General features: G+C 73.2%; 44 protein-coding genes (1 of these 44 running past the window's edge). 27 read left to right on the top strand and 17 right to left on the bottom strand.

The window, feature by feature from the left end:
* Positions 1-80 precede the first annotated feature (80 nt).
* On the bottom strand, positions 81-671 hold the full coding sequence (locus WA788_RS29655; RefSeq protein ID WP_335982480.1) for a lytic polysaccharide monooxygenase auxiliary activity family 9 protein: 591 nt from the start codon (positions 669-671) through the stop codon (positions 81-83).
* A gap of 194 nt (positions 672-865) precedes the next feature.
* Positions 866-1,468, bottom strand: a complete 603-nt coding sequence (gene wrbA / locus WA788_RS29660) for an NAD(P)H:quinone oxidoreductase (RefSeq protein ID WP_335982482.1) — start codon at positions 1,466-1,468, stop codon at positions 866-868.
* Positions 1,469-1,939: 471 nt separating this feature from the next.
* Here wrbA and WA788_RS29665 point away from each other — a divergent pair, with 471 nt between their 5' ends.
* From WA788_RS29665 to WA788_RS29680, 4 genes are read left to right on the top strand one after another with little or no spacing between them, the layout of a single operon-like run.
* Positions 1,940-3,799 (top strand): peptide ABC transporter substrate-binding protein, encoded by a 1,860-nt coding sequence (locus WA788_RS29665; protein ID WP_335982484.1) that lies wholly within the window; start codon positions 1,940-1,942, stop codon positions 3,797-3,799.
* A gap of 10 nt (positions 3,800-3,809) precedes the next feature.
* Positions 3,810-4,763 (top strand): ABC transporter permease, encoded by a 954-nt coding sequence (locus WA788_RS29670; RefSeq protein ID WP_335982486.1) that lies wholly within the window; start codon positions 3,810-3,812, stop codon positions 4,761-4,763.
* Complete coding sequence (locus WA788_RS29675; protein ID WP_335982488.1) at positions 4,750-5,676, top strand: ABC transporter permease; 927 nt, start codon at positions 4,750-4,752, stop codon at positions 5,674-5,676. The genes WA788_RS29670 and WA788_RS29675 overlap by 14 nt, the downstream gene beginning before the upstream one ends.
* Positions 5,677-5,726: 50 nt before the next feature.
* The gene (locus tag WA788_RS29680; protein WP_335982490.1) at positions 5,727-7,841 is read left to right on the top strand and encodes a dipeptide ABC transporter ATP-binding protein; all 2,115 of its coding nucleotides are present in this window, start codon (positions 5,727-5,729) and stop codon (positions 7,839-7,841) included.
* 25 nt (positions 7,842-7,866) lie between these two features.
* Here the strand turns inward: WA788_RS29680 and WA788_RS29685 are convergent, their stop codons facing one another.
* Positions 7,867-8,412: an NUDIX hydrolase gene (locus tag WA788_RS29685; protein ID WP_335982492.1), complete on the bottom strand. Its 546-nt coding sequence runs from the start codon at positions 8,410-8,412 to the stop codon at positions 7,867-7,869.
* Between the two features lie 86 nt (positions 8,413-8,498).
* On the bottom strand, positions 8,499-9,695 hold the full coding sequence (locus tag WA788_RS29690; protein ID WP_335982494.1) for a PP2C family protein-serine/threonine phosphatase: 1,197 nt from the start codon (positions 9,693-9,695) through the stop codon (positions 8,499-8,501).
* 146 nt (positions 9,696-9,841) lie between these two features.
* Here WA788_RS29690 and WA788_RS29695 point away from each other — a divergent pair, with 146 nt between their 5' ends.
* Together WA788_RS29695 and WA788_RS29700 are read left to right on the top strand one after the other, a co-directional pair.
* Positions 9,842-10,882, top strand: a complete 1,041-nt coding sequence (locus WA788_RS29695; protein WP_335982496.1) for a zinc-dependent alcohol dehydrogenase family protein — start codon at positions 9,842-9,844, stop codon at positions 10,880-10,882.
* A gap of 73 nt (positions 10,883-10,955) precedes the next feature.
* Entirely contained in the window at positions 10,956-11,774 is an 819-nt protein-coding gene (locus WA788_RS29700; RefSeq protein ID WP_335982497.1) for an EI24 domain-containing protein, read from the top strand.
* A gap of 18 nt (positions 11,775-11,792) precedes the next feature.
* Here the strand turns inward: WA788_RS29700 and WA788_RS29705 are convergent, their stop codons facing one another.
* Positions 11,793-12,248 (bottom strand): rhodanese-like domain-containing protein, encoded by a 456-nt coding sequence (locus WA788_RS29705; protein WP_335982498.1) that lies wholly within the window; start codon positions 12,246-12,248, stop codon positions 11,793-11,795.
* Between the two features lie 93 nt (positions 12,249-12,341).
* Between WA788_RS29705 and WA788_RS29710 the strand changes: the two genes are divergently transcribed.
* Entirely contained in the window at positions 12,342-12,803 is a 462-nt protein-coding gene (locus WA788_RS29710) for an Lrp/AsnC family transcriptional regulator (protein ID WP_335982500.1), read from the top strand.
* Positions 12,804-12,822: 19 nt separating this feature from the next.
* Here WA788_RS29710 and WA788_RS29715 read toward each other — a convergent pair whose 3' ends face one another.
* Together WA788_RS29715 and WA788_RS29720 are read right to left on the bottom strand one after the other, a co-directional pair.
* On the bottom strand, positions 12,823-13,023 hold the full coding sequence (locus WA788_RS29715) for a hypothetical protein (RefSeq protein WP_335982502.1): 201 nt from the start codon (positions 13,021-13,023) through the stop codon (positions 12,823-12,825).
* A gap of 82 nt (positions 13,024-13,105) precedes the next feature.
* Positions 13,106-14,650: an alpha/beta fold hydrolase gene (locus WA788_RS29720; protein WP_335982504.1), complete on the bottom strand. Its 1,545-nt coding sequence runs from the start codon at positions 14,648-14,650 to the stop codon at positions 13,106-13,108.
* A 110-nt stretch (positions 14,651-14,760) separates the two neighbouring features.
* Between WA788_RS29720 and WA788_RS29725 the strand changes: the two genes are divergently transcribed.
* Positions 14,761-15,693: a MerR family transcriptional regulator gene (locus tag WA788_RS29725; RefSeq protein ID WP_335982506.1), complete on the top strand. Its 933-nt coding sequence runs from the start codon at positions 14,761-14,763 to the stop codon at positions 15,691-15,693.
* A gap of 16 nt (positions 15,694-15,709) precedes the next feature.
* On the opposite strand, the gene WA788_RS29730 is transcribed toward WA788_RS29725, so the two are convergent.
* Complete coding sequence (locus WA788_RS29730; RefSeq protein ID WP_335982508.1) at positions 15,710-16,858, bottom strand: PP2C family protein-serine/threonine phosphatase; 1,149 nt, start codon at positions 16,856-16,858, stop codon at positions 15,710-15,712.
* Between the two features lie 55 nt (positions 16,859-16,913).
* On the bottom strand, positions 16,914-19,070 hold the full coding sequence (locus tag WA788_RS29735; RefSeq protein WP_335982510.1) for a GAF domain-containing SpoIIE family protein phosphatase: 2,157 nt from the start codon (positions 19,068-19,070) through the stop codon (positions 16,914-16,916).
* 404 nt (positions 19,071-19,474) lie between these two features.
* Between WA788_RS29735 and WA788_RS29740 the strand changes: the two genes are divergently transcribed.
* Positions 19,475-20,653 (top strand): alanine--tRNA ligase-related protein, encoded by a 1,179-nt coding sequence (locus tag WA788_RS29740; RefSeq protein WP_335982512.1) that lies wholly within the window; start codon positions 19,475-19,477, stop codon positions 20,651-20,653.
* Positions 20,654-20,789: 136 nt separating this feature from the next.
* Here WA788_RS29740 and WA788_RS29745 read toward each other — a convergent pair whose 3' ends face one another.
* Together WA788_RS29745 and WA788_RS29750 are read right to left on the bottom strand one after the other, a co-directional pair.
* The gene (locus WA788_RS29745; protein ID WP_335982514.1) at positions 20,790-21,299 is read right to left on the bottom strand and encodes a peptidylprolyl isomerase; all 510 of its coding nucleotides are present in this window, start codon (positions 21,297-21,299) and stop codon (positions 20,790-20,792) included.
* A 113-nt stretch (positions 21,300-21,412) separates the two neighbouring features.
* Positions 21,413-22,441, bottom strand: coding sequence for a LacI family DNA-binding transcriptional regulator (locus WA788_RS29750; RefSeq protein WP_335982516.1), 1,029 nt, complete (start codon positions 22,439-22,441; stop codon positions 21,413-21,415).
* A 418-nt stretch (positions 22,442-22,859) separates the two neighbouring features.
* On the opposite strand from WA788_RS29750, the gene WA788_RS29755 reads away from it, so the two are divergent.
* The 6 genes from WA788_RS29755 to WA788_RS29780 all read left to right on the top strand — a co-directional run bounded on the left by WA788_RS29755 (position 22,860) and on the right by WA788_RS29780 (position 33,738).
* The gene (locus WA788_RS29755; protein ID WP_335982519.1) at positions 22,860-24,140 is read left to right on the top strand and encodes an ABC transporter substrate-binding protein; all 1,281 of its coding nucleotides are present in this window, start codon (positions 22,860-22,862) and stop codon (positions 24,138-24,140) included.
* A gap of 15 nt (positions 24,141-24,155) precedes the next feature.
* Positions 24,156-25,100, top strand: a complete 945-nt coding sequence (locus WA788_RS29760) for a carbohydrate ABC transporter permease (RefSeq protein ID WP_335982520.1) — start codon at positions 24,156-24,158, stop codon at positions 25,098-25,100.
* 5 nt (positions 25,101-25,105) lie between these two features.
* Positions 25,106-25,984 carry a carbohydrate ABC transporter permease gene (locus WA788_RS29765; RefSeq protein WP_335982522.1) on the top strand — a complete coding sequence of 293 codons (879 nt, stop codon included), beginning with the start codon at positions 25,106-25,108 and terminating at the stop codon, positions 25,982-25,984.
* 131 nt (positions 25,985-26,115) lie between these two features.
* Positions 26,116-27,159 (top strand): hypothetical protein, encoded by a 1,044-nt coding sequence (locus tag WA788_RS29770; RefSeq protein ID WP_335982524.1) that lies wholly within the window; start codon positions 26,116-26,118, stop codon positions 27,157-27,159.
* Positions 27,156-30,176, top strand: coding sequence for a discoidin domain-containing protein (locus tag WA788_RS29775; RefSeq protein ID WP_335982525.1), 3,021 nt, complete (start codon positions 27,156-27,158; stop codon positions 30,174-30,176). The genes WA788_RS29770 and WA788_RS29775 overlap by 4 nt, the downstream gene beginning before the upstream one ends.
* Positions 30,177-30,351: 175 nt before the next feature.
* Positions 30,352-33,738 (top strand): family 78 glycoside hydrolase catalytic domain, encoded by a 3,387-nt coding sequence (locus WA788_RS29780; protein WP_335982527.1) that lies wholly within the window; start codon positions 30,352-30,354, stop codon positions 33,736-33,738.
* 198 nt (positions 33,739-33,936) lie between these two features.
* Here the strand turns inward: WA788_RS29780 and WA788_RS29785 are convergent, their stop codons facing one another.
* From WA788_RS29785 to WA788_RS29795, 3 genes are all read right to left on the bottom strand, one after another.
* On the bottom strand, positions 33,937-34,713 hold the full coding sequence (locus WA788_RS29785) for a copper homeostasis protein CutC (protein WP_335982529.1): 777 nt from the start codon (positions 34,711-34,713) through the stop codon (positions 33,937-33,939).
* Positions 34,710-36,233, bottom strand: a complete 1,524-nt coding sequence (locus tag WA788_RS29790) for a M81 family metallopeptidase (protein ID WP_335982530.1) — start codon at positions 36,231-36,233, stop codon at positions 34,710-34,712. The genes WA788_RS29785 and WA788_RS29790 overlap by 4 nt, the downstream gene beginning before the upstream one ends.
* Positions 36,234-36,313: 80 nt before the next feature.
* Positions 36,314-37,564: an ROK family transcriptional regulator gene (locus WA788_RS29795; protein WP_335982532.1), complete on the bottom strand. Its 1,251-nt coding sequence runs from the start codon at positions 37,562-37,564 to the stop codon at positions 36,314-36,316.
* Positions 37,565-37,864: 300 nt separating this feature from the next.
* Between WA788_RS29795 and WA788_RS29800 the strand changes: the two genes are divergently transcribed.
* Genes WA788_RS29800 through WA788_RS29820 form a run of 5 tightly spaced genes read left to right on the top strand, consistent with a single transcriptional unit; the run spans position 37,865 to position 44,422 of the window.
* On the top strand, positions 37,865-39,679 hold the full coding sequence (locus WA788_RS29800) for a peptide ABC transporter substrate-binding protein (RefSeq protein WP_335982533.1): 1,815 nt from the start codon (positions 37,865-37,867) through the stop codon (positions 39,677-39,679).
* 48 nt (positions 39,680-39,727) lie between these two features.
* Positions 39,728-40,687 (top strand): ABC transporter permease, encoded by a 960-nt coding sequence (locus WA788_RS29805; RefSeq protein ID WP_335982535.1) that lies wholly within the window; start codon positions 39,728-39,730, stop codon positions 40,685-40,687.
* On the top strand, positions 40,684-41,598 hold the full coding sequence (locus WA788_RS29810) for an ABC transporter permease (protein ID WP_335982537.1): 915 nt from the start codon (positions 40,684-40,686) through the stop codon (positions 41,596-41,598). The genes WA788_RS29805 and WA788_RS29810 overlap by 4 nt, the downstream gene beginning before the upstream one ends.
* Positions 41,595-43,403 carry an ABC transporter ATP-binding protein gene (locus WA788_RS29815; protein ID WP_335982539.1) on the top strand — a complete coding sequence of 603 codons (1,809 nt, stop codon included), beginning with the start codon at positions 41,595-41,597 and terminating at the stop codon, positions 43,401-43,403. Before WA788_RS29810 ends, WA788_RS29815 begins: the two co-directional genes overlap by 4 nt.
* Positions 43,400-44,422, top strand: coding sequence for an ROK family protein (locus WA788_RS29820; protein WP_335982541.1), 1,023 nt, complete (start codon positions 43,400-43,402; stop codon positions 44,420-44,422). The genes WA788_RS29815 and WA788_RS29820 overlap by 4 nt, the downstream gene beginning before the upstream one ends.
* Here WA788_RS29820 and WA788_RS29825 read toward each other — a convergent pair.
* Positions 44,382-44,774: a DUF5997 family protein gene (locus WA788_RS29825; RefSeq protein ID WP_335982543.1), complete on the bottom strand. Its 393-nt coding sequence runs from the start codon at positions 44,772-44,774 to the stop codon at positions 44,382-44,384. The two genes, WA788_RS29820 and WA788_RS29825, sit on opposite strands and share 41 nt — an antisense overlap.
* Before the next feature lie 59 nt (positions 44,775-44,833).
* Between WA788_RS29825 and WA788_RS29830 the strand changes: the two genes are divergently transcribed.
* Both WA788_RS29830 and WA788_RS29835 read left to right on the top strand, forming a co-directional pair.
* The gene (locus WA788_RS29830; protein ID WP_335982545.1) at positions 44,834-45,640 is read left to right on the top strand and encodes a LysR family substrate-binding domain-containing protein; all 807 of its coding nucleotides are present in this window, start codon (positions 44,834-44,836) and stop codon (positions 45,638-45,640) included.
* Positions 45,641-45,701: 61 nt separating this feature from the next.
* Positions 45,702-47,063 carry a DEAD/DEAH box helicase gene (locus tag WA788_RS29835; protein WP_335982547.1) on the top strand — a complete coding sequence of 454 codons (1,362 nt, stop codon included), beginning with the start codon at positions 45,702-45,704 and terminating at the stop codon, positions 47,061-47,063.
* A gap of 49 nt (positions 47,064-47,112) precedes the next feature.
* On the opposite strand, the gene WA788_RS29840 is transcribed toward WA788_RS29835, so the two are convergent.
* Positions 47,113-50,073 carry a CBM35 domain-containing protein gene (locus WA788_RS29840; protein WP_335982549.1) on the bottom strand — a complete coding sequence of 987 codons (2,961 nt, stop codon included), beginning with the start codon at positions 50,071-50,073 and terminating at the stop codon, positions 47,113-47,115.
* A gap of 547 nt (positions 50,074-50,620) precedes the next feature.
* Here WA788_RS29840 and WA788_RS29845 point away from each other — a divergent pair.
* From WA788_RS29845 to WA788_RS29865, 5 genes are all read left to right on the top strand, one after another.
* Positions 50,621-51,991, top strand: coding sequence for an ABC transporter substrate-binding protein (locus WA788_RS29845; RefSeq protein ID WP_335982550.1), 1,371 nt, complete (start codon positions 50,621-50,623; stop codon positions 51,989-51,991).
* 178 nt (positions 51,992-52,169) lie between these two features.
* On the top strand, positions 52,170-53,117 hold the full coding sequence (locus WA788_RS29850; protein ID WP_435137127.1) for a carbohydrate ABC transporter permease: 948 nt from the start codon (positions 52,170-52,172) through the stop codon (positions 53,115-53,117).
* A gap of 23 nt (positions 53,118-53,140) precedes the next feature.
* Positions 53,141-54,049: a carbohydrate ABC transporter permease gene (locus WA788_RS29855; protein ID WP_335982552.1), complete on the top strand. Its 909-nt coding sequence runs from the start codon at positions 53,141-53,143 to the stop codon at positions 54,047-54,049.
* Positions 54,050-54,209: 160 nt separating this feature from the next.
* The gene (locus tag WA788_RS29860; RefSeq protein ID WP_335982554.1) at positions 54,210-55,871 is read left to right on the top strand and encodes a glycoside hydrolase family 13 protein; all 1,662 of its coding nucleotides are present in this window, start codon (positions 54,210-54,212) and stop codon (positions 55,869-55,871) included.
* 125 nt (positions 55,872-55,996) lie between these two features.
* Positions 55,997-57,022: a LacI family DNA-binding transcriptional regulator gene (locus tag WA788_RS29865; RefSeq protein WP_335982557.1), complete on the top strand. Its 1,026-nt coding sequence runs from the start codon at positions 55,997-55,999 to the stop codon at positions 57,020-57,022.
* Positions 57,023-57,068: 46 nt separating this feature from the next.
* Here the strand turns inward: WA788_RS29865 and WA788_RS29870 are convergent, their stop codons facing one another.
* Positions 57,069-57,671, bottom strand: the 3' portion of a protein-coding gene (locus WA788_RS29870; RefSeq protein WP_335982558.1) for an MBL fold metallo-hydrolase. The gene runs 120 nt beyond the window's last position; 603 of the gene's 723 nt are visible here — the last part of the coding sequence; its start codon lies off the right edge, out of view; the stop codon is at positions 57,069-57,071.

A 57,671-nucleotide genomic window follows, 5' to 3' on the forward strand; every position in this document is an offset into this window, starting at 1 on the left:
CGGGGGGTGACGGTGCGGCGGGCGCGCTCTCGAGTTCGGGAGCGCGCCCGCCGCAGGGCCGGGTGGCAGCCCGCGGAGGGTCAGAACTGCACGTCGGCGCAGGAGTAGAAGGCGTTGCCGGTGTCGGCGATGGTCCACACGCCGACGATGAGCTGCTTGCCGGTGTGCCCGGTCGGGATCGTGCCCTGGTGCACCACGGTGGCGGGCGGCTGGGCGCCGTTGTAGGGCACGGTCAGGAACGGGGTGGTGTCGATCTCGGAGCGGGTCAGCGGCTTCGTGGGGTCGTAGCTGCTGTTGGTCAGGTAGTACGAGAAGTCGGTCGTGGAGTGCTGGGCGGTGAGCTTCCAGGTGAAGGTGTAGCTCTGGCCGCCGGTGACCTGGGTGGCGGGCCAGCCGCCGCCGCGCGGGTCGTCGAGCTGGGCGAAGCGGGAGTTGCCGCCGCTGCAGATGCTGCCGTCGGCGGGGCCGGCGGCGGGGAATCCCTTGGGGCCCTCGACGCTCTGCGGTTCGTACTGGATGTCGCCGCAGTTGGTGACGGTGCCGGCGGCGCACAGGGCGGCGCGGCTGGGCGGGGTGCTGATGTAGCCGTGGCTGCTGGCGCTGCCGGTGCTCAGCGCGAAGGCGGACGCGACGCCGACGCCGACGACCGCGGTGGCGATCTTCTTGCGCATGGAGGACTCCTGAGGTGGGGGGGCGGTCCAGGTCAGGTCTAGACCAAGCCGCACGCTAATCATGTCAACTGAGCATGTCCACATCAAAAACCGGCCAACTCGCCGATCGATTCCCGCCCAAGACCCGACAAACCGCGGCCGCCCGCCCCGCGGGGCGGCCACGCCGCAGCCGAACACCGCGACCTGACGAATCGTCAGCCCGCGAGCCGGGTCGCGATGTCCGCGAGGTGGCGCCCCTGGTACTCGGCCGCGTCCAGGGTCGCCTTGTCCGGCCCCTGCCCGCCGCCGCTGGCCCAGCTGGTGCCGTACGGGTTGCCGCCGGCCGGGAAGAGCACCGGGTCGGTGTAGCCGGGCGGCACGATCACGCAGCCCCAGTGGTAGAAGACGTTGTTCAGGGACAGCAGCGTGGACTCCAGGCCGCCGTGCGGGTTCATCGCCGAAGTGAAGCTGGTGGCGGGCTTGTTGTGGAAGACGCCCGCCTGCCACTGTGCGCCGGTCAGGTCGATGAACTGCTTGAGCTGGGAGGTGACGTTGCCGAAGCGGGTCGGGGTGCCGAAGGCGTAGGCGGTGGCCCACTCCAGGTCTTCGAGGGTCGCCTCGGGCACCGTGTCCTTGGTGGCGTCCACGTGGGCGCGCCAGGCCGGGTTGGCGTCGATGGCCGCGTCGGGGGCGAGTTCGGGGACCCGGCGCAGGCGCACCTCCGCGTCCCGGCGCTCGGCGCCCTTGGCCACGGCCTGGGCGAGTTGGTGGACGTTCCCGGTGGCGCTGTAGTAGATGACGGCAACTCGGACGGACACGCGCACATCTCCCGCTCGCTCGACAGTCTCTTCGGTGGTGCGTCAAACGGCCGGCAGGCGGCGCGCATCGCCGCACCCGCGCGGCCCCACGCCCCAACTCTCCGCGCCCACCCCGCCCCCGGCCGCGACCGTCGGCCCGCGCCGCCCGTGGTTCACCCGGACGGACGCGGCGCGGACGCGGCACCCGGCACCCGGCACACATCCCGCTCCCGCACCCGCCCAGCGCACGAACACCCCGCACCCCAGGAGGCAGTGACACACCGCCGCATCACTCCCGCAACATTCGGCCCCCATGCTGGTCGTGATCAACAAGCGCCCTCCCGCGTACGCGGAGGTTCCGGACACCGGTCGGATCGGCGCTTCAGTCGGCGTGGGGCGGGGTAGACCCCTGACGCATCGACTGTCGTGCACCTGACATACGGGACATGGGTTCACCGGTCCTGGGGCGCTGCCGCACAAGTGGGGAGGGCGATGACACGCATGCGCGTGATCCGACGTACCAGAGGTGCCGCGGTCGCGGTGGCGCTGGCGATGGCCGCGGTGGCGTGCACCGGTGGGGGCGGGGGCGGGGGCGGCGGAGGCACGATCTCCGACGGGCAGCACGCGACCGCGAGCAAGCGCCCGGTGAAGAAGGGCGGCACCATCACCGTCGCCGCCGTGGCGGCCACGCCCGACTTCATCTTCCCGCTGGCCCCGGCGACCAACTCCAACGGGTACAACGCCAACCTCACCGAGGCCCTGTGGCCGTACCTGGTGTACGCCGGCGACGGGGCAGCGTCGCAGGTGAACAAGGACAAGAGCCTGTTCTCCGCGCTGGAGTACTCGAACGGCGACAAGCGGGTGACGATCCGCCTCAAGGACTGGAAGTGGTCGGACGGCAAGCCGATCACCAGCCGGGACTTCACGTTCGTGTACAACCTGCTCAAGGCCGACGCGAAGAACTGGCAGGCCCACCAGCCCGGGCTCTTCCCCGACGACGTCTCCAAGGTGACCACCCCCGACGCCCACACCGTGGTACTCGACCTCACCCGGTCCTACAACCCGGACTTCTACACCGACGACGTGCTCAGCACCATCCCGCTGCTGCCCCAGCACGCGTGGGACAAGACCTCCGCCACCGGGGCGGTCGGCGACCACGACACGACCACCGCGGGCGCCCAGGCCGTCTACTCCTACCTGCAGAAGGAAGGGGCGAAGATCGGCACCTTCGCCACCAACCCGCTGTGGCAGGTGGTCGACGGTCCCTGGAAGCTCAAGGAGTTCCGCAGCAACGGTTACTACAGCTACGTCCCCAACCCGGCCTACTCCGGCACCTCCAAGCCCTCGGTCGACAAGCTCGTCATGCAGCCCTTCACCACCGACACCCCGGAGCTGAACGCGCTGCGCTCCGGCGGCTCCCTCGACGTGGCCGGGCTGCCGCTCAATGACGTCAAGCAGGCCCAGGCGCTGCGCTCCAGCGGCTACTCGATCGCCAGCGTGCCCATCCCCGGTGTCGCGGGCATCCTGCCCAACCTCTACAACGCCAAAGTCGGCACGGTGCTGCGGCAGTTGTACGTCCGCCAGGCGCTCCAGTACCTGATCAACGGCCCGCAGATCGTCTCGAAGGTCTACAACGGCTACGCCGACCCGGGCAGCGGGCCGGTCCCGGTGAAGGCCACCAGCACCTGGGCGACGCCGCTGGAGAAGTCCGGCGGACCGTACCCGTACTCCCCCGCCAAGGCCAAGGCCCTGCTCAAGGCGCACGGTTGGAAGGTGGTGCCCGGCGGCACCAGCACCTGCCAGAACCCCGGCACCGGCGCCGGCCAGTGCGGCGCGGGCATCAAGGCCGGCCAGCCGCTCACCTTCCAGCTGCTCTACTCCTCCGGCCGCGCCACCACCGACGAGCAGAACGCCGCCGTCAAGTCCTCCGAGGCGCAGGCGGGCATCACCCTGAACCTCAAGGCCGAGCCGTTCAACACGCTGATCGGCACCATCGGCACCTGCACCGCTGCCTCCCACCCGTCCTCGACGTGCGGCTGGCAGCTGGCCGACTTCGGCTACGAGCCCTACTCGCTCTACCCCAACGGCACCGGCTTCTTCGACACCGGCGGCTCCGGCAACTACGGCGGCTACTCCGACCCCACCATGGACAAGCTGATCAAGGCCACGGAGTACGGCTCGTCGAAGGCGGCGTTCTCCACCTACGAGGACTACACCGCCCGCCAACTCCCCTGGCTGTGGGTGCCGTTGCGCAGCAGCCTGCTGGTGTACCGGAGCAAGCTCCAGGGTGTCGTGCCGCTCAACCCGTTCTCCGGGACGATCGACTACGAGGACTGGGCCTACACCTCATGACGGGCACACGGTGACGGCCTACCTGGTGCGCCGGACCGGGCAGGCGGTCGTGGTGGTGATCGGCGTGATGGTGGTGACCTTCGCGCTGATCCACCTCGAGCCGGGCAGCGCGGCCCGCGCCAGCCTCGGCATGCGGGCCAACTCCGAGCGGATCGCGGTCTTCAACGCCGCCAACGGCCTCGACAAGCCGCTGGCCGTGCAGTTCCTGACCTTCGTCAAGCAGGCGGCGCAGGGCAACTTCGGCACGTCCTACTCGATGCACCAGCCGGTGTCCACGCTGATCGCGCAGCGGCTGCCGCGCGACGCGGTGCTGCTCGGGCTGTCCACGGTGCTGGCGCTGGCGGTCGCGCTGCCGATGGGCATCTACCAGGCCCTGCGGCGCGACCGGGCGGTGGACCACGCGCTGACGGTGGTGTCGTTCGTGCTGTACTCGATGCCGGACTTCTTCTTCGCGCTGCTGCTGGTCGCGCTCTTCTCGGTGCAGCTGCACCTGCTGCCCTCCCAGGCGCCGCAGGCGGAGTCGGTCGGCGGCATCCTGTCCGACCCGCGCGGGCTGGTGCTGCCGGTGGTGACGCTCTGCCTGGTCACGGTGGCGGGTTTCAGCCGCTACATGCGCTCCTCGGCGATCAGCACCCTCGCGCAGGACTACGTCCTGGTGGCCCGCGCGAAGGGGCTGCCCGAGGGGCTGGTGCTGCGCCGGCACGTGCTGCGCAACTCGCTGCTGCCGATCATCACCCTGCTCGGGCTGGCGGCCCCGGCCATCGTCACCGGTGCGGTGATCGCCGAGTCGGTCTTCAACTACCCGGGGATGGGGCTGATGTTCTACCAGGCGGCCACCGGCAAGGACTATCCGGTGCTGCTCGCCTCGACGCTCGTGGTCGGCGTCGCCACCGTCGTCGCCAGCCTGCTCGCCGACATCGCCTACAGCCTCCTCGACCCGCGGATACGCTATGACCACCCATGACACCGGGCCCGCCGGCATCGGGCCCGCCCCGGCGCCCGCGCCGGAAGCCGGCGCCCTCGCCGTCCGGCGCGGCTCCGGCCGCCTGTCGGCCGCCGCCTTCCTGCGCGACCCGCGCGCCCTGATCGGGCTCGGCGTGGTGGCGGTGGTCGCCGCCTTCTGCTTCCTCGGGCCGCTGCTCTACCGGACCGACCAGGTCACCGTCCACCTCGACCTCGCCGAACTGCCGCCCGGCGGCGGGCACCCGCTCGGCACCGACGCCTCCGGCTACGACGTCCTGGGACGCCTCATGGCCGGCGGCCGCTCCTCGCTCGAACTCGGCTTCGCGGTCGCGCTGGCCACCACCTTCATCGGCACCCTGTACGGCGCGTTCGCCGGGTACTTCGGGGGGTTCGTGGACGCGGTGATGATGCGGGCGGTCGACACCTTCCTCGCCCTGCCCGGGCTGGTGCTGCTGCTCATCGTGGTCAGCATGTTCACCCCGTCGCTGGGGCTGATCATCGTGGTGCTGTCGCTGCTGTCCTGGCTGGGCTCGGCGCGGCTGGTGCGCGGCGAGGTACTGACGCTGCGCACCCGGGAGTTCGTGCAGGCGGCGCGGATGATGGGCGGCACCGGGCGGCGGATCGTCGTGCGCCACCTGGTGCCGAACGCGGCCGGGGTGATCATCGTCAGCGCCACCTTCACCGTCGCCGACTCGATCCTCACCCTGTCCACGCTGAGCTTCCTCGGCCTCGGCCTGCCGCCGCCGCACGCCGACTGGGGCACCATGCTCACCGGCGGCCTCGACTACCTCTACGACGGCTACTGGTGGCTGGTGTACCCGCCCGCGGTGGTCCTGATCATCACCGTGGTCGCCTTCAACCTGATCGGCGACGCGGTCCACGACGCGCTGGACGTCCGGCAGCACCGCTCCTGACCGCACCGCACCGCTCCCCCGCCGCCGCCGGCGACGAATCGAGGAACACCATGGCCGCCCTGCTCCAGGTCCGGAACCTGACCACCCGCATCCGCACCAGCCGCGGTGTCGTACGGGCGGTGGAGGACGTCTCCTTCGACCTCGCGGAAGGCGAGACGCTGGGCCTGGTCGGCGAGTCCGGCAGCGGCAAGTCCATGACCGGGCTGTCGCTGATGGGGCTGCTGCCGCCCGGCGGCCGCATCGAGGACGGCTCCTCGGTGCGGCTTTCGGGCCGCGAACTGGTCGGGCTGCCGGCCCGGGAGCTGCGCGCGGTGCGCGGCAACGAGATCGCGATGGTCTTCCAGGACCCGATGACCTCGCTCGACCCCACCAAGACCATCGGCCACCAGGTCGCCGAGCCGGTCCTGCTGCACCGCGGCGGCACCCGCGCCGAGGCCGCCGACCGCGCCGCGGAGGTCCTCGGCCTGGTCGGGCTACCGCACCCGCGCGAACGGCTCGGCGACTACCCGCACCAGCTGTCGGGCGGGCTGCGCCAGCGCGTGCTGATCGCGATGGCCCTGGCCAACGAGCCGCGCGTGCTCATCGCCGACGAGCCCACCACCGCGCTCGACGTCACCATCCAGGCGCAGATCCTCACCCTGCTCGCCGACCTGCGGGCCCGGCTGGGCATGGCGATGATCCTCATCACCCATGACATGGGGGTCACCGCCGGGCACGCCGACCGGGTCAACGTGATGTACGCCGGGCGGATCGCCGAGAGCACCGGCACGGACCGGCTCTTCCACGGCATGCGCCACCCCTACACCCAGAGCCTGCTGGCCTCGGTGCCGCGGCTGGACCAGGACCCGGCCCGGCAGCTGCCGACCATCCCGGGCCTGCCGCCGGACCTGACCGGCCCGTCGACCGGCTGCGCGTTCGCCGACCGCTGCGCGCATGCCACCGACCGCTGCCGCACCGAGCAGCCCGCGCTCACCGGGCCGCCCGAGCACCGCTTCGCCTGCTGGCACCCGGTGGACGGGCCGCGGCCGCAAGGCGACCTGCCCGCCGTACCGCGCCCGGCGGCCCGTCCGAAGAGCGCGGCCGCCGAACCGAAGAGCGCTGCGGCCGGACCGAAAAGCCTGCCCGAGGCCGTGGACGCCCCGGACTCCCCCGCCCGGCCGCTGCTCGAAGCACGCGGCCTGGTACGTCAGTTCGCGGTGCGCGGGGCGCACCTGCCCGGGCGCGGCCGGCGGGTCGTGCACGCGGTCTCCGATGTCTCCTTCACCCTCGGCCACGGCGAGACCTTCGGCCTGGTCGGCGAGTCCGGCTGCGGCAAGACCACGCTCGGCCGCCTGCTGGTCGGCCTGGACCGGCCCGACGCCGGCACCGTCACCCTGGAGGGCATCGACCTCGGGGCGTTGCGCGGCCGGGAGCTGCGGCGCCGCCGGCAGGACCTCCAGATGGTCTTCCAGGACCCCTTCTCCTCGCTCGACCCGAGGATGCGGGTCGGCAGCATCCTGCGTGAGCCGCTGCGCATCCAGGGCATCGGCACCGCACGCGAGCAGCGTGCGCGGGTCGCGGAACTCCTCGCCGAGGTCGGGCTGCCCGCCCGCGGGCTCGACCTGTTCCCGCACGAGTTCTCCGGCGGCCAGCGCCAACGCGTCGGCCTGGCCCGGGCGCTGGCGCTCAGCCCCCGGCTGGTCGTCGCCGACGAGCCGGTCTCCGCGCTCGACGTGTCCGTCCGCGCGCAGGTGCTCAACCTGATGAAGCGGCTCCAGGCGTCGCACGGTCTGTCGTACGTGGTGATCTCGCACGACCTCGCGGTGGTGCGCTACCTCGCCGACCGGATCGGGGTGATGTACCTCGGCCGGCTGGTCGAGGTCGGCAGCGCCGACGACATCCACCTGCGCGCCGCCCACCCCTACACCGCGGGCCTGCTGAGCGCCGTGCCGGTGCCGGACCCGGCCACGGAGCGGGCCAAGCACGGCACCGGCGTCAGCGGCGAGCTGCCGAGCCCCGCCGCGCCGCCGTCCGGCTGCCGCTTCCGCACCCGCTGCCCGCTGGCCACCGACCGCTGCGCCGAGCAGGAGCCCGCCCCGCGCTCCTTCGGCCCCGGCCACACCGCGGCCTGCCACCATCCGCTGCGCGAGCCCGTGCCCGCCGAGCCGCTGCCCGCCTCGGCCTGAGCTCCGGCCGGACTCCCCCGGCTCGTCACGGCTCCAGGCCGGCCGCCCGCCCGGACGGGGGCTGCTCGCGGTCCAGCCGCAGTGCCGCCTCGACCAGCTCGACCGTGTCCAGGGCGGGCAGCCGCGCCATCGGCACCCACGCGGCGCGGTCGGTGGAGCCGTCGGCCTCGTCGCGCAGCTCACCGCCGACCACATGGACCCGGTAGACGATCCGCAGCCCCTGGAAGGCGTCCACCACACCGGAGTCCAGGACCCGGCTGCCGCGGAAGGAGTCGATGCCCAGCAGCCGGTCGACGGCGACCTGGTAGCCCGTCTCCTCCTCGACCTCGCGCACGACCGCGTCGTAGGGGTCCTCGCCGGGTTCGAGCCCGCCGCCCGGCATCGTCCACGCCGCCGGCTTGTCCTCGTACGGCCGCAGGTGCGACAGCAGGAGCAGGCCGTCGCGCACGCACACCCCGTACGCCGCCACCCGCAGCCGGTGCCGTACCTCCACCGGCGGCGCGCCGCCCGCCGGTTCCCGGCCGCCGCCGTCCGCCGCCGTTCCGGCCTCCGCTGGTCCTGTCGCCGTCATCGCCCGTCCTCCGCCCGCGAGTTGTGCCGCCACCGCGTCAAAGGGGTGATCGTCGCACAGTGCCGGGCGGCGGCGCCCGCGGGTTTTCACGGGTCGGGCACCGGGGACGCGCCCGAGGGCGCCGCGGCCGGCTCCTCGCAGGCGCCGGCCTCGCAGTGCACGACCAGCGCGGCGATGTCGTCGTCGAGGGCGCCGCCGCTGAACCGCACGAGCTGCCGGTGCAGCAGTTCCAGCAGGCGGGGCGCGGGTACCGCGGTCTGCCGCGCGACCCACTCCTGCAACGGGAAGAAGCCGCCGGCCACGTCGCGGGTCTCGGTGACGCCGTCGGTGTAGAACAGCAGCCGGTCGCCGGGGCCGAGCCGCAGGGTGTCCACGGTGTACTCGCCGCCGATCAGCGCGGCCATGTTCAGCGGCGGGGACGGCGCCGACGGGTCCAGCACCCGGCTGCCGGGCCGCGTCGCCGCGCCGGCTCCCGTGCCGGTTGCGCCGTCGGGGCCGCCGCTGAGCAGGATCGGCGGCGGGTGCCCGCAGTTGACCAGCGAGACCTCCCGCCGGCAGGGCCGCACCTCGGCGAGCACCGCCGTGGCGAAGCCCTCGCCGGCGTCCGGCGCGGTGACGGTGTCGCTGTAGCGCCGGATGCTCGTGTCCAGGCGGCGGGCGAGCCGGCCGAGGTCCGGCACGTCGTACGCGGCCTCGCGGAAGCCGTTGGTGATGGCGCTGGCCACCCCGACCGCCGACAGGCCCTTGCCGCGCACGTCGCCGAGCAGCACCCGCACGCCGTACGGGGTGTCGACCGCCTCGAAGAAGTCGCCGCCGATCCGCGCCTCCTCCGCGGCTGCCAGGTACAGCGTCTCGATCCCGACCCCGCCGAGCCGGTGCGGCACCGGCCGCAGCACCACCGCCTGCGCCGCGTCGGCCACCGACCGCACCTGCGACAGGGTGCGCTCGCGCTGCAACCGCACATGCGCGGCGTACGCGGCGGCGGCGGTGACGGCGGCCAGCGCGAACGCGGTGAAGGCCGTCGCGGGTTCGGCGAAGGCGATCTGGATGGCGAACATCGCGGCCAGCGTCAGGACGCCGAGCAGCAGCGTGGCGGACACCGACCACATGGACGCCGCCAGCGCGGGCGCCGCGGGCAGCAGCCGGCTGACCGCGAAGTCCTGGGGCGTGAGCACCGCGAGCACGCCGATGAGGAGCGTCAGCAGCGCCGGAGACCACCACGCCAGCCGGCTCTGCCGGGTGCCGGACGCCCGGGGGCGCCCCCGTCGGTGAGGGATCGTCACATACAGGAGCGTATCGTCACGTTCGTCCCTTCTTACGGTAATACGGCCCCGGTCGGCGGGGCTGGGTGCGGGCCGGCGGGGCCGCGGCTGGGATGCTGTCGGACGGACCGCCGCCCGGCGGGCGCGAGCGGAAGGCGGTGGGGCCCGTGCGGGCCGTGGTGTTCGAGGAGTTCGGGCGGCCCGGCGCCGTCCGCGAGGTCGCCGACCCCGAACCGCCGCCCGGCGGCGCGCTGGTGCGGGTCGCCGCGACGGGGCTGTGCCGCAGCGACTGGCACGCCTGGCAGGGCCACGACGACTCGGTGACGCTGCCGCACGTGCCGGGCCACGAGTTCGCGGGCGAGGTCGTCGCGGTCGGCGCCGGGGTGCACGGGCTGCGGCCGGGCGCGCGCGTGACGGCGCCGTTCGTCCACGCCTGCGGCCGCTGCCCGGCGTGCGCGCGCGGCGACCAGCAGGTGTGCGCGCGGCAGGAGCAGCCCGGCTTCACCTACTGGGGTTCGTACGCGGAGCTGGTGGTGGTGCGCCGCGCCGACGTCAACCTGGTGGAGTTGCCCGCGCGGTTGCCGTACACCACGGCCGCGGCGCTGGGGTGCCGGTTCGCGACGGCGTACCGGGCGGTGGTCGCGCAGGGGCGCCTGCGGCCGGGCGAGTGGCTGGCCGTGCACGGCTGCGGCGGGCTCGGCCTGTCGGCGGTGATGGTCGCGGTGGCCGGCGGGGCGCGGGTGGTGGCGGTCGACCCGTCGCCGCAGGCGCTGCGGCTGGCCGGGGAGTTCGGCGCGGCGGTGTGCCTGGCGCCGGAGCCGTCGGCGGCGGCCACCGCGGAGGCGGTGCGCGAGGCGACCGGCGGCGGCGCGCACCTGTCGCTGGACGCGCTGGGCTCCGCGGCCACCTGCGCGGCGTCCGTCGCCGGGCTGCGGGCGCGCGGGCGCCATGTGCAGGTGGGGCTGCTGGCCGGCGGCAGCGTCGAGGTGCCGATGGGCCGGGTGCTCGCCCTGGAACTGGAGTTGCTCGGCAGCCACGGGATGGCCGCGCACGCCTACCCGGAGATGCTGCGCCAGGTGTCGGCGGGCACCTTGCGCCCTGACCTGCTGGTCCGCTCGGTGATCGGGCTCGACCAGGCGCCTGCCGCGCTGGCCGCGATGAGCGAGGGGTCGCCGTCGGGCATCACCGTCATCACCCCCGGACCGTGATCGCCCCAGGACCGTGATCGCCCCCGGCCGCACCGGCTGACCCGGCCGCTCCCGGTACCGTACGATCCCCCGCATGGGTGACGTGATCAGGGGCGTGCGGCTGCTCGCCGACGGTCAGCGGTGGGTGCTGCGGCACCGGCGCGACTGGCGGTTCGGCATGCTCCCGGCGCTGATCGCGCTGGTCGGCTACGTCGTCGCGCTGGTGGTGCTCGCCCTGTGGGCCGGGGACCTGGTCGACTGGGCGACGCCCTTCGCCGACCATTGGGCCTCGCCCTGGCCCGGCCTGTTCCGGGGCCTGCTCACCGCGCTGCTGTTCGGCGCCGGGCTGCTGCTGTCGGTGATCTCCTTCACCGCGGTGACGCTACTGGTCGGCGACCCCTTCTACGAGGCGCTCTCGGCCCGGGTGGAGCGCGGCGAGGGCGACTGCCCGCAGGCTCCGGAGCGGCCGCTGTGGCGGGAGGTGTGGACCGCCGTCCGCGACAGCGCCCGGGTGCTGCTGTGGGCGGCCGTCTTCGGGGTCCTGCTGTTCGCGGCCGGTTTCGTCCCGGTCGCCGGGCAGACCGTCGTGCCCGTGGCCGGCTTCTGCGTCTCGGGCTTCTTCCTCGCCCTGGAGCTGACCACGGTCGCCTTCGAGCGGCGCGCGGTGGACCTGACCACCCGCACCCGCCTGCTGCGCCACCGCCTGCCGCTGGTGCTGGGCTTCGGCGTCCCCCTGGCGGCGGCCTTCCTGGTGCCCTTCGTGGCGGTGGTCCTCATGCCGGGCGCGGTGGCGGGCGCCACGCTGCTGGTCCGCGAACTCCTTCCGCCGCCACCGCCCCCCGCCCAGCCCGACGCCCCCACCGCCGCCGCGTCGCCGCAGGAACCCGGCACCCCGGGCGCCGCCCCCTCCTAAGGCTCGCGCCCGGCGCTGTCAGCAGCCGCAGGCCGCCGTTCCGGCCGGGGCGGTGAGCGGGTCGGCCGGGCGCAGTTCGGTGCCGTCGGCGGTGCGCACCGGGAACCCCTCGCGGGTCCAGTACTCGATACCGCCGATCATCTCCCTGACCTCGTAGCCGAGCCGCGCCAGCGCCAGCGCCGCGCGGGTGGCGCCGTTGCAGCCCGGGCCCCAGCAGTAGGTGACGACCGGGACGGCCGGGTCGAGGAGGTCCGCGGCGCGCGCGGGGATCTCGGCGGTGGGCAGGTGCACCGCACCGGGCACGTGGCCCTGCGCCCAACCCGCGGCGGCGCGCGAGTCGACCAGGACGAACCCGGGCGCTCCCCCGGACAGCGAGGCCCGCCCGGACAGCGACGCCCGTACGTCGGACACGTCGGTCTGGAACGCGAGGCGGTCGGCGAAGAAGGCGGCGGCCTTCTCAGGTGTGTATGTCATGCCCGAAAGGCTACGAAGCGCGCGCCGGCGCCGGAACCGACGATCCACGGTCCTCGGTGCCATGTGCCGGGGAAAGCGTGGTACTACTCGGCCATGACCGCTGATCCCCCGCTCCTGGACCGGACCGACCTGCGCATCCTGGAGGCCCTGCAGCACGACGGCCGCGCCAGCTACGCGGAGTTGGCGCGCACGGTCGCCATGTCCGCCAGTGCCGTCACCGAGCGGGTGCGGCGCCTGGAGGAGAGCGGGGTGATCCGCGGGTACTCCGCCGTGGTCGACCCGGAGCGCCTCGGGCTCGGCATCCTGGCCTTCGTCCGCCTGCGCTACCCGACCGGCAACTACAAGCCCTTCCACGACGTCCTGGCGACCACCCCCGAGATCACCGAGGCCCACCACGTCACGGGCGAGGACTGCTTCGTCCTCAAGGTCCTCGCCCGCTCGATGCGCCATCTGGAGACGACCACCGGCCGCATAGCCGCCCTCGGCCCGGTCACCACCACCGTCGTCTATTCCAGCCCCCTCCCCGACCGCCCCGTCACCTCGGCCCTCGCCTGAGCTGCCGGAGCCCCGCGGATCAGCCCTCGCCGTCCAGCACCTGCCGCTGCGCCGCCGTCAACTCCCCGGCGTCGGCCCGCCGCAGCACCGACACGTGCCGCCCCGCCTTGCACCACCCGATCCGCCGCGGGCCCAGCCGGACCGTCGTCAAGGACACCCCTGCGATCCAAGTGCCGCGGAACACATGGCCCTTGGCGCACATCACCACGGTGTCGCCCATCTCTCCCCCTTCGGAAACGCGTCACACACCTGTCCCCTACCCCTTTGCGGCCGCCTTCGCCCCTCCGGTCCGGCGCCGGCTGTCAGCCGCGACCCGGCGCGGCCAGGTGGGCCAGGACCGCCCGGGCGGCCGTGGTGACGGCGTGCCGGGCCTCGTCGGTCGCCTCGCCGGTGTCGAACCCGTGCTCCGCCGAGGGCGCGTCGACCACCTGGACGCCCACCCCCGCCTCGCGCGCCGCCAGGAGGAACTCCTCGACGGTCGCGGCGAACTCGGGCCGTTCGCGGCCCACCCGGGTCAGCACCACCGGCAGGCCGCCCGCGCCGCGCACCGCCCGCGCGGGCCGGAAGCGCGGCTCCACCCCCCACCCCGGCAGCGGCGCCAGCACCGGATACGTCAGTGCGACGCACCGCAGCCAGTCCGCCGGCTCGGCCAGCCAGTCCGCCGCGAGCAGCCCGCCGACCGACAGGAACCACAGCGCGACCCGCCCGCCGTCCACCCGCGGATGCGAGCGCGCGCGGGCGACCGCGTCACGTACGTCCTGCGCCGCCGTCCGGAAACCGGCCAGGTCGTGCAGCCGGTGGTCCACCACGACGCCGACCGCGCCGAGTCGCGCCACCAGCCGGGCGTGGCCGGCCAGCCCCGGCCAGTCGCGCGGGGTGGGACGCGCGCCCGCCGGCACGGGCCCGCCGTGCACGAACACCACGGCGGGGCAGGGCCCGTCGCCGTCGGGCAGATGGAAGTCCACCCGGCCGGTCCGCTCGCGCGGCCGCGCCGGCACATCGACCACGAACGGCCGCAGGTACCCCGGCCGCCGCTCAGCCGACGGCCCGCGGGCGGCGGTCCCCTCGCCCGCCGCGGCGCGCAGCAGCACCTCGGCCGTCGCGCCCGGGGTGGACAGCATCGGCCAGTGCCCGGTCGCCATCTCCAGGTATGTCAGGTGCGGGGCGCCGAGATAGCCCAGGCTCGGGTCGCCCAGCGCGAGCGCCTGCTCGACCATCGCCAGACTCGCCCCGTTCGCCGTGCACAGCACCCCCGTGGTGGGCACGGTGCCGGCCGCGCCCGCCGCACCGGTCAGCCGCAGCGGCTGCGCCAGCGCCGCCCACGGCTGCGGCACCGCCCGCCCCGCCAGCCGCTCGGCCCCGGCCTCGCCGAGCCCGTGGAGGCTGCCGTACTCCCGCCACCCCTCCCGCGACGGCGGCGCCACGTCCCCGTGCGTGCGCACGCCCTCCGCTTCGTCGGCGCACCTGCGCAGCAGTTCCGTACGCAGGGCGTGCGGCGGTACGAGCGCGGCCGGCGGGTCCCCGTCCCGCGGCATCGGCGTGTCGACCAGCACCACGCGCGCCACCCGGTCCGGCCGCCGGTCCGCCGCGCCGACCACCGGGTGAACGCCGTAGCAGTGGCCGACCAGCACCACCCGGCGGGCGTCCGCGCGCTCCACCGCGCGCAGCACGTCCGCGATGTGCGCCTCCAGGCCGGCACCCTCCGGCCCGGCCTCCCCGCCCATGCCGCTCAGCGTCAGCGCGACGGCTTCGGCTCCCGCGGCCCGCAGCCGCTCCGCCACGTCCTGCCAGATCCATCCGCCGGTGTGCAGCCCCGGCACCAGGACGAACGCCGTGTTCCCGGCCATCGCCCGCCTCCTCACCTGTCCTGTGCGCGCGGCCGCGCGCCGGCCGGGGCGGCGGCCTGCCGCCCGGTCCGCCGGTACCCTAGGAACTCCCCCTGAGGGAGGTTCAAGCCATGCCACCGGGCGAGTTGTGGACCATCGGCGAGTTGGCCGGTCGCGCCGGCGTCACCGTCAAGACCGTGCGGTTCTACTCCGACCGGGGCCTACTGCCCGCCGCGCACCGCAGCGCCGGCGGCCACCGCCGCTACGGACCCGGCGCGCTGGACCGGCTGCACACGATCCGCTCGCTGCGGGCGTTCGGGCTGGGCGTCGCGGAGATCGCGCGCGTGCTGCGCGAGGACGGCGGCGGGCCGGACGCGCTGCCGGTCGGCGGTGCGCTGGAGGCGGCGGTCGCGGGCCGTCTGCGCGAGGTCGGCTCGCGGCTGGCCGCGCTGCGCTGGCAGCAGACGGCGCTGCGGCTGCTGCACGACTGCGACCCCGCCGAGCGGGCCGAGCGGCTGCGGCTGCTGGGCGCGGTGTGCGCGACGCAGGCGCCGCCCGGCACGGCCGCGATGGCCCGCTTCTGGCGGCGCTGGCTGCCGCCGCGGATGCCGGCGCCGGTGGCCGCGCGCGTCGTCGACATCGCCGTCCCGCAGCCCCCGGACGACCCGACGCCCGAGCAGGCGCTCGCCTTCGCCCGGCTGCACGCCTTCGTCTCGGCCGAGTGCACCGGCGGCGGCAGCGGTCAGCCGGCCGCGCACCGGGCCGGGTCCGGGCACCGGCCCGCGGTGCTCTACCAGGGCCTGGAGGAGGCGTACGACCTGGCGGCGCCGCACCTGCGGGCCGGGCGCGCACCGCACGCGGGCGAGGCGCTGGACTGCTTCGTCGCCGCCTACGCCGCCTCCCTGCGGGTCGCGGACACCGGGGCCTTCCGCCGCGGGCTGCACGGCGTCCTCGCCGCCGACCCCCGCATCGACCGCTACTGGGACCTGGTGGCCCTCGTCACCGGTCCGGACCGGCCCACGCCGGGGGCGGCCCACGCCTGGCTCACCGCCGCACTCGCCTGACCCGCCGCCGCCGGCCCTACACGACGCGTTGGAGGGCGACCATGGCGATGTCGTCGGCCAGGCCGGCGGCGGAGTGGCGCAGGAGGTCGGCGCGGATGTCGGTGAGGAGGGCGCCGGGGGCGTCGCGGGTCCAGCGGGTGAGGCGGTCGGCCAGCGGGTAGAAGGCGCCAGCCGCGTCGCGGGTCTCGATGACGCCGTCGGTGTAGAGCAGCAGGATGTCGCCGACGGTCAGGTCGTGGCGGTCGACGTGCTGGTCGGAGCGGGTGAGGTCGCCCAGGCCGAGCGGCAGGTCGGGGACGGCGGGGAAGAGCTGGTGGACGGTGTCGCCGCGGATGAGCAGCGGCGGCGGGTGGCCGCGGTTCGCGATCCGCACGGCGGTGCCGTCGGCGTCGATGTCCACGACGACGGCGGTGACGAACCGCTCCAGGAAGTCGTCGCCGACCGCGTCGCCGGGTTCGCAGGGGTCGCCGCCGCGCTCCAGGTCCACCAGTTCCGCGTGCAGCGCGCGGTCGAGGTAGCCCGGCAGCGCCCCGAGCGGGACCCTGGACCGTACCGCCCGGCGGAAGGCGCTCATCAGCAGGCCCGCGACCTCGACCGCGGCCAGGCCCTTGCCCTGCACGTCGCCGACGAGGACGCGGGGGCCGCCGCGGTCGTTCGTGCCCGCCGCGTACAGGTCGCCGCCGATCGCCGCCTCCTCGTCGGCCGCGAGGTACATCGAGGAGATCGTGACCGGGCCGAGCCGGTCCGGCAGCGGGCGCAGCAGCGCCTGCTGGGTGACCTCCGCGACCTTCCTGGCCTGGGCGAGCTGCCGTTCCCGGCGGCGCCGGACGCGGGCGGCCAGCACCGAGCCGGCGCCGACCAGGACCGCGGTGGTCATGATGACGGGGAAGTTCGCGGCGGTGAGGCTGGACCCGTTGTCGTCCGCCGCCCAGCCGACGGCGCCGAGCGTCAGGAGCGCGATCACCAGGACCTCGACCGGCCCGAGGAACACCGCCGAGAGCGCCGGTACGGCCACGAACACGCCGCTGATCCGGATCTCCTGGCCGCCCAGGATGTCGACGGCGAGCAGGGCCGCGAGCGTGGCGAGCGCGACGGCGAAGAGGATCGGTGGCGGCCTCAGCGCCCGCCGACCGACCGGCTGCCCGTCGGCGCCGCTCGACTCCATGCCTCCAACCTACTGCCGGGCGCGCCGTACTTCCCGTCCAGGCACGGCCCCGCCGTCAGCGGGCGGTGAGCACCAGCAGCGCCTGGTCGTCGTCGGTGGGCACCCCCGCGGTGTGCCGGGCGACGGCGCTGGTCACGGTGGAGACCATGTCGGGCGCGGTGACCGGCTGGACGCGCGCCAGCGCCCGGGTGATGCCGGCTTCGCCGAACTCCCGCCCGCCGCGGTCGCGGGACTCGGTGATGCCGTCGGTGGCCAGCATCAGCGACTCGCCGGCGCGCAGCCGCAGCGCGGCCGGCTCGGGCACGGCGTCGGGGAACGCCCCGAGCAGCATCCCCTCGCTGCGGACCGGCTCGGGCGGGCGGCCGGGCCGGTGGTGCACCGGCATCAGGTGCCCGGCCCGGACCAGGTCGATGTCGAGCCGGTCCGGGCGGGGCAGCAGATGCCCGTAGACGAGGGTGACGAAGTCGCCGCCGCTGTCGGGGGCGCGTTCCAGCAGCGCGGTGTTGATCGCGCCGGCCACGGCGACGGGGTCGCCGAGCAGCGGGGCGACGGCGCGGGCGGTGTGCCGGACGAGCGCGGTGATGGTGGCGGCGGGGGCGCCGCGCCCGCACACGTCGCCGATCATGAACGCCCACCGGTCACCGGGCAGCGCGAACACGTCGTAGAAGTCGCCGCCGATGTCCAGGCCCTCGCCGGCGGGCCGGTAGTACGCGGCCAGTTCGCCGCCGGGCAGTTCGGGCATGTCGGCCAGCAGCAGTCCGGCCTGGAGGTCGTGGGCGAGCCGGGCCCGGTCGCGGTACTGGCGGGCGTGGCGTGCCACGGTGGAGGCGCGGTGGGCCAGTTCCTCGGCCAGGGCGACCCGGCGCCAGTCGAGCGGGTCGTCGCCGGTGGTGAGCAGGGTGAGCGTGCCGTAGCCGCGGCCGCGCTCGCGCAGCGGGATGCGGACGTGGCCGGTGACGTCGAGGGCCGCCCAGGGGCCGGGCAGGTCGGGCGCGCCGCGGGCGATGCGGGTGCTGCCGGGCGGTTCGGCGGCGGGTACGGCCCCGTCGGCGTGGACGTCGAGCAGGTGCTGCGCGCGCGGCTCGGCGGCCAGTGCGGCGATCCGGCGCATCCGCCCGTCGGCGACCGCGTCGACCACGCAGACCGGCGCGAGGTCGGGCACGCACAGCTCGGCGAGGTGCCGGAGGGTCTGCTCGTAGTCCAGGTCGCGGCCGAGCGCGGTGCCGGCCTGGAGCAGGAACGCCAGGTCCTCCCGGGCGGCCTTCTCCTTGGCCTCGGCGATGGCGCGGGCCTCCTCGGCGCGGTGCCGTTCCACGGCGAGCGCGGCGATCCGGGCGAACGCGGAGCTCAGCGCGAGGTCGGAGGGCTGCGGGGCGCGCGGGGTGCGGTGGTACATCGCGAAGGTGCCGAGCAGGCGGCCGGTGGAGGAGATGATCGGGGTGGACCAGCAGGCGGCGAGCCCGGCGCGGTGGGCGAGGTCGCGGTAGTCGACCCAGGAGGGGTCGGTGGCGATGTCGGTGGCGACGACGGGCCGGCGCCGGTGCGCGGCCGTGCCGCACGAGCCCATGCCCTCGCCGGTGGGCAGGCCGTCGATGGCCTCGTTGTAGAAGTCGGGCAGGCCGGGCGCGGCACCGTGCCGCAGGTGCAGGCCGTCGGTGTCGGCGAGCAGCACGGAGGCGATCACCCCGGGTGACAGCTCCTCGATCGTGCGGGTCATGCCGGCCAGGACCTCGTGCACGGGGGCGTCGCGGGCGATCTGCTCCAGCAGGGCGCGCTGTTCGGCGGCGAGCGCCTGGGCGTGCCGGACGGGCGTGATGTCCACGCCGAGCAGCCGTACGCCGCACACCTGCCGGCTGCCGTGGCGGTGGCGGGGTTCCACGGTGAGGTCGAAGTACGCCTCGTGGCTGTGGCCGCCCGCGTCGAGGCGGACCAGGATGTCCTGGCCGGAGTAGCGGCGGCCGGTGCGGTAGACGTCGTCCAGGAGCGCGGTCAGGCCCTGCTCGGCGAGTTCGGGCACGCTGTGGGCGAGCGGGCGGCCGAGGGCGGCGGCGTCGGTGCCCAGGATGTCGTGGAAGGCGGGGTTGGCGCTGCGCAGGAGGTGCGCGGGGCCGTCGAACTGCGCGAAGACGGCGGTGGAGCGGCCGAACGGGTGGTCCGGTTCGGCGGTGCGGTCGTCGGCCGCTGCGGCGGCGCGGGCGCCGGGGGCTTTCATCGGCGTCGGCTCCCCTCGCTGAGGCGCACGCGCGGGAGGGCCGCGCGCTGGTTCTTACTGTCGCATGAATGTCGTATTGCCGTAAATGTCTGGTTCATGGCGGCCGGGTGCGGCGCGGCGCGGCTGCGCGCGGGAAACCGGCGACCCCGCGCGGAAAACGGGCGGCGCCGGGCGGACCGGCGCTGTTACCGTCGGGGCATGAAGGTCACGCCGCTCACCACCACCGCGACCGCGCGAGCGACCAGCTCGCCGGTTGCCGCCGCCTGACCTCACCCCTCTCCCCCGGCGACCGGAAAACGGTCCGCCGGTGCGCGCGGCGCGCGCTCCTTTCCCGCTTCGGCACTCCTGCCCAGGGCCTCCGGCGGCCGTTCGACCGGCCGCCCGAGCCCGAAAGGCGCACCGCCATGGACAGCGAGCAGACCGTCCGCACCTTCCTCGACTTCTTCCGCGACCGCGGCCACCACATCCTGCCCGGCGCCGGCCTGGTGCGGCCGCCCGGCGACCCGGTGCTCTTCACCACCTCCGGCATGCACCCGCTCACCGACTACCTCACGGGCCGCCCGCACCCGGCCGGCCGCCGGCTGGCCGACGTGCAGCGTTGCCTGCGCACCACCGACCTCGACGAGGTCGGCGACCCCACCCACCTCACTGCCTTCCAGATGCTCGGCTCCTGGTCGCTGGGCGACTACGACAGCACCCGCAGCGTCACCTGGGCCTACGAACTGCTGGTCGACGGCTACGGCATCCCACCCGCCCGCCTGCACGCCACCGCCTTCGGCGGTGACACCGGCCGCCCCGGCGACGCCCTCGGGCCCGACACCGCCACCGAGCGCGCCTGGGGCGGGCTGGGGGTGCCGGTGGAGCGCCTGGGCCCGGACAACTGGTGGACCAACGGCCCCACCGGGCCCTGCGGCCCCGACTCGGAGATCTTCGTGTGGACCGGTGGCGGCGACCCGGCCGGCACCCCCGGCACCGACCCGCGCTGGGTGGAGGTGTGGAACCACGTCTCCATGTGCTGGCAGCGCGGCGCCGACGGCTCCCTCCACCGGCTGCCGCGCGGCAGCGTGGACACCGGCATGGGCCTGGAGCGGCTGGTGACCATCCTCCAGGGCAAGCCGTCGGTCTACGACTCGGACGTCTTCGACGCCTGGCGCGAGGTGCTGCCCGGGCTGTGGGAGGGCGACCCGGCCACCCACCGCGTCACCGCCGACCACCTGCGCTCGGCCGCCGTCCTGGTCGCCGACGGGGTACGGCCGGCCGCCACCGGGCACGGCTACGTCCTGCGGCGGCTGGTCCGCCGGGTGCTGGCCCTGCTGTGGCGCGAGGACCCGGACCGTACGCTCGCCGACCTCCCGCCGGAGCCGGTCGAGGTCTCGCTGCGCCACTTCGGGCTGCGCTCGGACCGGGTGCGCGAGGTGCTCCTCGACGAGGAGCGGCGGTTCGCCGCGCAGCTGATGCGGGGTCGGCGGGTGCTGTCGCAGGGCCGCTTCACCGGCCGGCTCGGCGAGGACGACTACGCCTACCTGCACGACACGCACGGCCTGCCGCGGGACCTGGTCGACGCCCTGCGCGCCGAGCGCTGAGCGCTGAGCGGGCGGGGCCGGAGCCCGGGGCCGCCGGGTCGCGGCAGCACGGCGCCCCCGCCGCGGAGTTCTCCGCTGCGGGGGCGCCGTATGCCTGGAGGTCAGGCGGAGGTCGGTGCCACAGGGTGCGTCGGTGTCACGCGGCGGCCGGGACGGTGCCCGACTCGGTGATGACAACCTTCGCGCTGGGGGCGCCGCTGCCCGAGCCCTTGCTCTCGATCTTCTTGACCAGGTCCTGGCCCTCGACGACCTCGCCGAACACGACGTGCTTGCCGTCCAGCCACGAGGTCACCACGGTGGTCACGAAGAACTGCGACCCGTTGGTGTTCGGGCCGGCGTTCGCCATGGAGAGCAGGAACGGGCGGTCGTGGCGGAGCTGGAAGCTCTCGTCCTCGAACTTGTTGCCGTAGATGCTCTTGCCACCGCGGCCGTCACCGCTGGTGAAGTCACCGCCCTGGAGCATGAAGTCGGGGATGACGCGGTGGAAGGCGGAGCCCGCGTAGCCGAAGCCGTGCTCGCCGGTGGCCAGCTCACGGAAGTTGCGGGCGGTCTTCGGCACCACGTCGTCGAACAGGCGGAAGACGATGCGCCCGGCGGGCGCGCCGTCGATGGAGATGTCGAAGTAGACGTTGTCCTTGTTGTCCATGGGCTCCATCCTGACATCCCTGACCGGCGCCCGAGCACAGGGGGCGGTCGAACGCCGGGGCGTTTCCGTCACCTTCCGGACGATCCCGGCCGGTCCCCCGCCGGCGGTGCGCCTCACGCCAGCGCGGTCGACTCCCGCGGCACGAGGTGGCAGTCGATGCGGTGGATTCCCGGCGGCACGTCCTCCTCGATGGAGGCCAGCAGCAGTTGGGCCGCGGTCCGGCCGACCTCCGTGAGGCTCATGTCCACCGACGACAGCTGCGGGCGGCTCGCCTCGACCATGACGTCCCAGTTGTCGAAGCCCACCACCCCGACGTCCTGCGGGACGCGCACCTCGTTCTCCCGCAGGACGTCGAGCACGCCGCGGGCGATCTGGTCGCTGCCGCACGCGATGCCGTCGAACTCCTCACCCGCGCGCAGCAGCTGGATCGCGGCCTGCCGGCCCCAGCCCTCGGTCCAGTGCCCGAGCAGCGGTTCGTGCACCAGCCGCCCGCCCGCGCCGGCCAGCACCTCCTGGGTACCGGCCAGCCGGACCTTCGTGGCGACGTCCCGGCCCGGACCCGAGATGAACGCGATCCGCCGGCGGCCGGTGGCGACGAGGTGCCGGGCCGCGCTCCGCGCGCCCTCCGCGTCGTCGGGGACGACCGAGACGTCCTTGCCGCGGGTCGACCACTCCAACGCGTAGACCACCGGGACCAACAGGTCCGCGCCGATCGGCTCGCGCGGCGAGGCGCCGCTGCCGACGACCAGGATGCCGTCCACCCGGCGGCGCAGCAGCGACTCGGCGAAGAACTGCTCCCGGATCGGGTCCCCGCGCCCGTCGCACAGCAGCAGGGCGACCTCCCGCTCGGCCAGCGCCTCGATCACGCCCAGCAGCACCGGCACCGCCAGCCGCCCGAAGGTGTCGCCGGCGATCACCCCGACCATGTCGGTCCTGCCGGTGTACAGGCTCGTCGCCAACTGGCTGCTCTGGTACTTCAGCGCCTCGGCGGCCTGGAGCACCCGCTGACGGGTCTCATGGCGCACGGCCCCCTTGCCGGAGAGGGCCTTGGAGACGGTGCTGATCGACACGCCGGCCCGCTCGGCGACGTCCCTGACCGTCGCCTTGCGCGGCCGCGCGCTCTCCTTGTTTTCCTCGCTCACGGACACACGGTACCTGACGGAGGAAAAGTTTTCCGCGCTCCCCGCGCCCGCCGACCGACGCCATCCGGTGACACGATCTGGCACGAATACGGCTGATTTCAGGGGTGCTTGACGGCGTAGCGGCTGGTCACAGCAGCCGTCGGTGGACCTTCTCCTTCGAGTCTGCTTGCTGCCGACCAAGTCATTGCCAGCAAGTTTCGGGTGGGTTATGTTCAGAAACGGAAACCGGTTGCCGTCACGTGGCCGGCGCCACTTCTCCGCCTGCGGCCGCGCACTGGCTCCCCCCAGCGCCTCCGCGCCTCCCCCCGCCCTTCCCATCTCCTGACCCCCGCCCCCCGGCGCGGCGCCGGGCGCGCACCGCCGCGCCGGGGGGCTACTCACGACGAGGTTGGCCATGAACGGACACACAAGAACGGCAATGAGACTGGCGGCCGTCGCCGTCGCCGCGGTGCTCACCGCGACCGGGTGCGGCGCGAGTTCGGGCGGCGGCTCCCCGTCGCCGTCGTCGGTGAAGGCGAAGGACACCGGGGCGAAGCTCAAGCTCTGGGTCCGCCCGGGCAACGAGGCCGTGACCGACGCCGTGGTCAAGGCGTACAACGCCACCCACAAGAACCAGGTCGAGATCACCCATGTCCCGGCCGACCAGTACATGACGAAGTTCGCCGCGGCGGCGCAGTCCGGCGCGCTGCCGGACATCCTGGCCACCGACGTGGTCTACATGCCGCAGGTGGTCAGCACCGGCGCCGTGCTCGACCTGTCCGGCCTGCTCAAGGCGGACGGCGCAGCCGGCCACCTCGCACCGGCGCACACCGAGGCGGCCACCAAGGACGGCAAGGTCTACGGCGTCCCCTATGTCGCCGACACCTCGCTCTACCTCTACAACAAGACCCTCTTCAAGCAGGCCGGGCTCGACCCGGACAAGCCGCCGACCACCTGGGCCGGTATCACTGCCGCCGCCGACGCGATCACCCGGCTCGGCCACGGCGACAAGGGCTTCTACCTCTCGGGCAACGCCCCGAGCACGCTCGCCTACGACGTCTCACCGCTCATCTGGGCCCAGCAGGGCGAAGTCGTGGGTTCTAATGAATCGTTTCAGTTCAACAACGCCCCCACCCGGAACGCGCTGAAGTTCCTCCAGACGCTCTACCAGCACGGCGACATCCCCCAGACCGCCAAGACCGACACCGGCGACGGCTTCTTCTCGGTCTTCGCCTCCGGCAAGATCGGCATCGACCTCGCGGGCGGCAACGGCGTCAACACCACCGCCATCGACGCGAAGTCCAAGGGCTTCACCTTCGGCCTCGCGCCGATACCCGGCCCGACCGCAGGACAACTCGGCACGTTCTCCGGCGGCGACGCCGCGTCCATCTCCGCGTCGTCCAAGCACGTCGACGAGGCATGGGACTTCATCGACTGGCTGGTGTCGAAGAAGACCCAGCAGGACGTCTACCTCAAGCTGCCCGCCCTGCCGGTCCGCACCGACGTGCAGGTTCCCGGCTCGCTCGGGGAGCAGTTCGCGGTGCCCGCGTCACTGGTCCCGCACGGCCGGGTGGTCGCGTCGCCGTACTACAACGACGTGGTCGCCGACCCGCAGGGGCCCTGGCTGACGATGATCCGCTCGGTGGTCTTCGACGGGGCCGATCCCGCGGCCGCCGCCAAGACCGCGCAGTCCGCCGCCGACGCGCTGACCCACCAGTAGCGGGAGGCAGTCGCCATGGCCACCACCGCCACCCTCCCGCGCCCTGCGCGCCTTGCACGCCTTGCGCGAAAGCCCGGCGCACAGCCGCCCGGACGCCGGCGCGGGGAGAACCTGCAGGGCTGGGCGCTCGCCGCACCGAGCGCCGTGATCATCGGCCTGTTCTTCGTGCTGCCGTTCGGCCTGATGATCTGGATGTCGTTCTTCCACTGGCCCGCGTTCGGGGCGCACACCCCGGCGGGCACGTCCAACTACAGCCAGGCGCTGTCCTCCGGGCAGTTCTGGCACGCGGTCCGGTTCACCGCCGAGTACACCGCCGTCACCTCGGTGATCGGCATCGCGGTGTCGCTGGCGCTGGCGCTGCTGGTCCGGCCGAGGTTCCCCGGGCGCACCGCGGTGCGGGCCCTGCTGTTCGCGCCGGTCACCATCGGCTTCGCGCCGGCCGGCCTGCTGTGGCTGTCGATGAGCAACGCGCGCACCGGCGTGCTGCCGTACCTCGCGCAGCACCTCGGGCTGTCCGCCGGCGGTTCCGACTGGTACGCACACCCGTCCACGACGCTCGCCGTGGTGGTCGTCATGACGGTGTGGAAGACGGTCGGCCTGGCCATGCTGGTGCTGCTGATGGGCATGGACTCGATCCCCGACGAGATCTACGAGGCGGCCCGGCTGGACGGCGCGGGCCCGGTCCGCGTGCTGAAGGACATCACGCTGCCGCTGATCAGGAAGCCGCTGTCGCTGGTCGTGCTGCTCACCGTCACCACGACGTTCCTCGGCTTCGACCAGTTCTACACGATGACCAAGGGCGGCCCCGACGGCTCGACCCTGACGGTCGTCTACTACCTCTACAAGTCCGCCTTCCTGAGCTTCCAGCGCGGCTACGCCGCCGCGGTGGCCGTGGTGGTGGTCGCGGTGATGGCCGGGATCTCCGTGCTCCAGGTCCGGCTGCAACGCGGAAAGGGCTGACCGCCATGGTGATGTCCGAGGCGGCGCGAGCGCGCCGCTCCCCCGTCGCGGTGCGCGAGCGCAGCCGCAACCCGGTACGGATCGCGCTCGCGGCGGTGCTGGCGCTGCTCTTCGCGTTCCCGATCGTGTGGACCACCGTCGGCGGGTTCAAGTCCGCCGCGGAGGCGAACGCCTGGCCGCCGAAGTGGTGGCCGGCGCACTGGACGGTGGCGAACTTCGCCAAGCTGGACAGCTCCGGCACGTCGCTGGGCACGTACGTGCTCAACTCGCTCGCGGTGACACTGATGACGGTGCTGATCACCACGGCTGTCGCGGTGCCGGCCGGCTACGCCTTCGCCCGCTACCGCTTCCGCGGCAAGAAGGCGCTGTTCGGGCTCACCGTCGGCATGCTGCTGGTGCCCTACCCGGCGCTGCTGGTCTCGCTGTTCACCGTGATGATCTGGCTGGGGCTGACCAACTCGCTGCTGGGCCTGGCGCTGGTGTACGCCACCTTCCAGATGCCGTTCGCCGTCTACATGATGCGCAACTCCTTCGAGAGCGTGCCGGAGGAGATCGGCGACGCGGCCGAGATCGACGGCTGCTCGAAGCTGAGCGCGCTGCCCCGGGTGATGCTGCCGCTGGTCAGGCCGGGCGTGGTGACGGTCGCGCTGTTCGCCTTCCTGGCCGGCTGGAACGAGTTCCTGGCCGCGCTGGTGCTGCTGAACGACAACTCCAGCTTCACGCTGCCGGTGGCCCTGGTGAACGCGCAGAACGGCCCGCTCAACACCATCGACTGGGGGGCGCTGCAAGCCGGGATCACGGTGACCATGCTGCCCTGCGTCGTGTTGTTCATGCTGCTCCAGCGCTACTACGTCTCCGGCCTGATGGCCGGGACCGGGAAGTGAGCCCGGCCGCCGGTCCGGGCGCGGAACCGCCCGCCGGCGCGCCGTGTGAACGCTCACATCGATGCCCGGGCAGGCGCCCGCCCCAGGCGGCGCCCGGCCCGGTGCGCCCGCAGAGAGAATCGGGAACCCCCATGTCCACGCAGTCCGCCGAATATCCCATCGACCGCATCGCCACCCCGTGCCGCGACGAACGCCTGGTCGTCGCCCCCTCGTTCACCGAGGGCACCTTCGACAGCCACGCCGTGGACTGCCCGTTCGTGTTCTCCCGGGACGGGCGGCAGGGCATGACCTACGTCGGCTGGGACGGTGTCGGCTACCAGACCGCGCTGGCCTGGAACGACGCCGAGCACGGCTGGGGCCCCGGCCAGGTGGTGCTCGCCCGCGACGCGTCGGACCCGCTGCGCCGCTACAACGCGGCCCTGACGTCGATCGCCCGCGACAACGACCTGTGGTCGGCCGGAGAGCTGCGCGACTTCGACGGGTGGCACTACGGCACCTTCCACGCCTACCCGGCGGCCGGCTACGAGGCCGGCCCCGCCTCGATCGGCTTCGTCCGCAGCCGCGACCTGCTGCACTGGGAGCAGACCGGCGCCGTACTGGACCCCCGCGACGGCGGCGCCTGGGAGCGCGGCGGGCTGTACAAGTCCTGGCTGCTGGAGCACGAGGGGCTCTTCTACACCTTCTACAACGCCAAGGACCGCGACCAGTGGCCGTGGACCGAGCAGACGGGCCTGGCGGTCTCGAGCGACCTGACGCACTGGACCCGCCATGACGCGAACCCCGTGCTGAGCGTGGGCGGTCCGGGCTCGTTCGACGAGCGGTTCGCCTCGGACCCTTGCGTGCTGCGCGACGGGGACTTCTGGATCATGTTCTACTTCGGCCTGGCCGAGGACGGGCACGCCCGCGAGGGCTTCGCCACCTCGCGCGACCTGCGGACCTGGGTGAAGTCCAAGGAGATCCTGCTCGACGTCGGCCCGGCCGGCTCCATCGACTCCCTGCACACCCACAAGCCCGCCGTCATGAGCTGGAACGGACGGCTGGAGCACTACTACTGCGCCGTCACCCACCGCGACCCGGTCCGGCTGGGCGGCTACGCGCAGCGCGAGATGCGCGGCATCACCCGCGCCACCGGCGCCGGCACCCCGCCGCCGAACACCGACAGGAGCCCCGCATGAGAAGGACCGCACGCACCCCACGCACCGAACGGACCCCACGCGCCCCACGAGGCGCGGCCACCGCGGAGGACCGGAGAACCGGAAGAGCGGGGCCCCGGGCCGAAGGGGCCTGGCGCACCGCGGCCGGCCGAGTGGTGCTGACCTTCGGGCTGCTCGTCGGCTCCCTGCTGAGCGGCCTGCTGGCCGCACCGCAGCACGCCGCCGCGGCCCAGGCGTCCGTCGTCGTCGACAAAGCGGCCCGGACCGTCACCATGACCGACGGCGGTTTCCGCATGGTGTACTCCTACGGCGGCAGGTCGGTCGTCACCTCCTTCACCATGGGCGGCACGCAGTTGCTGGACGCCGGCATCTACAGCTCGGTCCGGCTCGGCGCCGACGGCTCCGAACTGGCCAGCACGGCGCTGGCCGCCGACCCGTCGGTCACGGTGCACGGCCGCAGCGTCACCGCGTCCTTCACCATGGCGAACGCGCGGGTCGCGCTGGAGGAGACCTGGCGGTTCGACCTGACCGGGACCGGGATCGAGCTCAGCTCCAGCCGCGGCTACGACTGGCTGGACACCTCCGACCGGTCCGTGCGCCACAACGGCCAGCTCACCTTCGGCTGGGCCCGGGTGTGGGACAACATCCGGCGGCCCCAGGACGGCGGCGACCTGCCCCTCGGCAACGCCTACACCGGGCAGAACTCGTTCTTCCTCTCCCAAAACCTGGACCGCTACGGCGTCGAGGAGTCCGACTTCACGATGCTGCGCGGCTCCACCCGGCAGGCGCTGAGCGTGACGGCGACCGGCAACCGCAACATCGCCACCGAGTTCTCCTACACCGGCGACGGCAACACCTACCAGGAGACGGAGCTGTCCACCTCACCCACCTGGAACTACACCGCGGGCAGCGCGGCCAGCGGCCTGGTCTACGGCGGCCACAGCTCCAACGGCACCGACGCGTACGTCTTCGCGCCCGTCACCACCTCCCCGTCGCAGCGCGACACCGTCAGCTACACCTTCGCCGCGGACGACTACGCCCGCTACTACTCGCTGGGCGGCACCATCAAAGGCGTCGCCGACACCGCCGCCCTGACCTCGCTGCTCAACGACTTCGGCCGCTCCGGCGTGATCGACAAGAACTTCGGCATGTCCACCGTCGGGCTGCGCGACCCCGGCGTGGGGCCGTACGACATGGTGTACGCCGACCGGACCGTGCAGGGCTACTACGACCCGGCCATGACCGCCTCGCAGCAGCGCCTGCTGACGTACTTCCGCGACACCGCGCAGTCCTCCTCCGGCCACATGGCCGGCCGCACCTACCACCTGGACCACCCGTGGGGCGACGGCAGCCTGTACGACGCGGACCCGTCGTACGCCTCGGCCGTCGCGGACATGTACCAGTACTCGCCGGACCGGACGTGGCTCGCCTCGATGCGCTCGTCGGTGGAGCGGTCCCTGGCGTTCATGGTCGACCAGCAGTACGACCCGGGCGACGGCCTCTTCCACAACGACCTGACCAGCAGCGCGTCGAAGAAGGGCATCCGCGAGTGGAACGACGCGCAGTACGTGTCGTACGAGAGCGGCTACGTCAACGAGTTGATGTACCAGGCCCTGGTGCAGTGGTCCGGGCTGGAGAAGGACGTCTTCCACGACACCGCGCAGGCGGGTGAGTACGCCTCGATCGCCGCGAAGCTGAAGTCCCAGTTCAACCGGGACGACACCGACGGCGGCCTGTGGGACCCCGGGACGGGCATGTTCGCGTACTGGCGCAACGCCGACGGCACCGTGCAGGGCAAGGTGCAGCAGACCCAGATCAACCTCCAGGCGGTCTACTTCGGGCTGGTCGACCTCCAGCGCGGCCGGCAGATCCTCGACGGCATCGACACCCAGATGCGCCGCTACGGCCTGACCATGCTGCCGGAGAACTTCATCGCGCTGAACCGCGACACCGAGAGCTCGCACGGCAACGGGTTCGAGACCGGGCTGGAGAACGGCGCGATCTACCCGATGATGACCGAGGAGTACATGCGCGCCGCCGCCGTGCTCGGCGAGCGCTCGCGGTCGCTGACGTACCTCGACAACACGCTGGAGCGCTACACGCAGGACGGCTTCGACGGATGGAGCCGGCTGACGTGGTTCCTCACCGCGCGGGCCGGCGGTCAGGAGGCGTGGTTCCCGGCGAACGCCAACGGCGCCACCGGCCTGTACAGCGACGTGCTCGGCATCCAGCCGACCGCCGCGGGCGTCACCGTGGCACCGAACATCCCGGCCGCGATGAACGGCACCGCGGTCTCCCGGACCATCCACAGCGCCGACCGGCTCTCGGTCACCTACCACAACGAGTTGAGCGAGACCGTCGACTACAGCGCCGCCCGGCAGCCGGTCACCCTCCAGTGGTCCGGGCAGACCCCGCACGCCACCTACACGGTCACCGACAACCACGGCAGCCACCGCGCGACCGCCGACGACCTCGGCACGGTGCGCTACACCTACACCGGCGCCGGCGCGCACACCGTGACCCTGACCCGCGGCAGCGCCGCCGGCTACGTGCTGACCACCCCGCCGACCCCTGACGACCTGGCGGCCCACCAGCCCGTCACCGCCACCAGCAGCATCGAGGACGGCAACTACGGCGCGGCGACCGCGGTGGACGCGCAGCCGTTCAGCGTCGCCGGCTCCTTCGGCTGGGCGAGCGACTCCGACCAGGCGGAGAACCACACCGAGTCGCTGACCGTGGACCTGGGCAGGACGACGTCCGTCGGCAGCGTCACCCTGTGGCCGAAGAACTTCGACCAGACACTGGTGGGCAGCGACTTCCCGATCGACTTCACGATCGACGTCTCGACGGACGGCACGCACTGGACCACGGCGGTGGCGAAGACCGGTTACCCGAAGCCGGTCGACGGCTCCCCGCAGGCGTTCGCCTTCGGCCCGCAGAGCGCGCGCTACGTCCGCGTGCAGGGCACCGACCTGCGGGCGGACGAGAGCGGCGCGTACCAGATGCAGCTGGCAGAGGTCCAGGTCTACGCACCCTGACCCCTTCGCACCCTGACGCCGGACCGGCCCGCGTCCTCCCCCGAGGTGCCCCGCACACCGGGGGAGGACGCGGGGCCGCGCACGTCGCGTCACCCGCACGGACATCCCCGCGGCACGCCCCACCGGGCTCCGCGCGCGGCAGAAATGAAACGATTCACATCAGAAGGAGAACGCCATGCCCGGACCCGAGTCCGACCCGCGGCGCCACACGCCAGGAGAGGTCCACGACGACACCCGGCAGGACGCCGGGGCCGCCGGTACCAGCCGCCGGCAGTTCCTGCTGCTGGGCGGCGGGACGATCGGCGCCCTCGGCCTGAGCGCGGCGGGCGTGTCGAGCGCCGCCGCGGCCGCCGCCAAGGGGGCGCCCGCGGCCGCCGCCCGAGGCGTCACCCCCCTCGGCCTGCGGGCCGCGGCGATGACCGACCCGCTCGGCATCGACGTCGAACGACCCACCCTCAGCTGGCGGTTGGGGCTGCCGGCCGGCGCCTCGCCCACCGCGGCCGCGGTGCGGCAGAAGGCGTACCAGGTACAGGTCGCCACCAGCGCCGCCGCGCTCGGCCGGGGGCGCCCGGACCTGTGGGACAGCGGCCGGGTGAGCGGCGCGCGCACCTTCTCGGTCCCCTACGGCGGCAAGCCGGTCCCGGCCCGTACCCAGGCGTTCTGGCGGGTGCGGGTGTGGGACGAGCAGGGCGGCGCGACGGCGTGGAGCGCGCCCGCGGTGTGGGAGACCGGCCTGCTCGACGCCGGCGACTGGGCGGCGCGGTGGATCGGCAACACCGAGTGGGAGCAGCCCTACGGCGTCACCGCGCAGCTGGCGGCACCCCGGACCGCGCGCTACGTCCGGGTGACCGTCACCGACCTGGGCCGTCCCGCGTCGGCGCTCGACGACACCGCCCACTGGAAGCCGCAGTTGCAGATATCCGAGATCGCCGTGCGGGACTCCGCCCGCCCCGGCGTGGACCTGGCGCACGGCGCGCCCGTCACCGCGTCCGACACCCTGACCGTGCCCGGGCAGTGGGCTCCGGAGTACCTCACCGACGGCAAGCTCACCTCGACGCAGGCGCCGTACGGCTACCAGAGCAGTGTCCGGTCCGACACCGACATCTCCGACGACCCGGTGGTGCTCACGCTCGACCTGGGCTCGGCCGTCACGTTCGACTCGGTGGTGGTCTACCAGCGCTGGGACGCGCCCAGCCAGTGGGGCATGACCCCGGACTACCCCAGGACGTTCAGCGTCTCGGCCGCCGACGACCCGGCCGGGCCCTTCACCGGCGTCGCCGACGTGAAGAAGGACGACAAGCCCTACCCGCCCTCCAGCATGCACGACGCGCCAGCCGCACTGCCGCTGTTCGCCAAGGACTTCACCGTCTCCGGCGAGGTGGCCAGGGCCCGGCTGTACATCTCCGCGGCCGGCATCCACGCCGCCACCGTCAACGGCCGCGCCGCGGGCACCGCGGTCCTCGAACCGCCGAACACCAACGTCCTGACCGAGGTGCCGTACGCCACGTACGACGTCACGAAGCTGCTGGCGAGCGGCCGCAACACCGTGGGCGTGGAGATCGGCAACGGCATGTGGGACGTCTTCAACACCCTCGACAACCCCAGCCGCTACATCAAGGCCACCGCCGGTTTCGGGCCGCCGCGGCTGATCGCCCAGCTGGAGATCCGCTACACCGACGGCCGCAGCCACACCGTGGCCACCGACGGCAGCTGGCTGACCGCGCTCGGCCCGACCACGTTCAGCAACTGGTACGGCGGCGAGGACTTCGACGCCCGCCGCGTGCAGCCCCGCTGGGACCACCCCGAAGGCGACCGCCGCGCCTGGCAGCAGGCGGCCGTCACCGCCCCGCCCGCGCCGGACACCGCCCTGGTGGGACGGCTCGCCCCGCCCATCGAGATCGTCGACGTCCACCCCGCCGTCGCGATCACCTCGCCCTCCGAGGGCGTCTACGTCATCGACTTCGCGACCAACAGCGCGGGCTGGCAGCAACTGCGGATGAGCGGCCCGGCCGGGACGACGGTGACGATGCTGCCCGGCGAGAAGCTGACCGCGGCCGGCACGGTCGACCAGTCGACCACCGGCAAACCGATCTACGACACCTACGTGACGGCCGGCTCAGGCGAGGAGATCTGGCAGCCGCGCTTCGTCTACCACGGTTTCCGCTACCTGGAGGTGCGGGGCCTGCCCCGGGCCCCCTCGCTCGGTGACGCCAAGACCCTCGTCCTGCGCACCGCCAACCCCGAGGCGGGCTCCTTCACCTGCTCAGACGACCTGCTCAACAGCATCCACACCATCATCGACCGGTCCGTGCAGAGCAACATGTACTCGGTGTTCACCGACTGCCCGCACCGCGAGAAGCTCGGCTGGCTGGACCAGACCGGCCTGGCCCTCGGCGCCGCCACCCGCAACTACGACATCGAGGCGTACGGCCGCAAGCTCGTGCGCGACATGATCGAGGCGCAGGCCCCCGACGGGATGGTGCCCACCACCGCACCGGAGATCGCCCTGTTCGCCGGCGCCTACCGCTACGACGCCAACTGGGGCGGCTCCATCGTCCTGGTGCCGTGGCAGCTGTACCGCGCCTACGGCGACACCTCGACCCTGCGCTCCGCCTACCCGGCGATGAAGCGCTACCTGGACTACCTCGGCGGACTCGCCTCGGGAGACCTGCTCGACGGCGGCCTCGGCGACTGGGAGTCGGTGGAGACCACCACCCCGACCAAGGTGGTGCAGACCTACGCCTACAAGCGGCTGGCCACGACGCTGGCCCACATCGCCGGCGTCCTGGGCGAGAGAAGCGACGCGAAGCGGTACGACGCGCTGGCCGCCCGGATCACCGCCGCCTTCAACGCCACCTACCTCGACGCGTCCGGCGCCACCTACGCGTCGGGCAGCCAGGCCTGCAACGCGCTGGCGCTCGACGCCGGCTTCGTACCGGCGGCGCGGTCGGCGGCGGTGCTGGCCACGCTGATCGCCGCCATCCGCGCCGCGGGCAACCACCTGGAGGTCGGCGAGGTCGGCCTGCCCGCGGCCCTGCGGGTGCTGGCCGGCGCCGGCCGGCACGACGTCATCTGGGACATCGCCACCCAGACCACCTACCCCAGCTACGGGCACATGGTGGCCACCGGCTCGACGTCACTGGCCGAGTCGTGGGGCGGCATGGGCACCAGCGCCTCGCAGAACCACTGGATGCTCGGCGCGCTGGAGGAGTGGTTCACCGCGGGGCTCGGCGGCATCACCCAGACCGCCGACTCGGTGGCCTTCTCCGAACTCGCGCTGGCCCCGGCGGTCGTCGGCGACCTGACCACGGTCGACGCCACCTACGACACTCCGCACGGCCGCGTCGCCAGCTCCTGGCGGCGCTCGGGCACGTCCCTGTCGCTGGCGGTGTCCGTGCCGCCCAACACCAGCGCCACGGTGGCGGTGCCGCTCGCCCCGGCCGGCGGGGCGAAGGCCGTCGTGACGCCGTCGCGCGGCGCGGTGCTGGTGCGCCGCGACGCCGACACGGCGGTGTACCGCGTCGGCACGGGCGCGTGGTCCTTCCGGGCCGCACGGCCGTGAACTGACGCCCCCCGCCCGGCGTCCCCGCGGCCCGCGAAAGCGGCCCGGGGGCGCCGGTGACGGGGCCAGGGGGGCGGCGGTGGGCAGCGCGACGGGTCCGGAGGCTGTCGCGCACACGGGAACACTCCTGCGGCGGACGGGTCGGCAGGCGCTCCGGCCCCGCGCGGTGACGACCGGCGCCAGGGGCGGTGGCCGTGCTCAGCGGTTGACGGCGTCGACCGCTGACCGCGCGGCCGCCACGATCTCCGGGTCGGTGACGAAGTGGGTGTCGGTGCCGGCCGAGCCGCTCGCCGGACCCATCGGCACCCACGTCCCACCCCGCCGGGCGGGCGCGGCCCGCTTCGCCGACAGGTGGACCGCCGCCGCACCGGTGGCCGCCAGCGCTGCCACGTCACCGGGCCCGACGCCCGCGCCGGCCATCACCTCGGTGGCGGGGACGGCCGCGGCGATCGCGGCGATCGTCCCGGCCCCGGCCGGCGCGGTCACCGCCCCGCCCGAGGTCAGGATGCGGGTGGCGCCCAGCGAGGCCGCCAGGACGGCCGTGGCCACCGGGTCGGCCGCCTGGTCGATCGCCCGGTGCACGGTCACCCCGACCGGGCGGCCGGCCGCGCTCCCCGCTTCGGCGGCCGCGTCCAGCAGCCTTCGCATCGCCCCGGTGTCCAGGGCACCGGCCGAGGTCAGCGCGCCGACCACCACGCCCGCCGCACCCGCGGCCACCGCCTCGCGCACCTCGGCGGCCATGAGCGCCACCTCCTCCGCGTCGTACACGAAGTCGCCCGGGCGGCAGCGGACCAGGACGTGCACCGGGGGGCCGACCGCGCACGCCGCCGCGACCAGCGCGCCCGACGGGGTCACTCCGCCCAGTTCCAGGGCCGAGCACAGCTCCACCCGATCGGCCCCCGCCTGCCTCGCGACCCGGGCGCCGGCGGGGCTCGCGACGGCGATCTCCAGTTGCAGACGCCGTGCGGAGCTCACTCGTCGCCCCCGGTCAGCGGCTCGTCCGAGGGCGCGATCAGGCGGGCGGTGAGGTCCGGCGCGGCCATGTCCGGGTCGAAGGGGAACATCGGGCGGCGGATGCGGTGGTGGCCCAACCGCACCAGGTCCTGGTCGACACCGCCGGGGGTGAGCGCCATCTTCCAGTCCGCGGCCATCGCGAACAGCTCGGGTTCGAGGTAGCCGATCTTGACGATGACGATGTCCGCGCCGCGCGGGTCGAGCGCCAGGTCGGTGAAGTCGTGCTCGTGGTGGTAGGGCTTGCGCAGTTCCGTGAGGATCACGAAGACGCTGCCGACCCGCAGCACGACCTCGGTCCGCGCGTCCCGGTCGCCGTCCCGCACGGCGTGCACGACGCCCGTCATCGTCAGCGGTCCCTCGTGCCGGTCGTCGACCTCGGCGCCCGCCGTCACCGTCACGGTCGCGCCGACTCCTGCCTGCCGGGCCCGCGCCACCGCCGCCGGGCCGGGCACGGAGGCGTACAGGACCGTCGGGCCGCCGGCGTCGCGGAACTCCGGCCGGGCCAGCACCCGGGCCAGTCCCCAGGTCACGTCGCCCGCCCCGCCGGCCGTGGGGTTGTCGCCGGTGTCGCTGACGAAGTACGGGCGCCGCGCCGAGGACAGCGCCTGGTCCAGGCACTCGTCCAGCGTGCCGGTCGGCGCGACGAACCCGAACTCCCTCCGGCGGTCCCAGAACCCCCGGGCCAGGCGCTCCGCGCCCGCGGCGACGGCGTCCCGCGAGGGACCGGTGACGACCACCGCCGCGCGGTTGCGGGGCTCGTCGGCCCACGCGTAGCCGACCCAGATCGCCGCGTCGGTGACGCCGTCGAGCGCCTCCACCTCGGCGACCGCGGCGTAGACGCTTTTGGCCGGCTCGATCCGGGTCGAGGTCTGCTCGCCGGCCAGCAGCACCGGCACCGGCACCCACGCCTTGAACGGCCTGGGCGCGCCCGTCACCAGCAGGTCCACCAGGTTGCGGACCGCGCGCTCCTTGGTCTCCATGTGGTCCTCGTGCGGTGCCATCCGGTAGCACGTGATCAGGTCGCTGCGGTGGGCCAGTTCGCGGGAGACGTTGCCGTGCAGGTCCATCGAGGTGGACACGATGACGTCCGGACCGACGGTGGCCCGGATTCGGTCCAGCAGCACCGCCTCGGCGTCGTCGACACCCTCGACGGTCATCGCGCCGTGGATGTCGTACCAGAGGCCGTCCAGCGGCGGCAGGTCCGCGAGGCGGGCGATGAGTTCGTCCGACAGTTCGGCGAAGGCCGCCGCGGTGACGGTGCCGCCCGGCAGCGACTTGCCGACGAGCGCGCCGTGCCATGCGGCCGCCTCCCGCAGCGGCTCGCCCGGTGCGAGGAACGGGTAGCGCTCCAGCACCTGCTCGCCGCGCGACGGGTGGAAGGCGGGGGCCTGGGTGCGGGCGGGCGAGAACGTCGAGGACTCGATGCCGATCCCGGCGATGGCGATGACCGGGCGGGCTACGGGAGTTCGGGAACGCGGCATGGGCTGCTCCTGCGGTGGTCGGGGTCGGGGGTACGTCGGCGTGGCGGCAGTGGCGGCCGCGCGGCACGCGCGGTCGCCGGTCAGCCGTCGAGGCGCGCCGGGCCGCGCGGGTGGGTCCTGGGCAGAGCACCTGCGCCGGCGGGGACGGCCTCGGTCGCGTCGTGCAGCGCCCGGGCCATGGCGCGTTGCAGGGCGAACAGGCCGGCGCCGAACAGCCCGGCGTCCGCGCCGAGGCTGGCCCGGGCGATGGTCAGGTGCTCGGTGACGAGCGGGTGGCAGCCCTCGTAGAGGCGGCTGCGGACCGCGGCGACGAACGGCTCGAGGGTGGACAGGATGCCGCCGAGGTACACGGCGTCGGGGTTGAAGAAGTTCACGTTCGCGGCGAGGACGGTGCCCAGGTAGCTGCCGGCCTGGCGCACGGCGCCGGTGGCCAGCGGGTCGGAGTCGGAGGCCAGCCGCACCACGTCCGCCAGGGACGCGACCGCCGCGCCGCGCTCGCGCAGGATGCGGACCAGCGCCGCTCCGGAGGCGACCGTCTCCAGGCAGCCGGTGTTGCCGCAGGAGCACGGGGTGTCGCCGGCCGCGTCGATCCGGACGTGGGTGATGTCGCCGGCCGCGCCGGTGGCACCCCGGTAGAGCTTGCCGTCGACGATGATGCCGGTGCCGATCGCGGAGCCGATCTTCACCATGATCGACTGGCGCCGTTCCACGGGCTGGACGGCGTGCTCGCCGACCGCCATGCAGTTGGCGTCGTTCTCCACCGCGGCCGGCACGCCGAACCGCTCCTGCAGCCAGTCGGCGACCGGGAACCTGTTCCAGCCCGGCATCCGTGAGGGCAGCGTGGCGGCCCCGGACTGCACGTCCACCGGCCCGGGCAGCGAGACACCGACACCCCGCAGCCTCCTGCGCCCGTGCCCCTCGGCCAGTGCTTCCAGGGTCTCTGCCAGTTCCGGCAGGGCGACCTCGGGCCCGTCGGCGATGGCGAACGGCACCGTGGAGACGTCCGTCAGCTCCCCGCCGGGCAGCACCACGCCGATGCGGGCGTGCCGTCCGCCGAGGTCGGCGGCGACCGCGAACTCGTCGGTGGCGCCGATCCGCAGGATCTTGCGGGGACGGCCGCCGGTGGACGCGCTGGTGCCGTGCTCGGCGACCAGTCCGCGGCTGACCAACTGGCCGACGGTCAGCGAGATCGTGGACGCCGACGCGCCCAGCCGCTCGGCGAGTTCGGCGCGCGAGGTGCCCTGCCCGGAGGCGATGAGTTCCAGGACGCGCTCGGCGAGCGACGGTGTGCCGGGGGCGCTGTTCCTGTGCGGCGGACTTACGTCGGGCATGGAGAAACTTACTTCCGATTTGACGGTGGACGGCGCCGACAGTACGCCCGGAAGACTTCCGGAGGAAGGGGCGTCCGCCCTCCGGAGAATCCCGGCCGCCGGACCGGAAACCCCGCCGCTGCCGGGAAATCGGGCCTCTTCGGTCGATGCGGCCGACCTTTTTTCGAAACAGCAGAAACATACTTGTTATCTACAGGGGTTTGTTTTTTCGACCGGAGACGTCGTTGACTGTTCCGCACCCGCCGGTCCCAGAAGTTTCCGGTATATCCGGTTCCAGCGGTCGTCCACCTGAGGAGAATCATGTTTCCTGTCCGCACGACGGATCGCCGCCGCTGGGCCCTGGTGGCGGGCGCCGCGCTCGCAGCCGGCTCGCTGCTCGCAGGCTGCAACGGAGCGAACGGCTCGTCGTCGTCCGCGTCGTCCGGTTCCATCAACTACGCGCTGCCCGCGAACTTCACGCCGAACTGGATACTGCCGATCGGCACTCCGGCCCACCTCAACACCAACAACGTCTCGATAGCCGCCTCGTTGTGGGAGCCGCTGGTCGCCTACGACGGCTCCACCGGCACCATCAACTGGAACAAGAAGGCGTCGATAGCGTCCGCGGCGGACTTCGCCGCGGACGGCAGGAGCGTCACCGTGACACTCGGGGACCGGCACTGGAGCGACGGCAAACCGATCACCTCCCGGGACGTCCAGTTCTGGTTCAACGTCATCAAGGCGAACAAGGCGCAGTGGGCCGGCTACAGCGCCGGAAAGGCGCCCGACAACTGGACCGGTCTGAAGGTCCTGGACGACCACCGCTTCACCCTGACGTTCGACCGGTCCTACAACGACCAGTGGATGCTGGCGAACGAGCTGAGCCAGATCACGCCGCTGCCGCAGCACCTGTGGGACCGCACCTCCGCCTCCGCCGCCGTCAGTGACGCCGACACGACCACGGCCGGTGCCAAGCAGGTGTGGACGTTCCTGAACTCGGCGGCGAAGAACATCTCCAAGTACGCCTCGGACCCGCTGTGGAAGACCGTCAGCGGGCCGTACACGGTCCGCTCGTTCTCCACCGCGGGCAAGGTCGTGCTCACGGCGAACAAGAAGTACGACGGCGGCGAGAAGGCCCACATCCCGACGGTGAACCTGCTGCCGTTCACCACGACCGCCGCCGAGGAGAACGCGCTGCGTTCCGGGCAGGTCGACTACGGCTACATCAACGCCACCGACCTGGACCAGAAGGCGTCCTTCACCGGTCAGGGCTACACGGTCAAGCCGTGGACCGGCTGGGCGGTCACGTACATGCCCTACAACTTCGACAACCCCGCGATGGGGGCGGTGTTCAAGCAGTTGTACGCGCGGCAGGCCGTGCAGGAGTCCATCGACCAGGACAGCCTGGCCAAGGTCATCTTCAACGGCACCGCCGTCCCCGGCTACGGGCCGGTCCCGCAGGCGCAGAGCTCCGACTTCGTCTCGGCGGCGCAGAAGGACAACCCGTACCCGTTCTCCACCGCCAAGGCCAGGGCGCTGCTGACCGCGCACGGCTGGGCCGACCAGGGCGGCACGATGACCTGCGTGCGGCCCGGCTCCGCCGCGAGCCAGTGCGGCACGGGTGTCGCCAAGGGCACCGAGTTCCGCATGCAGGTGCTCTCCCAGTCCGGATCGACCGTCACCGACAACATGATGAGCGCCATCCAGTCGTCGCTCGCCAAGACCGGCATCGGCTTCTCGATCAAGACCGCGCCGGTCAACTCGGTGCTCGCCCAGACCCCGCAGTGCACCTCCGACCAGGCGTCCTGCAAGTGGCAGCTGTCCTTCTTCGGCACCGCCGGCAGCTGGTACTTCCCCGCCTTCCCCACCGGCGACTCGCTCTTCCAGACCAAGGGCGGCTCGAACTTCGGCAGTTACTCCAACCCGCAGGTCGACAAGCTGATCGCGCAGTCGACCACGTCGACGTCCGACACCGCGGTCCAGCAGTACAGCGCGGCCCTGGCCAAGGACCTGCCGGTGGTCTGGCTGCCCGAGCCCGACTACCAGATCTCGGTCATCAGGAACGGCCTCGGCGGCTTCGCCCAGGACTCGCTGGCCGACTTCCACCCCGCCCAGTGGCAGTGGACCGGCAAGTGAGCCCCGTCCGGGTCCCACGACGGCACTGATCCAACCGTTCGGAAGTCGATGAACACTTACCTGTACCTGGCCAGACGCGTCCTGCAGGCCATCGCGGTGATCCTCATCGTGACGGTGGCGACGTTCTGCCTGCTGCACGCCCTGCCCGGGGGTCCCGCGCGCGGAATCCTCGGCCCGCAGGCCACTCCCCAGCAGATCGCGCAGTTCGACCACGCCCAGCACCTCGACCAGCCGCTGCCCGTGCAGTACGGCGCCTACCTCGGCCGCCTGCTGCACGGGGACCTCGGCACCTCCTACACGCTCAACGAGCCGGTCTCCCAGCTCATCGTGCAGCGCCTGCCCAAGACGCTGGTCCTCACGGTGCTGTCCGCGCTCGTCGGGCTGCTGCTGGCGGTGCCGCTGGGCATGTGGCAGGCCGTCCGGCGCAACAAGCCGGTCGACTACGTCATCACGACGCTGAGTTTCGTCGCCTACTCCACGCCGGTGTACTTCCTCGGCCTGATCCTGGTGCTGGTCTTCAGCCACGTTCTGCCCTGGTTCCCCGCGCAGGCCCCGCAGGGCGACTCCCTCGCGCAGGTCTTCGCCGATCCGGCCGGGCTGGTCCTGCCCGTGGTGGCCGGCGCCGCCTCCGTCGTGGCGGTCTTCAGCCGGTACATGCGAGCGGCCACGCTGGAGAACCTCTCCGAGGACTACGTCAGGACCGCCCGGGCCGGCGGCTCGCGGCGCGGCGCGATCCTGCGGCGCCACGTGTTCCGCAACTCGCTCACCCCGGTCGTGGCGATGCTCGGCTACTACGTACCGGTGCTCTTCGGCGGCGCCCTCGTCGTCGAGCAGCTGTTCAACTACCCCGGCATGGGGCTGCTGTTCTGGACCGCCGCGCAGTCGTCGGACTACCCGGTGCTGCTCGGCTGCGTGCTGGTGATCGCCGTCGCCACCGTCGTGGGCACCCTCCTCGCCGACATCGTCCAGCGGATCATCGATCCCCGAGTGAAGGGGGACCGCGCATGAGTGCCGTACTCCAGCCGGGCCGGCTGCCCGGCGACGGGCCGGCGGCCGAGCCGGTCGACCCGGTCGCCGCCGCGGGACTGCGCCTGGCGTTGCGCAGGTTCGCCCGCAACCGGCTGGCCGTGGTCGGTCTCGCCGTGGTCGTGCTGTTCTTCCTGTTCTGCTTCGTCGGCCCGCTGCTGTACTCCACCGACCAGATCCACACCACGCTCACCGAGGTGAACCTCGCACCGAGCGGGAGCCATCTGCTGGGCACCGACGCGGTCGGCCACGACGAACTGGGCCGGCTCATGTACGGCGGCAAGGTCTCCCTCGTGGTGGGTCTGGCCGCGGGCGTCCTGGCCACCGTCATCGGCACCCTGTGGGGCGCGGCCGCGGGATACGCCGGCGGCTGGGTCGACGCGGCCATGATGCGCGTCGTCGACGCCGGCATCGCGATCCCCGCGCTGTTCATCCTCCTGGTGGTCTCGGCCATCTCCACCCCGGGCGTCCTCGGACTGATCGTGATCCTCGGCCTGGTCTCCTGGCTGGTCCCCTCCCGCCTGGTGCGGGCCGAGACCCTCACCCTGAAGAACCGCGACTACGTGCACACCCTGCGCGCGATCGGCGGCACCCACACCCGGGCCGTCGGGCGGCACATCCTGCCCAACTCCGTCTCCACGATCGTGGTGGCGGCCACCTTCCAGGTCGCCGACGCGATCCTGCTCGTGGCGTACGTGTCCTACCTGGGGCTCGGCCTCCAGCCGCCGAAGACCGACTGGGGCGGCATGCTCTCCGCGGGCCTGACCGCCACGTACTCCGGCCGCTGGTGGCTGATCCTTCCGCCGGGCCTTGCCGTCATCCTCGTGGTGTGCGCCTTCAACGCCATCGGCGACGGGCTCCGTGACGCCTTCGACGTGAGAGGACGCCGATGAACGCCGCCGAACACCCCACCGCGGCCGCGGGGGACGCCATCCTCGACCTGGACGACCTCGGCGTGGTCTTCTCCACCGAGACCGGGGACGTGCCCGCCGTACGCGGGGTGTCACTGCACGTCCGGCCCGGCGAGACCCTCGCCCTGGTCGGCGAGTCCGGGTCCGGCAAGTCCACCGTCGCGCTCGCCTCCATCGGCCTGCTGCCGGACAACGCCCACGCCACCGGACGGGCCCGGCTGGGCGCCACCGACGTGGTGGCCACCGGCGAGAACCAACTGGCCCGGCTGCGGGGCCGCACCGTCTCCATGGTCTTCCAGGAGCCGGCCACCGCCCTGGACCCACTCACCCGGATCGGCGACCAGATCGCCGAGGTGATCCGCAACCACCGCCCGCTGTCCGCCCGCGAGGCACGGCAGGCCGCCGTCGAACTGCTGCGCCGCGTCGGCATTCCCGAACCGGCCCGGCGGGCGTCCGCGTTCCCCTTCGAACTGTCCGGCGGCCAGCGCCAGCGCGTGGTCATCGCCATGGCGATCGCCAACGACCCGGTGCTGCTCATCGCCGACGAGCCCACCACGGCCCTCGACGTCACCGTGCAGGCCGAGATCCTCGACCTGCTGCGCCGCCTCACCGCCGAGACCGGCACCGGAGTGCTGCTGGTCACCCACAACATGGGCGTGGTGGCCGACTTCGCCGACCGTGTCGCCGTCATGCTCCAGGGCGAGATCGTCGAGACCGGACCCGTCGAGGACGTCCTGCTGCGCCCGCGCCACGACTACACCAAACGGCTGCTGGCGGCGGTGCCGCGCCTGACGGTGGCGGAACCCGAAGGGGCGGCGCCCCGGGGCGTGGCGGCGGGCACGGGCGCGAAGTCCGGCGCCTCCGCGACGTCCGGATCTGCCCGGTCCGGATCTGCCCGGTCCGCGGGAGCCGCCGGGGCCGCCGAGTCCGTGGTCGACCTGCGGGCGGTGACCGTGGCCTTCGGCCGCGGGCGCGGCGCGGTACGCGCCCTGGACGACGTGTCCTTGAGCGTGCGGCCCGGCGAGACCGTCGGCCTGGTCGGCGAGTCGGGATCGGGCAAGTCCACCGCGGCCCGCGTCGCGCTCGGGCTGGTGCGCCCCACCGCCGGCAGCGTCACCCTCTTCGGCGCCGACCTGCGGAAGGTCTCCGCGCGGTCCCGCCGCTCCCTGCGGTCCGGCGTCGGTGTCGTCCTTCAGGACCCGGTGGCTTCGCTCGACGCCCGTATGTCGGTGGGTGAGTGCGTCGCGGAGCCGTTGCGCGTCCACCGCCGCCGGATGTCGTCGAAGGAGCGCCAGGACCGCGTCGCGGACATCCTGGACCGGGTCCGGCTGCCGCGCGGTTTCGCCCGGCGCACCCCCCGCGAGCTGTCCGGCGGCCAGCGCCAGCGGGTCAGCCTCGCCCGGGCGCTCGTGCTCGATCCGCGGCTGCTGGTGGCCGACGAGCCGACCAGCGCGCTCGACGTCAGCGTGCAGGAAGCAGTCCTTCAAGTGATCACCGAACTCCAGGACGACCTCGGCTTCGCGTGCCTGTTCGTCTCCCACGACCTCGCCGTGGTGCAGGACTTCGCCGCACGCGTCGTCGTCATGCGGGCCGGCCGGATCGAGGAGCAGGGCCCCAGCGAGGTGACCCTGCTGCATCCGGTGACGGACTACACCCGCCGCCTGCTGGCGGCCGTCCCCGTCCCCGACCCGGTGCTCCAGCGCCGCCGGCGCGCCGAACGGCAGACCGGGGCCGAGGGGCCCGGCAGGGACGGATCGGCCGCCGGCGGATCGGGCGTGACCGCGTGACGACGACACCCGCACCACCGCGGCTCACGCGCGCGGTCTTCGCCGGGGTGGACATCGGCGGCACCACCACACAGGTCATCCTGTGCACCGAGTCCCTGGAGGTCCTGGACCGCGTCGAACTCGCCACGCCCGCCGCCGAGGGCGGAGGCGCCATGGTCGGGACGGTGCTGGACGGGCTGCGGCTGCTGCTCGACCGCGTGCCGTCACGGCTGGCCGGGGTCGGCGTCGGGGCGGCCGGCATCGTCGACACGCGTACCGGCCATGTGCTCGTCGCCAGTGACTCGTTCACGGACTGGGCCGGGTTCGCGGTGACCGGCACCATCGAGGCGGCACTCCACGTGCCCGCCTTCCTCGACAACGACGTCAACGCCTTCCTGCGCGGTGAAGTCGCCCGCGGCGCCGTCGCGGGCGAGTCGCACGCGCTGGGCATGACGCTCGGCACCGGCGTCGGCGGCGCCCTGTGGGTGGACGGCGCCCTCATGGACGGACCGCACGGCGCGGCCGGGGAGATCGGCCACATCCCCGGCTTCGGCGAGCTCCTGTGCTCCTGCGGCGGCCGGGGCCACCTGGAGACCCTCGCCTCGGGCCGCGCGCTGGCGACGCGGTACGCCGAGCGCACCGGACGGGACACCGACGCGCGCGGGGTCGCCGCCGCGGCCGCCGCCGGCGACCGGGACGCGCTCGCGGTGTTCGAGGCGGCAGGGGCGGCCCTCGCGCGCGCGATCCTGATCACGGCCGGCATGGTCGACGTCACCACGGTCGTGATCGGCGGCGGCGTCAGCCGCGCCTGGCCGCTGCTGGAGCCGATGGTGCTCGCCGCCCTGGCCGCCGAACCACCGGTCAGCGGCTGTCCGATCCGGCTGGTCCCAGCACTGCTGGGCAGCGACGCGGTCGCGATCGGGGCGGCGTCCCGGGCGCGCGCGGAACTGCGCGCGGAGTCGCCGGCCGGCGCCGCACCGGCCGCCGACGCTGCGCCGGTCAGTGGGTACGGGCCGCGCGCTCCGCGTTCTTCTCCTTGATCCGCACCACTTCCCTGCGGAACTCGGCCTGCACGGCGCGCTCCTGGACCAGCCACTCCGGCTGGTCCTGCTTGAGCGCCTCGATCTGCTCGGTGGTGAGCGCCCCGGTGACGCCGCCGCGTGCCAGGCCCGTGATGGACACGCCGAGCTTGGCGGCGACCACCGGCCGCGGGTGCGGTCCGCTGCGCCGCAGTTCCACCAGCCACTCGGGAGGATCGGTCTGGAGTGCCTTCAGCTCGGCGCGGGAGACGACACCCTCCTGGAACCCGGCGGGCGTGGCCGGGAGGTACACGCCCAGCTTCTTCGCCGCCGTCGCGGGCTTCATGGTCTGGGTGGTCTGCTGCGACGTCATGCCGTCAAGGATAACGAGCGTGCGTGCCGCCTTTGACCAGCAGCGGATAGCCTGGTGGCGTGACAGGCTCGGAAGCACCCTCCTCGTTCCGGCTCGCATACGTTCCGGGTGTGACACCGAGCAAGTGGGTGCGGATCTGGAACGAGCGCTTGCCGGAGATCCCGCTCACCTTGGTGCAGGTGACCGCCGCGGAGGCGTTCGGCGTGCTGCGGGACCGCGGGTCCGGCGCGGACGCCGGATTCGTCCGGCTGCCGGTGGACGGGCCGGACCTCAGCGCGATCCCGCTCTACACGGAGACGACGGTGGTCGTCGTCCCCAAGGACCACCTGTTCGCGGCGGTCGACGAGGTGACCGTGGACGACCTCGCCGACGAGATCGTGCTGGACCCGCTGGACTCCACCCTCAGCTGGGAGAAGCTGCCGGGGCAGCCCGCGAGAGAGCGCCCCGCCACCACCGCGGACGCCGTGGAACTGGTCGCTGCGGGCGTGGGCCTGCTGCTCGTCCCGCAATCGCTGGCCCGGTTGCACCACCGCAGGGACCTCACCTACCGGCCGGTCCCGGGCGCCCCCGAGTCCCGCGTCGCCCTGTCCTGGTCGCAGGACGAAACGACCGACCTGGTGGAGCACCTCATCGGCATCGTGCGCGGGCGCACCGTCAACAGCACCCGCGGCCGTCCCCTTCCGGGCCGGACCGCACAGGGCGGCCGGACCGCGCAGACCGCACAGGGCGCCCAGGGCAAGAGCCCTGGCAAGGCGGCGGACGGGCGCCGGCAGCCCGCACGCGGCGGGTCCGGCTCCAGCGCGAAACCCACCCGCAGGAGCGGCAGTACGGGCGGCGGGCGCGGCAAACCCCGCCGCCGCTCGTAGCCCACCGGACAAGGGGCCCCGTCGGTTCGGGGCTGCCGACACGAGGAAGGACCAGGACCCCATGACGACGAAGCAGCCGTCCGCCGGCCGCTTCGGGCCCGGCAGGTCCGATCAGACGGCAGGTTCGTTCGCGGAGCTGGACCTCCCGGACGCGCTGGTGCGGGTGCTGGAGGCGCGCGGGGTGCGGGAACCGTTCCCGATCCAGGCGGCCACCCTGCCGAGCGCGCTGGCCGGCCGGGACATCCTCGGCCGCGCGCGGACCGGCTCGGGCAAGACCCTGGCCTTCGGGCTCGCGCTCCTCGCGCGCACCGCGGGCCGCAGCGCCGCACCGAAGCACCCTCTCGCGCTGGTCCTGGTGCCGACGAGGGAACTCGCCCAGCAGGTGCACGAGGCGCTGGCCCCCTACGCGCAGGCGGTCGGGCTGCGCTCGGCGGCCGTGGTCGGCGGACTGTCGGTGAACCGGCAGGTCGCGGCCCTGCGGGCGGGTGCCGAGGTCGTGGTGGCGACGCCGGGACGGCTGGCCGATCTGGTGGCCCGGCGGGACTGCCACCTGGACCGGGTGCGGATCGCCGTGCTGGACGAGGCGGACCAGATGTGCGACCTGGGTTTCCTGCCGCAGGTCACGGAGATCCTGGACCGGATGCCGCCCGGAGGGCAGCGGATGCTGTTCTCCGCGACGCTCGACCGCGACGTCGACCAGCTGGTCCGGCAGTACCTGAGCGAGCCGGTGCACGCCGCGGTCGACCGGGCGGAGGGCTCCGTCGCGACGATGGAGCACCACGTACTGCACGTCCATCCCGCCGACAAGCTCGCGACGGCGACCGAGATCGCGGCCCGCGACGGGCGCGTGCTGATGTTCCTGGACACCCGACACGGTGTGGACCAGTTCACCCGCCACCTGCGGAGCAGCGGTGTACGGGCGGGCGCCCTGCACAGCGGGAAGTCGCAGCCGCAGCGCACGCACACGCTGGCCCAGTTCAGGGACGGCGGGATCACCGTGCTGGTGGCCACCAACGTCGCCGCCCGCGGCATCCACATCGAGCACCTGGACCTCGTCGTCAACGTGGACCCGCCCGCCGACCCCAAGGACTACCTCCACCGCGGTGGGCGCACGGCGCGTGCCGGGGAGTCCGGCAGCGTGGTCACCCTGGTCACGCCCGGCCAGCGCCGGGACGTGAACCGGATGATGTCGGACGCCGGCATCCGGCCCACGGTCACCGAGGTCCGCTCCGGCGAGGCGGCACTGACCGGCATCACCGGCGCCAGGCGTCCACCGGTGCAGGACAGGGAGAAGACCGGCAAGGCACCGTTCCGGGGGCTGGGCACCGGTACGGGGCGCCCCAAGAAGGAGTCCCGCAAGGCCGCGGAGGCGCGCGCGATGGCCGAGGCCCGCAGGGCCGCGCGCGTACGCAAGGCCCGCTGACCGCCGGGCGCAGGCGGAGTGCCTGCGCCCGGCGGGCCCCCGGTGAGGGTTACAACCCGCTGTTCCCGTCGCCCTTGGTGACGGTGAAGCCGGGTGATCCGTCGAGGTACAGGCCGCCGGAGGAGGCGCCGGTGACGGTGGTGTTGCTGATGGTCATGGCGCCGGTGACGTCGTAGATGTCGATGCCGTAGGTCCCGGCGCCGTTGATGGTGTCGTGGTCGAGCGTGATGTCGGCGATCTTGTGGTCGTAGCTGAGCAGGACGGCCTGGTAGGTGCTGTCGGTGATGGTGTTGCCGGTCACAAAGATCGGCTGGAGAATGTCGCCCTGGTCGGCGGCGTAGATCCACAGCGCGCCGATGTCGGTGCTCCAGTTCTTGTGGTAGGAGCCGGTGCGCTGGAGGAGGTTGTCGCGGACGGTGGTGGGTCCGGAGAAGTTCTGCCCGAAGTAGGTGGTGACGGTGATGCCGGAGCCGTTGACGACGGTGTCGCTGACAGCGTTGTTCTCCACGGTGTTGCTGCCGCCGCCGTAGACGCCGATGCCGTTGGCCAGCACCGGGAGCTGGACCGTGTTGTGGGAGACCGTGCAGTGGGTGACGTCGCCGCCCTCGGTGTCCAGCGCGATGTTGTCGTCGCCGGTGTTGCGGACCGAGGACTGCTCGACGCGGCTGCCGTCGGAGCCGCCGTGGAGGTGGATGCCGTCGGCGAAGACGTCGCGGGCCCGCACGCCCGAGACGAGCAGACCGGTGCCGGGGGCGGCCCAGATGCCGACCTTGGCGTGCTCGGTCCACACGTCGTAGATGAGCGATCCGGCGGTGAAGGTGCCCTCGATGGCCGCGGCGCCCTGGTTGTTGTTGCGCCAGGTCTGGTCGCCGGAGATGGTCAGGTCGGCGATCTGGTTGCGTCCACCGGTGGTGAACAGGCCGCCGTCGCCGTTGGGGGCGGTGGACTGGAGGGTGGTGTACCAGGGGCCGGCGCCGCGCAGCGACACGTTGGCCAGGTTGACCCGGCCGGAGATGCTGTAGGTGCCGGCGGGCAGCCACAGGCCCTTGCCGGCGGCGGCCGCCTGGCTCGCGGCGCTGGTCAGCGCGGAGGTGACGTCGCCGCTGCCGGGGGTGACGCCGTAGGTGCTCGCGGAGACGTAGCCGGCCGGCATCGTGTAGGCGGGGTCGACGAGTTCGGTGTCGATGACGTCGACGGTGTAGGAGGCGGCGGTGTCGGCGGCGTCCTTCTGCAGCTTCAGGACGGTGCCGGCCGGCCAGGTGGTGGCGTTGAGGTAGCGGACCTCGTCGTAGAAGTGGTGCCCGGTGGTGGAGTCGGGGGTGTTGGTGTCGTTGTAGCCGTCCCCGTACAGCCAGGAGAAGGCGTCGGTGGTCTGGAGGTCGGTGACCTTGGTGCTGCCGGCGTACAGCGACAGCGGCTTGGTGCCGGAGCCGTCGGGGATGCTGTAGCGCACCACCACGGAGTTGGCGGGCTTGGTGAGCGTGATCTGGACGTACTGCCCGGTGCTCTTCAGTTGCACCGCGCTGCGCGCGGTGGACTCGGCCGCCAGGCTCGGGTAGTTGCGGCCGGCCGGCAGGACGCTGCCGGTGGTCGCGGCGCTCGCGGCGCGGTACTCGGTCCAGGGCACGGTGGCGCCCTGGGCGGCCGGGGCGGTGCCGCCGTCGACGGAGACGCTGTCGATGGCCACGTCGCCGGTGTCGCCGCTGTCGTGCTGGAGTCCGACGAGGTTCAGGCCGCCGCGCAGGGGCAGTTGGCTCGTCACGTAGGCCCAGTCGTTCGCGGCGGGCAGGCTGAGCTGGGTGGAGCGCACGCCGTTGAGGTAGAGGGAGAGGGTCTGCGCCGAGCCGGTGGTGTTGCGGTAGGTGACCGCGACCGGGTACGTCCCGGCGGACACGGCGAAGGTGTCGACGACGGTCTGCGCGCCGGTGGCGGTGAAGCCGGTCAGGTAGCCGCTGCCGGTGTATCCGGACAGTGCGGTGGCCGTCGAGGGGCCGCCGGTGGAGAACGCGGTCTCGGCCTGGTACGCCTGGCCGGGGGCGCTGCCGCTGCCGCCGCCCGGGGACGTCGGCGGGGACGTGGTCGTGGTGCCGACGGTGATGTTGTCGAGGTTGACGTTCCCGTTGTCGGAGCTGTCGAAGCGGTAGGCGATCGAGTTGGCGCCCGCGGCCAGGGTGAGGTTCTCGGTGCGGGTGGCCCAGGTGTCCCAGTCGGCGGTGGCGGCCAGGGAGGTGGCGAGGGCCTTGGTGCCGTTGACGTAGACCGACAGGGTGCGGGTGGAGCCGGTGCCGTTGGCGTACCGCAGGGTCACCGGGGTGCTGCCGGCCGCGCTCGCGGTGACGGTGAAGGTGGCTGCGGCGGAGCCCTGGTTGCCGTCGGTGAAACCGCCGACGAAGCCGCTGCCGCTGTACCCGGTGTGGTCGCTCTGCACACTGGCGCCGCCGGACAGCGTCGCCGACTCCGCTTCGTACTGCCCGGCCGCGGGAGCGGCGGCAGGGGTGACGGTGATGTTGTCGAGGTTGACGTTGCCGTTGTCGGAGCTGTCGAAGCGGTAGGCGATCGAGTTGGCGCCCGCGGCCAGGGTCAGCGGAGTGTCGGCGGTGGCCCAGGTGTTCCAGTCGGCGGTGGCCGGCAGGGACACGGTGGCCTTCTTCTGTCCCGCGACGTACACCGACAGGGTGCGGGTGGAGCCGGTGCCGTTGGCGTAGCGGACGGTGGAGACGTAGGAGCCGGCCGCGCTCGTGGTGACGGTGAAGGTGGCTGCGGCGGAGCCCTGGTTGCCGTCGGTGAAACCGCCGGCGAAGCCGCTGCCGGTGTACCCGGTGTGATCGCTCTGCACACTGGCGCCGCCGGACAGCGTCGCCGACTCCGCCTGGTAGGTCGTGCCGGTCGAGGCCGCGGACGCAGGTGTCCCGGGCCAGCCGAGCAGCGCGACGACGACGGCCAGCAGCGCGGCGACCGACAGCAGCGGTACGACCGCCCGGCGGTGTACGGCGAAAGGATGGTGGGGCATGAGGGGTCTCCCGAATCGGGGAGGCGGAATGAGGTGACGCGCAACGTAGCGCGGCGTTAACCGCCGGGCAATACGTTCCACCGGAATTCGCGGACCGCCGCGCGCCATATTCCGGGCGTTTTCGGGTTTGCGCGGCGGGAGTTCCCAGCAGGGGCGGCGAATTCGGTGGAAGCGCGTGAAAACGGGGCGCGGCGACAGCGCGGGTGCGGTGTCCGCTTCTTGCCGCGCGCTTGCGCGCCCTTCCGCGGGCGGGCCGTCGACCCGTCCGCTCCCCCGCCGGAACCCGTCCCGCCCGTGGGCAGCCGCCGCCTGCACGCCCCTGGGACCTGGGCGGAAGCCCCGGCGGAGCCCCGGCCGTACCGCCGCACCGCACGTCGTGGTTTTGCACGCCGTTTCGTAAGCTTTTTGCGCACACGTTCCATCAAGCGGTCCCCGATTTGCGTCTTTGCATTTACGTATTGCCATGAGGTGAAGAGGCACGTAACTTGTGCGTCACCTCGGGGGAGGCAGAGCCCCTGCTTCCCCATTTCCACTTCAGGGACGATCCATGACCGGTTTCCCGGCGGGCAGCAGAGCCCGCATCGCCGTCGTCGTCGCCGCGGCGGCGGCATTGGCTCTCACCGCGAGCGGCTGCGGCAGCACCTCGAAAGGCTCCGCGTCCAAGGACGGTAGCGTCACCATCACGGTGAACGACATGCCGGCCAAGACCGACCCGGTGAACCGCAAGATCTTCCTGCAGGACGTGGCCGCCTTCGAGAAGGCGCACCCCAAGATCAAGGTGGTGCCGCACGAGGGCCAGATGGACCCGCAGACCTTCGCCACCAAGCTGGCGGGCGGGCAGCTGGAGAACGCCTTCTACGTCTACTTCACCGACCCGGCCGGCCTCATCGCCAAGCACCAGGCCGCGGACATCACCGACTACCTGACGGACTATCCGGCGTCCGCGCAGGTCAAGCCGGCGCTGCGCAAGGTCTTCCAGGACGCGCAGGGCCACAGCTACGGCGTGCCCGAGGGCAACTACTCGATGGGCCTGGTCTACAACCGCAAGCTGTTCCAGCAGGCCGGCCTCGACCCCGACCAGCCGCCCACCACCTGGGACGAGGTCCGCGCGGACGCGAAGAAGATCGCCGCCCTCGGCCACGGCACCGTCGGCTACGGGGACTACAGCAAGTCCAACACCGGCGGCTGGCACTTCACCGCCGAGATGTACTCGCGCGGCGGTGACGTGGCCAAGCAGCAGGGCGACGGGAGCTGGAAGGCCGACTTCGACAACGCCACCGGCAAGGCCGTCCTCCAGCAGCTGCACGACATGCGCTGGACCGACGGCTCGATGGGGCAGCGGCAACTGCTGGAGTGGGCCGACCTGCTCCAGATGATGGGCTCGGGCAAGCTGGGCATGTACCTGGCCACCTCCGACAACATCCCCACCATCGCCTCGCAGTACAAGGGCGACCCGAACGACTACGGGCTGGGCCCGATGCCGGACGGCAAGGGCACGCTGGCCGGCGGTGGCGGGTTCATGTTCAACCCGAAGGACTCCCCCGCGCAGATCAAGGCCGCCCTGGCGTGGGTGATGTTCAAGTACGAGAACCCCGACCGGATCACCGCGGGCCAGCAGCGCGCCGCGGCCAACAAGCAGCCCGTCGGCCTGCCCGAGCCGAACATCTGGACCGGGGCGGCGGAGCGGACCAAGGCGGCGGCGGACAAGAAGTACGCCAACCAGCCGGTGGCCAACTACGCCCCGTTCGAGAAGGCGGCCGGCTCCGTCCCGCTGAACCTGGAGCCGCCCAAGGCCCAGCAGATCTACGCGGTGCTGGACACGGTGATGGCCAAGGTGCTCACGCAGAAGGACGCCGACATCGACGGTCTGCTGTCGTCCGCCTCCCGGCAGGTCGACTCCCTGCTCGCCGGGCAGTAGGCAGCCCCCGCCCACTCCGTCCCTTCGTCCGCGGGCCGCGCGCAGCCCTGACCGCACCGCGCGGCCCGCGGACCGCCGCCGCCAGGCCGCGGTGCCCGCCCGGCATGCCCGCCGCCGCCGTCGATCCCCGTCGCGGCGGCCGCGGGCCGGTACCCATCCAGCTTCGAGGAGAACCCCTATGGCGACGTCCCTGGCGCCGCACCGTCCCGACGCGCGTCCCCATGTACGCCCCGACCCGCGCACGGTGCGCGGCTCGCGGTTGCGGCGGCGGATCGCCGACAACGCGATGGCCTACGCCTTCCTCGCCGCCGGCATCCTGTGCTTCGCGTACTTCTCCTGGTACCCGCTGGTGCGCGGGGTGATCCTCAGCTTCCAGCAGGACAACCTGATCACCGACCCGCAGTGGGTGGGGCTGACCAACTACCGCCACCTGTTCGCCGACCCGCTGTTCTGGACGGCGTGGAAGAACACCGCCGAGTTCACCGGCCTGGCGCTGGTGCTGGGGTACGCGGTGCCGTTCGTGATCGCGGTCCTGCTCAACGAGCTGCGGCACTTCAAGGGCTTCTTCCGGGTGGCGGTCTACCTGCCGGTGATGCTGCCGCCGATCGTCAGCGTCATGCTGTGGCAGTACTTCTACGACCCGGGCCAGGGCCTGTTCAACACCGTCCTGCGCGGGGCGCACCTGCCCACCTCGCAGTGGGTGCAGTCCCCGCACACCGCGATGATCTCCCTGGTGCTGGTCTCGACCTGGGCCAACATGGGCGGGGCCACGCTGATGTACCTGGCCGCTCTGCAGTCGATCCCCGGGGAGCTGTTCGAGGCGGCCGAACTGGACGGCGCCGGCATCTGGGCCCGGCTGCGGTTCGTCACGCTGCCGCAGATGCGGTTCATCATGCTGGTCCTGCTCCTCCTGCAGATCATCGCCACGATGCAGGTGTTCATCGAGCCGTTCCAGATGACCGGCTTCACCGACCCGTCCACGATCACCGTGATGACGCTGATCTACCGCTACGCCTTCGCCGTCAACAACGACTTCGGCTTGGCCGCGGCCATGAGCGTGCTGCTCTTCGCCGTCCTCGGGGTCTTCGCCGCGCTCTATCTGCGGCTGACCCGAGACGCCGACTGACACCCGGGGAAGGAACCCACCCCATGTCCACGACCACGCCTTCCTCGCCGGCGACCCGCAGCCTGCTCTCCGACCAGGAGCTCGCCCGCCCCCGCAACCGGCGCGTGTACTTCGCCGTGCTGACCGTGACCGTGCTGGTCTTCTGCGCGGCCTTCCTGTTCCCGCTGTACTGGATGGCCTCGTCCGCACTGGAGACCCCCAAGCAGTTCGCCGCCCAGACGCCCACCCTGTTGCCGAAGTCCGTCCACCTCGCCGCCTACCACGACGCCTGGACGCAGATGGACATCGCGCACTTCTTCCTCAACACCGTCTACTACGCGGTCGGCGGCTGGTTCATCCAGATCGCGGTCGACGTCTGCGCCGCCTACGCGCTGTCCAAGCTGCGCCCGGCCTTCGGGAAGGTGGTCTTCGCGGGGATGCTGGCCAGCCTGATGCTGCCGGCCGCGGCGCTCCTGGTGCCCGCGTACCTGACGGTGACCGACCTGCCGATCCTGCACGTCAGCCTCCTCAACTCGCCCTGGGGGCTGTGGCTGCCGGGCGCGGCCAACGCCTTCAACATCTACGTGCTGCGGCGCTTCTTCGACCAGATCCCCGGCGACATCCTCGACGCCGCCGCCATCGACGGCGCCGGCCGGCTCCAGGTGCTGCTGCGCGTGGTGCTGCCGCTGTCCCGCCCGGTCCTCGCGGTGATCTCCATCTTCTCGGTCGTCGGGATGTGGAAGGACTTCCTGTGGCCTCTGCTGGTGCTCCAGGACCCGGACAAGCAGACGCTCTCCGTCGCCCTGCACCGGCTGTCGACCTCCACCACGCAGGTCCCGCCGACCGAGATGATCGCCGGGCTGGCCATCGCGGCCGTCCCCATGATCGTGCTTTTCCTCTTCTTCCAACGGCACATCCTCGGCGGCCTGTCCGCCGGCGCCCTCAAGGGCTGAGACCCGCCGGACGGTACGACCCGCCGCCGGCGTACCGGCCCCCAGCCGAACCGACACGCCCGGGGCCCAGCCGACCCCGCCAGGCCCGGCCGCCGCGGCCGGGCCCGCCCCGCCGCGCCCGCGAACGGCGCACGTCCTCTCATCCAAGGAGCCAGCCCCCGTGGCCACAGCGAACGACACCGCCGCCCAGCAGTCCCCGTGGTGGCGGGACGCCGTCATCTACCAGGTCTACCCCCGCTCCTTCGCCGACTCCGACGGGGACGGCGTCGGCGACCTGACCGGTGTGCGCGAGCGCCTGCCCTACCTGGCCGGCCTGGGTGTGGACGCCCTGTGGTTCAGCCCCTGGTACGCCTCCCCGCAGGCCGACGCCGGCTACGACGTCGCCGACTACCGCCGGATCGACCCCGCGTTCGGCACCCTGGCCGACGCCGAGGCCCTGATCGCCGAGGCCCACGCCTTCGGCCTGAAGATCGTCGTGGACATCGTGCCCAACCACGTCTCCGACCGGCACCCCTGGTTCCGCGAGGCGCTGGCCTGCGGTCCCGGCGCCGAGGCCCGCGACCTGTTCTGGTTCCGGCCCGGCCGCGGCCCGGCGGGCGAGCTGCCGCCCAACGACTGGCAGTCGGTCTTCGGCGGACCGGCCTGGACCCGCACCACCAACCCCGACGGCACCCCCGGCGAGTGGTACCTGCACCTGTTCGCCCCCGAGCAGCCGGACCTGAACTGGAACAACACCAAGGTGCGCGAGGAGCACGAGAGCGTCCTGCGGTTCTGGTTCGACCGCGGCGCCGACGGCGTGCGCATCGACTCCGCCACCATGCCCGCCAAGGACCCGGCCCTGCCCGACTTCGACCCGGCCGCCCCGCCGCTGCCGCACCCCTACATCGACCGGGACGACGTCCACGGCATCTACCGCTCCTGGCGCGCCCTGGCCGAGACCTACTCCCCGCTGCGCGCGCTGATCGGCGAGGTCTGGCTCGCCGACCCGGTCCGCTTCGCCCACTACCTGCGGCCCGACGAGATGCACACCGCGTTCAACTTCGACTACCTCAACAGCCCCTGGGACCCGGCCGCCCTGCGCACCGTCATCGACGCCACGCTCAGCTCCCACGCCTCGGTCGGCGCCAGTCCCACCTGGGTGCTGTCCAACCACGACGTCACCCGGCACGTCACCCGCTACGGCCGGGCCGACTCCTCCTTCGGCCACGCCCTGCGCCAGCACCGCACCCCCACCGACCTCGCGCTCGGCACCCGGCGCGCCCGCGCGGCCCTCCTGCTCGCGCTCGCGCTGCCCGGCGGCCACTACATCTACCAGGGCGAGGAACTCGGCCTGTGGGAGGTCGAGGAGATCCCCGACGACCTGCGGCAGGACCCGATCTTCCACCGCACCGGCGGCACCGACGTCGGCCGTGACGGCTGCCGCGTCCCGCTACCGTGGTCCGGCGACCGGCCCCCGTTCGGCTTCAGCCCCGACACCGCCCAGGCCGCACCCTGGCTGCCCCAGCCCGCGCAGTGGGCCTCCTGCACCGCCGAGGCCCAGGACGGCCGGCCCGGGTCCATGCTCACCTTCTACCGCACCGCCCTCACACTGCGCCGCGGCGAACCGGGCCTGCGCACCCTCGACTTCCGGTGGCTCCCCGTCGACGATCCCGCCGTCCTCGCCTTCACCCGCGCCGACGGCTTCGTCTGCCTCGCCAACCTCTCCCCCGCCCCCGCGCCGCTGCCGCCGGACGCCCACCTGCTCCTGGCCAGCGACGTGGACTTCGACCCGGCGACCGGCCACCTGCCGCCCGACACGACCGTCTGGCTGCGCCGGCCCTGACCGTATTTCCCCCATTCCCCCGCGCATTCCCCGCGAAGCGGCCGCCCGGCCCCGAACGCCCCGCACCGGGCGGCCCCTTCGTCCCGGCCCACGACCCACGACCGACACGCACGGAGTGATGCCCCATGGCTCGTAGACTTTCCGAGGTGGCCCGTCGGGTGGGCGTCAGCCAGGCGACGGTCAGCCGCGTCCTCAACGGCAAACCCGGGGTGTCGGATGCGACCCGGCAGGCGGTCCTCACCGCCGTCGACGTGCTCGGCTACGAGCGGCCCACCCAACTGCGCGGGGTACGCGCACGACTGGTGGGCCTGGTCCTGCCCGAACTCCAGAACCCCATCTTCCCCGCCCTCGCCGAAGTCGCCGGCGGCGCCCTCGTCCAACTCGGCTTCACCCCCGTCCTGTGCACCCGCACCGCCGGCGGCCTCACCGAGGCCGAATACGTCAGCATGCTGCTCGACCAGCAGGTCTCCGGCGTCATCTTCTGCGGCGGCATGAGCGCGGAGGACTACGACGCCCTGCTCCGGCGGGACGTCCCCGTCGTCCTGCTCAACGCCGCCATCGACCACTCCGGACCGCGCACGGGGCCCACCGCCGGCTTCCCCCAGGTGTCCACCGACGACGTGTCCGCGGTGCAGCAGGCGTACGCACACCTCACCGCACTGGGCCACACCCGCATCGGCCTCATGGTCGGCCCCGCCCACCACACCCCGTCCCGCCGCAAGGCCGCCGCCTTCCGGGCCCTCACCGGCAGCCCCACCGGAGGCTCCCCCGGCGCACCCACCACCCACCCCGTCGGACACGCCATGTTCTCCTTCGAAGGCGGACAAGCCGTCGCCGCCGAACTCCTCACCCACGACATCACCGCCCTCATCTGCGGCAGCGACGTCCTCGCCCTCGGCGCCACCCGCGCCGCCCGCCGCAAAGGACTCACCGTCCCCGCCGACCTCTCCGTCATCGGCTACGACGACTCCGCCTTCATGAACTACACCGACCCACCCCTCACCACCCTGCGCCAACCCATCGAAGCCATGTCCCGCGCCGCCGTCGCCCTCCTCGTCAACCAGATCACCGGCGAGAGCTCCACGCCCAGCGAGTTCCTGCACGCCCCCGAACTGGTCGTCCGCAACTCCACCAGCCCGGTACGCGGGTGACGCGGCCCGGCCGGACCGCGGGGTCCTGACGCGCGGTGCCGATCGCTCACCCGTCCGAGGCCGGGCCCGGGCGGGTCGGCTCCCATACGGCGGCGTCGTGCGCGAACAGCACGCGGCGGGGGTCGAAGTCGGCGAGCCGGTCCAGCCAGGGGCGGTAGGAGGGCAGTGGGGGCGGTACGCCGTCGAGCGCGGCCTGACGGGCGAGGTGGCCGGCGGTGAAGTGGGAGGCGAAGTCGTTCGCCTGGCCGGCCAGCACCACGGTGCCGTCGCGTCGGCGCACCACCAGCGACTGGTGGCCCTCGGTGTGCCCCGGGGTCGGCACGATCCACACGCCGGGCCACACCTCGGCCTCGCCGGTGAACTCCTCGTAGCGCACGCCGGGGAAGTCCACCAGTTCGCCGAACGTGTAGTCCCCGCCGCGCGCAGCGGCCAGTTCGGACGCCTGGACGAGGATCGGCGTACGGCCCAGCGAGGGGTTCCCGCCGCAGTGGTCGAAGTGCAGGTGGCAGTTGGCCACCAGCGCCACGTCCGCGAGACCGGCCCCCGCGTCCGCGAGCGCGGCCGCCAGCTCCCGGCGCCGGGGCCGGTAGTGGGCCTCGGTCTCCGGGTCGGCGGCGCCGATGCCGGTGTCGAACAGCAGCAGCCCGGC

The sequence above is a fragment of the Streptomyces sp. CA2R106 genome (genome assembly GCF_037034245.1).
Lineage (GTDB): Bacteria > Actinomycetota > Actinomycetes > Streptomycetales > Streptomycetaceae > Actinacidiphila.

Bases quoted from the DNA above. Each gene is read 5' to 3' on its own strand.
- WA788_RS29760 (WP_335982520.1), top strand. From the start codon at position 24,156: ATGGCCACCACCGCCACCCTCCCGCGCCCTGCGCGCCTTGCACGCCTT.
- WA788_RS29765 (WP_335982522.1), top strand. From the start codon at position 25,106: ATGGTGATGTCCGAGGCGGCGCGAGCGCGCCGCTCCCCCGTCGCGGTG.
- WA788_RS29815 (WP_335982539.1), top strand. From the start codon at position 41,595: ATGAACGCCGCCGAACACCCCACCGCGGCCGCGGGGGACGCCATCCTC.
- WA788_RS29855 (WP_335982552.1), top strand. From the start codon at position 53,141: ATGTCCACGACCACGCCTTCCTCGCCGGCGACCCGCAGCCTGCTCTCC.
- WA788_RS29770 (WP_335982524.1), top strand. From the start codon at position 26,116: ATGTCCACGCAGTCCGCCGAATATCCCATCGACCGCATCGCCACCCCG.
- WA788_RS29790 (WP_335982530.1), bottom strand. From the start codon at position 36,233: ATGCCGCGTTCCCGAACTCCCGTAGCCCGCCCGGTCATCGCCATCGCC.
- WA788_RS29700 (WP_335982497.1), top strand. From the start codon at position 10,956: ATGGGTGACGTGATCAGGGGCGTGCGGCTGCTCGCCGACGGTCAGCGG.
- WA788_RS29745 (WP_335982514.1), bottom strand. From the start codon at position 21,299: ATGGACAACAAGGACAACGTCTACTTCGACATCTCCATCGACGGCGCG.
- WA788_RS29730 (WP_335982508.1), bottom strand. From the start codon at position 16,858: ATGGAGTCGAGCGGCGCCGACGGGCAGCCGGTCGGTCGGCGGGCGCTG.
- WA788_RS29715 (WP_335982502.1), bottom strand. From the start codon at position 13,023: ATGGGCGACACCGTGGTGATGTGCGCCAAGGGCCATGTGTTCCGCGGC.
- WA788_RS29840 (WP_335982549.1), bottom strand. From the start codon at position 50,073: ATGCCCCACCATCCTTTCGCCGTACACCGCCGGGCGGTCGTACCGCTG.
- WA788_RS29685 (WP_335982492.1), bottom strand. From the start codon at position 8,412: ATGACGGCGACAGGACCAGCGGAGGCCGGAACGGCGGCGGACGGCGGC.
- WA788_RS29865 (WP_335982557.1), top strand. From the start codon at position 55,997: ATGGCTCGTAGACTTTCCGAGGTGGCCCGTCGGGTGGGCGTCAGCCAG.
- WA788_RS29850 (WP_435137127.1), top strand. From the start codon at position 52,170: ATGGCGACGTCCCTGGCGCCGCACCGTCCCGACGCGCGTCCCCATGTA.
- WA788_RS29725 (WP_335982506.1), top strand. From the start codon at position 14,761: ATGCCACCGGGCGAGTTGTGGACCATCGGCGAGTTGGCCGGTCGCGCC.
- WA788_RS29825 (WP_335982543.1), bottom strand. From the start codon at position 44,774: ATGACGTCGCAGCAGACCACCCAGACCATGAAGCCCGCGACGGCGGCG.
- WA788_RS29810 (WP_335982537.1), top strand. From the start codon at position 40,684: ATGAGTGCCGTACTCCAGCCGGGCCGGCTGCCCGGCGACGGGCCGGCG.
- WA788_RS29775 (WP_335982525.1), top strand. From the start codon at position 27,156: ATGAGAAGGACCGCACGCACCCCACGCACCGAACGGACCCCACGCGCC.
- WA788_RS29655 (WP_335982480.1), bottom strand. From the start codon at position 671: ATGCGCAAGAAGATCGCCACCGCGGTCGTCGGCGTCGGCGTCGCGTCC.
- WA788_RS29665 (WP_335982484.1), top strand. From the start codon at position 1,940: ATGACACGCATGCGCGTGATCCGACGTACCAGAGGTGCCGCGGTCGCG.
- WA788_RS29780 (WP_335982527.1), top strand. From the start codon at position 30,352: ATGCCCGGACCCGAGTCCGACCCGCGGCGCCACACGCCAGGAGAGGTC.
- WA788_RS29795 (WP_335982532.1), bottom strand. From the start codon at position 37,564: ATGCCCGACGTAAGTCCGCCGCACAGGAACAGCGCCCCCGGCACACCG.
- WA788_RS29710 (WP_335982500.1), top strand. From the start codon at position 12,342: ATGACCGCTGATCCCCCGCTCCTGGACCGGACCGACCTGCGCATCCTG.
- WA788_RS29805 (WP_335982535.1), top strand. From the start codon at position 39,728: ATGAACACTTACCTGTACCTGGCCAGACGCGTCCTGCAGGCCATCGCG.
- WA788_RS29735 (WP_335982510.1), bottom strand. From the start codon at position 19,070: ATGAAAGCCCCCGGCGCCCGCGCCGCCGCAGCGGCCGACGACCGCACC.
- WA788_RS29705 (WP_335982498.1), bottom strand. From the start codon at position 12,248: ATGACATACACACCTGAGAAGGCCGCCGCCTTCTTCGCCGACCGCCTC.
- WA788_RS29845 (WP_335982550.1), top strand. From the start codon at position 50,621: ATGACCGGTTTCCCGGCGGGCAGCAGAGCCCGCATCGCCGTCGTCGTC.
- WA788_RS29800 (WP_335982533.1), top strand. From the start codon at position 37,865: ATGTTTCCTGTCCGCACGACGGATCGCCGCCGCTGGGCCCTGGTGGCG.
- WA788_RS29835 (WP_335982547.1), top strand. From the start codon at position 45,702: ATGACGACGAAGCAGCCGTCCGCCGGCCGCTTCGGGCCCGGCAGGTCC.
- WA788_RS29755 (WP_335982519.1), top strand. From the start codon at position 22,860: ATGAGACTGGCGGCCGTCGCCGTCGCCGCGGTGCTCACCGCGACCGGG.
- WA788_RS29740 (WP_335982512.1), top strand. From the start codon at position 19,475: ATGGACAGCGAGCAGACCGTCCGCACCTTCCTCGACTTCTTCCGCGAC.
- WA788_RS29675 (WP_335982488.1), top strand. From the start codon at position 4,750: ATGACCACCCATGACACCGGGCCCGCCGGCATCGGGCCCGCCCCGGCG.
- WA788_RS29680 (WP_335982490.1), top strand. From the start codon at position 5,727: ATGGCCGCCCTGCTCCAGGTCCGGAACCTGACCACCCGCATCCGCACC.
- WA788_RS29720 (WP_335982504.1), bottom strand. From the start codon at position 14,650: ATGGCCGGGAACACGGCGTTCGTCCTGGTGCCGGGGCTGCACACCGGC.